The following is a 55,827-nucleotide window of genomic DNA, read 5'->3' as shown; positions in this document are numbered from 1 at the left end:
TTACTGAAATCCCGGTTCTCGGCATCGACCACATCAATGTCGGCGCCTACATCCGCAACACGCTGGCCGCGGACAAGAACGAGAACCGTCAGGACGCTCTGTTCGACATCTATCGCGTCATGCGTCCGGGTGAGCCGCCGACCATGGACTCGGCGGAAGCCATGTTCCAGTCGCTGTTCTTCGACGCCGAGCGCTACGACCTGTCGGCCGTTGGTCGCGTCAAGATGAACATGCGTCTCGATCTCGACTGCCCGGATACCGTCCGCGTTCTGCGCAAGGACGACATCCTGGCCGTGGTCAAGATGCTGGTCGAGCTGCGTGACGGCAAGGGAGAGATCGACGATATCGACAACCTTGGCAACCGTCGTGTTCGCTCCGTCGGCGAGCTCATGGAAAACCAGTACCGTCTCGGTCTGCTCCGCATGGAGCGCGCGATCAAGGAACGCATGTCGTCGATCGAAATCGACACCGTCATGCCGCAGGACCTGATCAACGCCAAGCCGGCTGCTGCCGCGGTTCGCGAATTCTTCGGCTCCTCGCAGCTGTCGCAGTTCATGGACCAGGTGAACCCGCTGTCGGAAATCACCCACAAGCGCCGTCTGTCGGCTCTTGGACCGGGTGGTCTGACGCGCGAACGCGCAGGCTTCGAAGTCCGCGACGTTCACCCGACCCACTACGGCCGTATCTGCCCGATTGAGACGCCGGAAGGCCCGAACATCGGTCTGATCAACTCGCTTGCCACCTTTGCCCGCGTCAACAAGTACGGCTTCATCGAAAGCCCGTACCGCAAGATCGTGGACGGCAAGGTGACGAAGGACGTCGTCTATCTCTCCGCCATGGAAGAAGCGAAGTACTACGTCGCCCAGGCTAACTCTGAACTGACGGCCGATGGCCAGTTCGTCGAAGAGTTCGTCGTCTGCCGTCATGCTGGCGAAGTTATGCTGTCGCCGCGCGACACCATCAACCTGATGGACGTCTCGCCGAAGCAGCTGGTGTCGGTCGCAGCCGCTCTCATTCCGTTCCTCGAAAACGACGACGCCAACCGCGCTCTCATGGGCTCGAACATGCAGCGTCAGGCCGTGCCGCTTCTGCGTGCCGAAGCCCCGTTCGTCGGAACCGGCATGGAGCCGGTGGTTGCCCGTGACTCCGGCGCTGCCATCGGTGCCCGTCGCGGCGGCGTGGTCGACCAGGTCGATGCAACGCGTATCGTTATCCGCGCCACGGAAGACCTCGATCCGTCGAAGTCTGGCGTCGATATCTATCGCCTGCAGAAGTTCCAGCGTTCGAACCAGAACACCTGCGTCAACCAGCGTCCGCTGGTCACCGTGGGTGACGTGGTCAACAAGGGCGACATCATCGCGGACGGTCCGTCGACCGACCTCGGCGATCTGGCTCTCGGCCGCAACGCGCTCGTCGCGTTCATGCCGTGGAACGGCTACAACTACGAAGACTCGATCCTGATGTCGGAGCGCATTGTTGCCGAAGACGTCTTCACCTCGATCCATATCGAGGAGTTCGAAGTCATGGCCCGCGACACCAAGCTTGGTCCGGAAGAAATCACGCGCGACATTCCGAACGTCTCGGAAGAAGCGCTGAAGAACCTCGACGAAGCCGGTATCGTCTATATCGGTGCGGAAGTTGCGCCTGGCGACATCCTCGTCGGCAAGATCACGCCGAAGGGCGAAAGCCCGATGACGCCGGAAGAAAAGCTTCTGCGCGCCATCTTCGGTGAAAAGGCTTCCGACGTCCGCGATACGTCCATGCGCATGCCTCCGGGCACCTTCGGCACCATCGTCGAAGTTCGCGTCTTCAACCGCCACGGCGTTGAAAAGGACGAACGTGCGATGGCGATCGAGCGCGAGGAAATCGAACGCCTCGCCAAGGACCGTGACGACGAACAGGCGATCCTCGACCGTAACGTCTACGGCCGTCTGCTCGACATGCTCCGCGGCCAGGTGTCGATCGCCGGTCCGAAGGGCTTCAAGAAGGGCGTCGAACTGTCCAACGCCGTCGTGTCTGAATATCCCCGCTCGCAGTGGTGGATGTTCGCAGTGGAAGACGAGAAGGCCCAGGCCGAACTCGAAGCCCTGCGTGCTCAGTACGACGAATCCAAGTCGCGCCTTGAACAGCGCTTCATGGACAAGGTTGAGAAGGTCCAGCGCGGCGATGAAATGCCTCCGGGCGTCATGAAGATGGTCAAGGTCTTCGTCGCTGTGAAGCGCAAGATCCAGCCAGGCGACAAGATGGCCGGCCGTCACGGCAACAAGGGTGTTGTGTCGCGCATCGTACCGGTCGAGGACATGCCGTTCCTCGAAGACGGCACGCATGTCGACATCGTCCTGAACCCGCTCGGCGTTCCCTCGCGCATGAACGTCGGCCAGATCCTCGAAACCCACCTTGCCTGGGCTTGCGCCGGCATGGGTAGGAAGATCGGCCAGATGCTCGAGGACTACCGCAAGCATCTCGACATCACCGACCTGAAGAAGGAATTGACCGAAATCTACGCCTCTGAGGCGCATGACGAGGTCAAGACGTTCGACGACGAGTCGCTGGTGCGTCTTGCGGAAGAAGCCAAGCGCGGCGTTTCCATCGCGACCCCGGTCTTTGACGGTGCGCATGAAAGCGACGTTTCCTCGATGCTCAAGCGCGCGGGTCTCAACCCGTCTGGTCAGTCGACCTTGTATGATGGTCGTACCGGCGAAGCCTTCGACCGTCAGGTCACGGTTGGCTACATGTACATGATCAAGCTGAACCACCTGGTCGACGACAAGATCCACGCGCGTTCGATCGGTCCTTACTCGCTCGTCACCCAGCAGCCGCTCGGTGGTAAGGCGCAGTTCGGCGGTCAGCGCTTCGGGGAAATGGAAGTCTGGGCGCTCGAGGCTTACGGTGCTGCATACACCCTGCAGGAAATGCTGACCGTGAAGTCGGACGACGTGGCTGGCCGTACCAAGGTTTACGAAGCGATCGTCCGTGGCGACGATACTTTCGAGGCCGGTATTCCGGAAAGCTTCAACGTTCTCGTCAAGGAAATGCGCTCTCTGGGCCTTTCCGTGGAACTCGAGAACTCGAAGCTTCTGCCGGAAGAAGAGGGTCAGCTGCCGGACGCAGCCGAGTAAACTGTCTGACAAGGCATGCGTGGCATCTGCTGCGCATGCCATTCCCTGACCGGCCGACGGCCAAGACCGGACGGTGAGGGGAGTTTCGCCGCAATCTGCGGTTATTGTCATTTGAAGGGTCAGATGCGGCATCCCGGGAATCCGCCGCCATCACCGACCCAATCGAGGGCTTAAAGCCCACAAGGAGACAGGCATGAACCAAGAGGTCATGAACCTTTTCAACCCGCAAGTGCCGGCGCAGCACTTCGACTCCATCCGGATCTCGATCGCGAGCCCGGAAAAGATCCTTTCGTGGTCCTACGGCGAGATCAAGAAGCCGGAGACCATCAACTACCGTACGTTCAAGCCTGAGCGTGACGGTCTGTTCTGCGCGCGTATCTTCGGACCGATCAAGGACTACGAGTGCCTGTGCGGCAAGTACAAGCGCATGAAGTACAAGGGCATCATCTGCGAAAAGTGCGGCGTCGAAGTCACGCTGTCGCGCGTTCGCCGTGAGCGCATGGGCCACATCGAGCTCGCAGCACCGGTTGCCCATATCTGGTTCCTGAAGTCGCTGCCTTCGCGTATCTCGACCCTGCTCGACATGACGCTGAAGGATGTCGAGCGCGTTCTCTATTTCGAGAACTACATCGTGACCGAGCCGGGCCTGACCTCGCTCAAGGAAAACCAGCTGCTCTCGGAAGAAGAGTACATGATGGCCGTCGACGAGTTCGGCGAAGACCAGTTCACCGCCATGATCGGCGCTGAAGCCATCTATGACATGCTTGCCTCGATGAACCTCGAGAAGATCGCTGGCGATCTGCGCTCCGATCTGGCTGAGACCACCTCGGATCTCAAGCAGAAGAAGCTTATGAAGCGCCTGAAGATCGTCGAGAACTTCATGGAATCCGGCAACCGTCCGGAATGGATGATCATGAAGGTCGTTCCGGTCATCCCGCCGGATCTGCGCCCGCTGGTGCCTCTGGACGGTGGTCGTTTCGCGACCTCTGACCTGAACGATCTCTATCGTCGCGTCATCAACCGTAACAACCGTCTGAAGCGCCTGATCGAATTGCGCGCACCGGGCATCATCATCCGCAACGAAAAGCGCATGCTGCAGGAATCTGTGGACGCGCTCTTCGACAACGGCCGTCGTGGCCGCGTCATCACCGGCGCCAACAAGCGTCCGCTGAAGTCGCTGTCCGACATGCTCAAGGGCAAGCAGGGCCGCTTCCGCCAGAACCTTCTCGGCAAGCGCGTCGACTATTCCGGCCGTTCGGTCATCGTGACCGGTCCGGAACTGAAGCTGCACCAGTGCGGCCTGCCGAAGAAGATGGCGCTCGAGCTGTTCAAGCCGTTCATCTATGCCCGCCTCGACGCCAAGGGTTACTCCTCGACCGTCAAGCAGGCCAAGAAGCTGGTTGAAAAGGAAAAGCCCGAAGTCTGGGATATCCTCGACGAGGTCATCCGCGAGCATCCGGTTCTTCTGAACCGCGCACCGACGCTGCACCGCCTGGGCATCCAGGCCTTCGAACCGATCCTGGTCGAAGGCAAGGCGATCCAGCTGCATCCGCTCGTCTGCACGGCCTTCAACGCCGACTTCGACGGCGACCAGATGGCCGTTCACGTGCCGCTGTCGCTTGAAGCCCAGCTTGAAGCCCGCGTGCTGATGATGTCGACGAACAACATCCTGCACCCGGCCAACGGTGCACCGATCATCGTTCCGTCGCAGGACATGGTTCTCGGCCTCTACTATCTGTCGATCCAGAACCAGAACGAGCCGGGCGAAGGCATGGCCTTCTCCGACATGGGCGAACTGCACCATGCGCTGGAGAACAAGGTCGTCACGCTGCATGCCAAGATCCGTGGTCGCTTCAAGACCGTCGACGCCGAGGGCAACCCGGTTTCGAAGATCTATGAAACCACCCCTGGCCGCATGATCATCGGCGAACTTCTGCCGAAGAACGTCAATGTGCCCTTCGACATCTGCAACCAGGAAATGACCAAGAAGAACATCTCCAAGATGATCGACACGGTCTACCGTCACTGCGGCCAGAAGGACACGGTCATCTTCTGTGACCGCATCATGCAGCTTGGCTTCACCCATGCCTGCCGCGCCGGCATTTCGTTCGGCAAGGACGACATGATCATTCCGGAAACCAAGGCGAAGATCGTTGGCGACACCGAAACCCTGGTCAAGGAATACGAGCAGCAGTACAACGACGGCCTGATCACTCAGGGCGAGAAGTACAACAAGGTCGTTGATGCCTGGGGCAAGGCCACCGAAAAGGTTGCCGAAGACATGATGGCCCGCATTAAGGCCGTCGAGTTCGACCCGGAAACCAACCGCCAGAAGCCGATGAACGCCATCTACATGATGTCGCACTCGGGTGCTCGTGGTTCACCGAACCAGATGCGTCAGCTGGGCGGCATGCGTGGCCTCATGGCCAAGCCGTCGGGCGAAATCATCGAGACGCCGATCATCTCGAACTTCAAGGAAGGTCTGACCGTTAACGAGTACTTCAACTCGACCCACGGTGCCCGTAAGGGTCTCGCAGACACCGCTCTGAAGACCGCGAACTCCGGTTACCTGACCCGTCGTCTCGTCGACGTCGCGCAGGATTGCATCGTCAACCTCGTGGATTGCGGCACCGACAAGGGCCTCACCATGACGGCGATCGTCGATGCCGGTCAGGTGGTTGCCTCCATCGGCGCCCGCGTTCTCGGTCGTACAGCACTTGACGACATCGATCATCCGGTCACCGGTGAGCGCATCGTCGATGCCGGCCAGATGATCCTTGAGCCGCATGTCGTCGAAATCGAGAAGGCTGGTATCCAGTCGATCCGCATCCGCTCGGCCCTGACCTGCGAAGTTCAGACCGGCGTCTGCTCGATCTGCTACGGTCGTGACCTTGCTCGCGGTACGCCTGTCAACATGGGCGAGGCCGTCGGCGTCATCGCCGCACAGTCGATCGGTGAACCGGGTACCCAGCTCACCATGCGTACCTTCCACTTGGGTGGTACGGCGACCGTGGTTGACCAGTCGTTCTTGGAAGCCTCGTATGAAGGTACGGTGCAGATCAAGAACCGCAACATGCTGCGCAATTCCGATGGCACGCTGATCGCCATGGGCCGCAGCATGGCCATCACGATCCTCGACGAACGCGGTGTTGAGCGTTCTTCGCAGCGTGTGGCCTACGGTTCGAAGGTCTTCGTCGACGATGGCGACAAGGTGAAGCGCGGCCAGCGTCTGGCCGAGTGGGATCCGTACACCCGTCCGATCATGACCGAAGTCGAGGGTATCGTACACTTCGAGGACGTTGTGGACGGTCTGTCCGTCTCCGAAGCGACCGACGAGTCGACTGGTATCACCAAGCGTCAGGTTATCGACTGGCGTTCGACCCCGCGCGGTTCGGACCTCAAGCCGGCGATCGTGATCAAGGACACGAATGGCAATGTATTGAAGGTTGCTCGTGGCGGCGAAGCCCGCTTCCAGCTTTCCGTCGATGCAATCCTCTCGGTCGAGCCTGGTCAGCGCGTGTCTCAGGGTGACGTTCTCGCACGTTCGCCGCTGGAAAGCGCCAAGACCAAGGACATCACCGGTGGTCTGCCGCGCGTTGCCGAACTGTTCGAAGCTCGTCGTCCGAAGGACCACGCCATCATCGCTGAGATCGATGGTACGGTTCGCCTCGGCCGCGACTACAAGAACAAGCGTCGTGTCATCATCGAGCCGGCGGAAGACGGTGTCGAGCCGGTCGAATACCTGATCCCGAAGGGCAAGCCCTTCCACCTTCAGGAAGGCGACTATATCGAAAAGGGTGACTACATCCTCGACGGTAACCCGGCTCCGCACGACATCCTGGCGATCAAGGGCGTCGAGGCACTTGCCTCGTACCTGGTCAACGAAATCCAGGAAGTCTACCGACTGCAGGGCGTTGTGATCAACGACAAGCACATCGAGGTGATCGTTCGCCAGATGCTGCAGAAGGTCGAGATCACCGATTCGGGCGACAGCCAGTACATCGTGGGCGACAATGTCGACCGCATCGAACTGGACGACATGAACGAGCGTCTGATGGAAGAAGGCAAGAAGCCTGCATACGGCGATCCGGTCCTTCTCGGCATCACCAAGGCCTCGCTGCAGACGCCGTCCTTCATCTCGGCTGCATCCTTCCAGGAAACCACCAAGGTTCTCACGGAAGCTGCGATTGCCGGCAAGATGGACACGCTGCAGGGCCTGAAGGAAAACGTCATCGTCGGTCGCCTGATCCCGGCCGGTACCGGTGGTACCATGACGCAGATCCGCCGCATCGCCACCTCGCGCGACGACCTCATCCTCGAGGAGCGCAAGAAGGGCACCGGTGCGGATATCGCGACACCGATGCTGCAGAACCTTGCAGGCGAAGCAGCACCGGCGGGCGAATAAGCGCACGCTGTGTTGAGAAAATCAGACCGCCCGGAGCAATCCGGGCGGTTTTCCTGTCTTTGGCGGTTGAACTCCTCGTCGTTTCAAAATTTCCTCGCCAGACATGACGTCTGTCATGTGCCCATCCTCAGGGGTTGATCTGGCGCAACAGGGCTGCTTGGAACGCTTCTAAATTGTCTTCGTATTCCACGGAGGTAAGCATGAAGATCCTAGTGAAGACCCTGGTCGCAGCTCTTCTGGCCACGACAGCTTTTGCAGCTGTTCCCGCAGCAGCAGAGTTACGGGGAACCGCGCTTGAAGTGTTCAAGCCGCTGCCATCAACGACACCCGCAGTTGCGGACAATCCGATCACGCCGGACAAGATCGCACTCGGCAAGGCGCTGTTTTTCGATCCGCGCATGTCGGCGTCAGGCGTATTTTCCTGCAATTCCTGCCACAATCTGGCGACGGGCGGTGACGATAACCTCGAGACTTCGATCGGCCATGGCTGGCAGAAAGGCCCGCGCAACGCGCCGACGGTCTTGAACGCCGTTTTCAACGTCGCGCAGTTCTGGGATGGTCGCGCCGAGGATTTGAAGGCGCAGGCCAAGGGGCCGGTCCAGGCGGGTGTCGAGATGGCGAACACGCCGGACCAGGTCGTGACGACATTGAAATCCATGCCGGACTACATTGCCTGGTTCACGGCGGCATTCCCCGGCGAGGAGGATCCCGTTACCTTCGACAACTTCGCAAAGGCGATCGAAGCCTATGAGGCAACCCTGATCACGCCGGCACCCTTCGACGCTTGGCTGAACGGTGATGATGCCGCCATGACGGAAGATCAGCAGCAGGGCTTGGCGCTGTTCATCGACAAGGGTTGCGCCTCGTGTCACGCCGGGGTGAATGTCGGCGGTGAAGATTATTATCCTTTCGGCCTGATCGAGAAGCCCGGTGCAGAAGTCCTGCCGGAAGGGGACAAGGGGCGTTTCGCCGTGACCAATACGGCGGATGATTCTTATGTCTTCCGCGCAGCGCCGCTGAGAAACATCGCGCTGACCGCGCCCTATTTCCATTCCGGCAAGGTCTGGAGCCTGGAAGAGGCCGTGTCCGTCATGGGAACATCGCAGCTCGGCGAGGCGCTGGAACCGGGGGATGTCGGCAAGATTGTCGGCTTCCTCAAAGCGCTCACCGGTCGGATGCCGGAAGTCACCTATCCGGTTCTGCCGGCGGAGACGAAGGAAACACCGCGACCGAGTGGTGCGATCGTTCAGTAGTTTTTGCGACCCGCAAGCGGGGCAGGGCAGGCCGGAGATATTTTCGGCCTGCCGTTTCGCGTTATGCCCAGCCGATCAGTTGAAGCGGATGATCGCCACTTCGCCTTCGAGCGCGCCCTGATAGGCAGAGGCATGCGGTTCCTCGTCCGGAGCGCCGGTGATCATGCCGATCTGATCGAGATCGGCCTCGAGGAAGCCTTCTTCCGACAGGGCGTTCAGCGTCGCGCGCACGGCCGTGTCGTCGTCGGGGGCTGAGACGAGCACGTGCAGATCAACCGGCTCGCCGCCTTCCGTCTCGTAGGCTTTGGCAATCACGATGAACACCATCGGCTCGTCGCGGGCATTGTCGTTGTCTGGGTCGCTGATCATGGCTCTGGTCTTCTCGTTGGAAGCGATTCCGCTGAATGGTCGATTCGACCAGACGGGCAGGGGTGCTTGATTGTCTTTCTGCTCCTATTTAGAAGGTTTGGGGCGCAAACCAAGACAAATTCCTTGGCCATCGCGACTTTCCGGCCTCAGGGCGGTCCAAAGGCCGCTGCGACAGGGCGGCTCGCCCATTAATTGTCGATCGAGACTTGACGGAAAGAGGGGAAAACAGTAGTACCCCGCGCATCGGGACCCATGTGAGGCCGGGTTTTTCAGGGCGACGCGCCCCGAAGTTCGCCTCAAACAGGGGACCAAACGCACGTTGACGACATGTATGCTGCACTAAGACGCGCGCAATCGCGTCCTTTGTTTCTTGTGGTCCATCCGCCCAAAAGCGGGTAGGGCCACATTTTGTGCATGAAGAGATCTGTGCGACCGCCGCCGGAAACGGCAAACCAGGGCTCAAAAGGCCTTAGAGACTAGTTTTACAAGGGATGGGTATATGCCTACCGTAAACCAGCTGATCCGTAAGCCGCGTCAGGCACAGGTAAAGCGCAATAAGGTTCCTGCCCTGCAGGAAAATCCGCAGAAGCGTGGCGTTTGCACCCGCGTTTACACCACGACCCCGAAGAAGCCGAACTCGGCTCTGCGTAAGGTTGCCAAGATCCGTCTGACCAATGGCTTTGAAGTCATCGGCTACATCCCGGGTGAAGGCCACAACCTGCAGGAACACTCTGTCGTCATGATCCGTGGCGGCCGCGTAAAGGACTTGCCGGGCGTTCGTTACCACATCATCCGCGGCGTTCTCGATACCCAGGGTGTCAAGAACCGTAAGCAGCGCCGTTCGAAGTACGGTGCGAAGCGTCCGAAGTAAGATTCGGTCCTTCCTAATTCTGATTCCGGCGCTGCGCGAGGTTCTCCGCGTGATAAAGCGTCCTAACCGTTGAGAGACAAGTAGTATGTCCCGTCGCCATAGTGCAGAAAAGCGTGAGATCAATCCGGACCCGAAGTTCGGCGATCTCGTCGTCACCAAGTTCATGAACGCCATCATGCTCCACGGCAAGAAGTCCGTGGCCGAAAGCATCGTCTACGGTGCCTTCGATGTCGTTCAGGCCAAGGCCAAGGCCGAGCCGATCGCGATCTTCCATCAGGCGCTCGACAATGTCGCGCCGCATGTTGAAGTTCGTTCGCGTCGCGTTGGTGGTGCAACCTACCAGGTTCCCGTCGATGTTCGTCCTGAGCGCCGCCAGGCTCTGGCCATTCGCTGGCTGATCACCGCTGCTCGCAAGCGCAACGAGACAACCATGGTCGACCGTCTGTCGGGCGAACTGATGGACGCTGCAAACAACCGCGGTAGCGCCGTCAAGAAGCGCGAAGACACCCATAAGATGGCCGATGCAAACCGCGCCTTCTCGCATTACCGCTGGTAATCCACCGATCGAATATTGAAAGGCAGTCCGTTATGGCTCGCGAATATAAAATCGAAGACTACCGCAACTTCGGTATCATGGCGCACATCGACGCCGGCAAGACCACCACGACCGAACGCATCCTTTACTACACCGGTAAGTCGCATAAGATCGGCGAAGTCCATGACGGCGCTGCTACCATGGACTGGATGGAGCAGGAGCAGGAACGCGGCATCACCATCACGTCTGCTGCGACCACGACCTTCTGGAAGGGTCGCGACGGCAAGATGCGCCGCTTCAACATCATCGACACCCCCGGCCACGTTGACTTCACCATTGAAGTCGAGCGTTCGCTGCGCGTGCTCGACGGTGCGGTTGCCCTTCTCGATGCCAACGCAGGCGTTGAGCCGCAGACGGAAACCGTCTGGCGTCAGGCTGAGAAGTACAACGTTCCGCGCATGATCTTCTGCAACAAGATGGACAAGACCGGTGCGGACTTCTACCGCTCGGTCGAGATGATCAAGACCCGTCTTGGCGCCACTGCCGTCGTCATGCAGCTGCCGATCGGCGCTGAAAGCGACTTCAAGGGCGTTGTCGACCTGATCGAGATGAACGCTCTGGTCTGGCGCGATGAGTCCCTCGGCGCTGCCTGGGACGTTGTCGAGATCCCGGAAGACCTGAAGGAAAAGGCTGAAGAATATCGCGAAAAGCTGATCGAGACGGTTGTCGAGATCGACGAAGAAGCGATGGAAGCCTACCTGAACGGCGAGATGCCGGACAACGACAAGATCCGTGCGCTCGTGCGTCGCGGCACCATCGACGTCAAGTTCCACCCGATGTTCTGCGGCACCGCCTTCAAGAACAAGGGCGTTCAGCCGCTGCTCGACGCGGTTGTCGACTACCTGCCGTCGCCGGTTGACATCCCGGCCATCAAGGGCATCGACTTCAAGACCGAAGCCGAAATCGAACGTCATGCAGATGACGCCGAGCCGCTCTCGATGCTGGCGTTCAAGATCATGAACGACCCCTTCGTCGGTTCGCTGACCTTCGCCCGCATCTACTCGGGCAAGCTCGAAAAGGGTTCCTCTGTCATCAACACGGTCAAGGACAAGCGCGAGCGCGTCGGCCGTATGCTGCAGATGCACTCGAACTCCCGTGAAGACATCGAAGAAGCCTTCGCAGGCGACATCGTTGCTCTCGCCGGCCTCAAGGAAACCACCACTGGCGATACGCTCTGCGATCCGCTGAAGCCGGTTATCCTCGAGCGCATGGAATTCCCCGAGCCGGTCATCCAGATCGCGATCGAGCCGAAGTCCAAGGGCGACCAGGAAAAGATGGGCCTCGCGCTCAATCGCCTCGCTGCCGAAGACCCGTCTTTCCGCGTCAAGACCGACCAGGAATCCGGCCAGACCATCATCGCCGGCATGGGCGAGCTTCACCTCGACATTCTCGTCGACCGCATGCGTCGCGAGTTCAAGGTTGAAGCCAACGTCGGTGCTCCGCAGGTTGCTTACCGTGAAACGATCACGCGTCAGCACGAAGAAGACTACACGCACAAGAAGCAGTCCGGCGGTACCGGTCAGTTCGCGCGCGTCAAGATCGTCTTCGAACCGAACCCGGAAGGCGAAGACTTCAAGTTCGAGTCCAAGATCGTCGGCGGTGCTGTTCCCAAGGAATACATCCCGGGCGTTCAGAAGGGCATCGAAAGCGTTCTGTCTTCGGGTCCGCTTGCTGGCTTCCCGATGCTGGGCGTCAAGGCGACCCTCATCGACGGCGCGTTCCACGATGTTGACTCGTCGGTTCTCGCCTTCGAAATCGCATCGCGTGCCTGCTTCCGTGAAGCTGCCAAGAAGGCCGGCGCACAGTTGCTCGAGCCAATGATGAAGGTTGAAGTCGTCACGCCGGAAGACTACGTCGGTGACGTTATCGGTGACCTGAACTCGCGTCGTGGCCAGATCCAGGGCCAGGAACAGCGCGGTATTGCGATCGTGATCAATGCTCACGTCCCGCTTGCCAACATGTTCAAGTACGTCGACAACCTGCGCTCGATGTCTCAGGGCCGTGCACAGTACTCGATGACCTTCGATCACTACGCACCGGTTCCGTCGAACGTAGCCGCTGAAATCCAGGCAAAGTACTCCGGTCAGAAGTGACCGGGGTAACCCGCCAATTGAATTGAATGAAGTTTTCCCCCTTGATGGGGGCCAGAAAATGGAGAGCCGGAAATGGCAAAGAGTAAGTTTGAGCGTACCAAGCCGCATGTGAACATCGGCACGATTGGCCACGTCGACCACGGCAAGACGTCTCTGACGGCAGCGATCACCAAGTATTTCGGTGAATTCAAGGCCTATGACCAGATCGACGCAGCCCCGGAAGAAAAGGCACGCGGCATCACCATCTCGACGGCACACGTCGAGTATGAGACGGCCAACCGTCACTATGCCCACGTTGACTGCCCCGGCCACGCCGACTACGTCAAGAACATGATCACCGGTGCAGCGCAGATGGACGGCGCGATCCTGGTTTGCTCGGCAGCCGACGGCCCGATGCCGCAGACCCGCGAGCACATCCTGCTTGCTCGTCAGGTTGGCGTTCCGGCGATCGTCGTCTTCCTCAACAAGGTCGACCAGGTTGACGACGCCGAACTGCTCGAGCTCGTTGAACTGGAAGTTCGCGAACTTCTGTCGTCCTACGACTTCCCGGGCGACGACATCCCGGTCGTCAAGGGTTCGGCTCTTGCTGCCCTGAACGACAGCAACAAGACGATCGGCGAAGACGCTGTTCGCGAGCTGATGGCCCAGGTTGACGCCTACATTCCGACGCCTGAGCGTCCGATCGACCAGCCGTTCCTGATGCCGATCGAAGACGTGTTCTCGATCTCCGGCCGTGGTACGGTTGTGACGGGTCGCGTTGAGCGCGGTATCGTCAAGGTTGGCGAAGAAGTCGAATTCGTTGGTATCCGCGATACCAAGAAGACGACGGTTACCGGCGTTGAAATGTTCCGCAAGCTGCTCGACCAGGGCCAGGCTGGCGACAACATCGGTGCACTGGTTCGTGGTATCCAGCGTGACGACGTCGAGCGTGGTCAGGTTCTGTGCAAGCCGGGTTCGGTCAAGCCGCACAAGAAGTTCATGGCAGAAGCCTACATCCTGACGAAGGAAGAAGGCGGCCGTCATACGCCGTTCTTCACGAACTACCGTCCGCAGTTCTACTTCCGCACGACGGACGTGACCGGTATCGTGTCGCTTCCGGAAGGCACGGAAATGGTTATGCCTGGCGACAACGTCACCGTTGCCGTTGAGCTGATCGTTCCGATCGCGATGGAAGAAAAGCTGCGCTTCGCGATCCGCGAAGGCGGCCGTACCGTCGGCGCCGGCATCGTCGCTTCGATCGTCGAGTAATCTGAAATCTGTAGACGGCCGCCGGTTTCGACCGGCGGCCGTTTGCGTTTTCTGCATGGGACCTTTGCAGGTTCAATGCAGGGCGGCAGAATCCTCCGTGCTTTGACCGGGAATCGGTTGACGACAGCATGATGACGGTGTATGTCGCCCGCCATGATGAAGGCAGACGGTGATTTGCATCGGCTGCCTTTTGCACTGCGTTGAGTCGGCTCATTGAGAGCCGAGACCTGGCAGGCTCTCGACATGACAAGTGACAGCAGCGTTTCATCGCGATTGCTGTGATTTTTGATAATCCGGGGCCGACCAGCAATTGGTAATTCACTGTCTCTGCGTATGCGGGACGCAAGAAAACTAATAAGGACACGTCGAATGAACGGCCAGAATATCCGCATCCGCCTCAAGGCGTTTGACCACCGGGTTCTCGATGCCTCCACGCGCGAGATTGTTTCGACCGCTAAGCGCACCGGTGCAAGCGTACGCGGCCCGGTACCGCTCCCGACCCGTATTGAAAAGTTTACGGTCAACCGTTCGCCTCACGTCGACAAGAAGAGCCGCGAACAGTTCGAGATGCGCACGCATAAGCGCCTTCTCGACATCGTCGACCCGACCCCGCAGACCGTTGACGCGCTGATGAAGCTCGACCTGGCTGCCGGCGTCGACGTCGAGATCAAGCTCTAAAGAGAATTCCGGCGAGAGCCGAAATAACAAGGAAGGTACGTGGCAAGACCTGCCAACGACTTCTCGAAACGGGAAACCCGAAGGCTCGGAAGCGCCGGAGTGGAATCCTTAAACAAAGAGGAAAGGCCTGGATCACTTTTTCCCGGCCGCGACTCTCAAGAGGAATGAACCAATGCGTTCAGGTGTGATTGCACAGAAAGTGGGAATGACCCGCGTCTATAACGACGCCGGCGAACATATCCCGGTAACAGTTCTGCGTCTGGATAACGTACAGGTCGTCGCCCAGCGCACGGCTGACAAGAACGGCTATGTCGCGCTTCAGCTCGGTGCCGGTACGTCCAAGGTAAAGAACACGTCGAAGGGCCTTCGTGGTCACTTCGCAGCAGCAAGCGTTGAGCCGAAGGCCAAGCTCGTTGAATTCCGCGTTTCCGAAGAAAACCTCATCGATGTCGGCGCACAGCTGACCGCGAGCCATTTTGAAGCCGGCCAGCTGGTCGACGTCACGGGCACGACGATCGGTAAGGGTTTCGCCGGTGCCATGAAGCGCCACAACTTCGGTGGTCTTCGTGCGACGCACGGTGTGTCCGTTTCGCACCGCTCGCATGGTTCGACCGGTTCGAACCAGGATCCGGGCAAGGTCTGGAAGGGCAAGCGCATGGCTGGTCACATGGGCCAGACCCGCGTCACCACCCAGAACCTCGAAGTCGTTTCGACCGATGAAGATCGTGGTCTTATCCTTGTGAAGGGCGCTGTCCCCGGTTCCAAGGGTTCCTGGATCATCGTCCGCGACGCCGTCAAGTCGGCGAAGTAAGGGAGCCAAGAACATGGAATTGAACGTCAAGACCCTCGAGGGCAAGGACGCCGGCAAGGTTTCTCTGTCTGACGAAATCTTCGGTCTCGATCCCCGCGAAGACCTGATCGCCCGCATGATCCGCTACCAGCTCGCCAAGAAGCGTGCCGGCACGCACAAGATCAAGGGCCGCTCGGAAGTCTCGCGCACCGGCTCGAAGATGTACAAGCAGAAGGGCACCGGTCGTGCTCGTCACCATTCGGCCCGCGCTCCGCAGTTCCGCGGCGGTGGTAAGGCTCATGGCCCGGTTGTTCGCAGCCACGCCCATGACCTGCCGAAGAAGGTTCGTGCACTCGCTCTGCGTCACGCTCTTTCGGCCAAGGCCAAGGCAGACGAACTGATCATCGTCGACAACCTGGTTGCTGCTGAAGCAAAGACCAAGCTGATCGTCGGCAACTTCGCCTCGCTCGGCCTCACCAATGCTCTCGTGATCGGCGGCGCCGAACTCGACAGCAACTTCAAGCTCGCCGCCTCGAACATCCCGAACATCGATGTTCTCCCGGTTCAGGGCATCAACGTTTACGACATCCTGCGTCGTGGCAAGCTCGTGCTTTCCAAGGCTGCGGTTGAAGCTCTGGAGGAGCGGTTCAAATGACTGATCTTCGCCACTACGACGTGATCGTCTCTCCGTCGATCACCGAAAAGTCGACCCTGGTTTCCGAATTCAACCAGGTCGTCTTCAATGTCGCCAAGGGCGCCAGCAAGCCGGAAATCAAGGCTGCTGTCGAAGCTCTCTTCGGCGTCAAGGTTACGGCCGTCAACACGCTCGTCCGCAAGGGCAAGACCAAGCGTTTCCGCGGCTTCGCCGGCAAGCAGAAGGACGTCAAGAAGGCTGTCGTGACGCTCGCTGAAGGTCAGTCCATCGACGTGTCGACGGGCGTCTGAGGTAGGGAATAAGAACAATGGCATTGAAAAGCTACAATCCGACGACCCCGAGCCAGCGTCAGCTGGTCATCGTCGACCGCTCTGGCCTCTGGAAGGGCAAGCCGGTCAAGGCGCTGACGGAAGGTCTTTCGAAGAGCGGTGGTCGTAACAACTACGGTCGCATCACTGCACGCTTCATCGGTGGTGGTCACAAGCGTACCTACCGTCTCGTCGACTTCAAGCGTCGCAAGTTCGACGTTGAAGGCACGGTCGAGCGTCTGGAATACGACCCGAACCGCACCTCGTTCATCGCGCTCGTCACCTATGCCGACGGCGAACAGGCCTACATCCTCGCTCCGCAGCGTCTTGCTGCCGGCGACAAGGTCATCGCTTCGGAAAAGGCCGTTGACGTAAAGCCCGGCAACGCTATGCCGCTGCAGTACATCCCGGTTGGTTCGATCGTGCACAACGTCGAAATGAAGCCGGGCAAGGGCGGTCAGATCGCTCGCTCTGCCGGCACCTACGTCCAGCTCGTCGGCCGCGATGCCGGCATGGCCATCCTGCGCCTCAACTCGGGTGAGCAGCGTCTGGTTCCGGGCTCGTGCCTGGCCACCATCGGCGCCGTTTCCAACCCGGACCACGGCAACATCAACGACGGTAAGGCCGGTCGTACCCGCTGGCGCGGCAAGACCCCGCACAACCGCGGCGTCGTCATGAACCCGGTCGACCACCCGCACGGTGGTGGTGAAGGCCGCACATCCGGTGGTCGTCACCCGGTTTCCCCGTGGGGCAAGCCGACCAAGGGCAAGCGCACTCGCTCGAACAAGTCGACCGACAAGTTCATCATGCGCTCCCGCCACCTGAAGAAGAAGTAAGAGAGGTAGTCAGAAATGGCTCGTTCAGTATGGAAAGGCCCGTTCGTTGACGGCTATCTTCTCAAGAAGGCTGAGAAGGTTCGTGAAGGCGGCCGTAGCGAAGTGATCAAGATGTGGAGCCGTCGCTCCACCATCCTGCCGCAGTTCGTCGGTCTCACTTTCGGCGTCTACAACGGTTCAAAGCATGTGCCCGTCGCAGTCAACGAAGACATGGTCGGCCACAAGTTCGGTGAATTCGCTCCCACCCGGACCTACTACGGTCACGGTGCGGACAAGAAGGCGAAGAGGAAGTAAGTATGGGCAAGGCAAAAGCCGAACGTCGGCTGAAGGACAACGAGGCGCAGGCAGTCGCTCGCACCATCCGCGTCAGCCCGCAGAAGCTTAACCTGGTTGCCGCGATGATCCGCGGCAAGAAGGTCGAGCGCGCTCTCGCTGATCTGGAATTCTCCCGCAAGCGCATCGCCGGTACGGTCAAGAAGACCCTGGAATCGGCAATCGCAAACGCCGAGAACAACCACGACCTCGACGTCGACCAGCTGGTCGTCGCCGAAGCCTATGTCGGCAAGTCGATCACCATGAAGCGTTTCCACGCTCGTGGCCGCGGTCGCGCCTCTCGCATCGAGAAGGCGTTCTCGCACCTCACCATCGTGGTGCGCGAAGTCGAAGCTAAAGGGGAGGCCGCATAATGGGTCAGAAAATCAATCCAATCGGTTTCCGCCTCGGCATCAACCGTACCTGGGATAGCCGTTGGTTCGCCGACAATGCCGAATACGGCAAGCTGCTCCATGAGGACCTGAAGATCCGCAAGTATCTCATGTCCGAGCTGAAGCAGGCCGGTATCGCAAAGGTCGTCATCGAGCGTCCGCACAAGAAGTGCCGCGTTACGATCCACTCGGCTCGTCCGGGTCTGATCATCGGCAAGAAGGGTGCAGACATCGAGAAGCTTCGCAAGAAGATCTCGTCGATGACCAACTCGGAAACGCACCTGAACATCGTTGAAGTGCGCAAGCCGGAAATCGACGCCACGCTGGTTGCTCAGTCGATCACCCAGCAGCTCGAGCGCCGTATCGCGTTCCGTCGCGCCATGAAGCGCGCCGTTCAGTCGGCCATGCGTCTCGGTGCCGAAGGCATCAAGATCACCTGCGCCGGCCGTCTCGGTGGTGCCGAAATCGCCCGTACCGAATGGTATCGTGAAGGCCGCGTGCCGCTTCACACCCTGCGTGCAGACATCGACTACGGTACGGCCGAAGCCGAAACCGCATACGGTATCTGCGGCGTAAAGGTCTGGATCTTCAAGGGCGAAATCCTTGAGCACGATCCGATGGCCTCCGAGCGTCGTGCGCTCGAGGGCGATGCGCAGGGTCCGGCAAGCCGTGAACGCGGTGATCGTGGCGATCGTCGCCGCGAGAACGCTTGATTGAACGCTGGCGAAAGATAAGCTCGGAGAAGTAAGAAAATGTTGCAGCCAAAGCGTACAAAGTACCGCAAGCAGTTCAAGGGCCGCATCAAGGGCGTCGCCAAAGGCGGCTTTGATCTGGCATTCGGTGAATACGGCCTCAAGGCTCTGGAACCGAACCGTGTAAATGCTCGCGAAATCGAGGCAGCTCGTCGTGCCATCACGCGCTATATGAAGCGTGCTGGCCGCGTGTGGATCCGCGTATTCCCTGACGTTCCGGTCACGGCAAAGCCGACCGAAGTTCGTATGGGTAAGGGTAAGGGTTCGGTCGAATACTGGGCGTGCAAGGTCAAGCCTGGTCGAATCATGTTCGAGATCGACGGCGTATCGGAAGAGATCGCGCGCGAGGCTCTTCGCCTCGGTTCCGCCAAGCTCTCTGTCACGACGCGCTTCGTACAGCGCATTGCAGAGTGAGGATCAAGTCGATGAAAGCCGCAGACGTACGCGCCATGAGCGCCGACCAGCTGAACGACGAGCTTGCAAAGCTGAAGAAGGAGCAGTTCAACCTGCGCTTCCAGAAGGCCACCGGCCAGCTCGAGAAGTCTTCCCGTATTCAGGAAGTTCGTCGTGACATCGCACGCGTGAAAACCATTGCCCGCCAGAAGGCGGCAGAAGCCAAGGCCTAAGGACCAGAAGAATATGCCGAAACGCATTCTGCAGGGCGTAGTTGTCAGCGACAAGAACGACAAGACTGTCGTTGTTCGCGTTGAGCGTCGATTCGCCCACCCGCTGCTTCAGAAGACCGTTCGCCGGTCGAAGAAGTACAAGGCACACGACGAAAACAACCAGTTCAAGACCGGTGACGTAGTTTCCATCCAGGAATGCGCCCCGATCTCCAAGGACAAGTGCTGGACGGTTATCTCCGCCCAGGCTTAATTCGCAGAGTTTCTGCGCGAGGGCTTGCACCTCGCGCAGAAATCTGTATGAAGCAGACCACTGGCTGAGAACGCCCCGAACCGGGCGTTCTTTTGCTTTGAGCGCACGGAAGGTCCCATATGGGAAACCACCCTGTATTTTATCTTCCCGCGCACATCAGTAATTTTTCATAAGCCCGAATAGGGGGCCTAGGCCCAACCGTTCGGGTTGCAACAAGAAGGCGACCTGACATGATTCAGATGCAGACTAACCTCGACGTGGCGGATAATTCCGGCGCACGTCGTGTCATGTGCATCAAGGTGCTGGGCGGCTCCAAGCGCAAGTACGCTTCGATCGGCGACATCATTGTCGTTTCGATCAAGGAAGCGATCCCGCGCGGCCGCGTCAAGAAGGGTGACGTGATGAAGGCGGTTGTTGTTCGCACCGCCAAGGACATCCGTCGCGCCGACGGCAGCGTCATTCGATTCGATAACAACGCAGCCGTCCTCATCGACAACAAGAAAGAGCCCATCGGCACTCGTATCTTCGGACCGGTTCCGCGCGAATTGCGTGGTAAGAACCACATGAAGATCATCTCGCTGGCTCCGGAAGTACTGTAAGGAGCGACGAGCGATGAACAAGATCCGTAAGGGCGACACGGTCGTCATTCTCGCTGGCAAGGACAAGGGCCGTTCAGGCGAAGTCCTCCAGGTTATGCCTAAGGAAGACCGTGCGGTCGTCCGTGGCATCAATGTTGTCAAGCGCCACCAGCGCCAGACGCAGAACCAGGAAGCCGGTATCATCAGCAAGGAAGCTTCGATCCATCTGTCGAATCTCGCGATCGCAGACAAGGACGGCAAGCCGACCCGCGTTGGCTTCTCTGTCGTTGACGGCAAGAAGGTCCGTGTGGCCAAGCGTTCGGGAGAAGTGATCGATGGCTGAGTCCAAGTACGAGCCGCGGCTCAAGGCTGAATACGTAAACCGCATTCGCAAGGCTATGCAGGAGCAGTTCTCCTACACCAACGAGATGATGATCCCCAAGCTGGACAAGATCGTCATCAACATGGGTGTGGGCGAGGCGACTGCCGACTCCAAGAAGCCTTCCGTTGCTGCAGCTGACCTTGCTGCGATTGCCGGTCAGAAGCCGGTCATCACCAAGGCCCGCAACTCCATCGCTGGCTTCAAGGTCCGCGAAAACATGCCGATCGGCGCAAAGGTTACCCTGCGCGGCGCCCGGATGTACGAGTTCCTGGATCGCCTGGTCAACATCGCGCTGCCGCGCGTTCGCGACTTCCGCGGCCTGAACCCGAAGTCCTTTGACGGCCGTGGCAACTTCGCCATGGGCATCAAGGAGCACATTGTGTTCCCTGAGATCAACTACGACAAGGTTGATCAGATGTGGGGCATGGACATCATCGTTTGCACGACGGCGACCAACGACGACGAAGCTCGGGCTCTTCTGAAAGAGTTCAACTTCCCGTTCCGTCAGTAACCGTAACGACGAGCGTAGAAGAGGAACTTCCATATGGCGAAGACAAGCGCAGTTGAAAAGAACAAGCGCCGCCGCAAGATCGTCGCGAACCATGCTGCAAAGCGTGCTGCCCTCAAGGCGATCATCATGAACCAGTCCCTTTCGATTGAAGAGCGGTTCAAGGCAACCCTGAAGCTGGCAGAACTGCCGCGTGACGGCTCCAAGACCCGTATTCGCAACCGTTGCGAAGTCACTGGTCGCCCGCGCGCTTTCTACCGCAAGCTCGGTATGTCGCGTATCGCACTTCGTGAGCTTGGCAACACCGGCAAGGTGCCGGGCGTTGTGAAGTCCAGCTGGTAAGGAGACGGCAACATGACGATGACTGATCCGTTGGGCGATATGCTCACCCGTATCCGGAATGGTGCCGCTCGCCGCAAGAGCTCCGTTACCACTCCGGCCTCCAAGCTCCGTGCCCGCGTTCTCGACGTTCTGCAGGCCGAAGGCTACATCCGTGGCTACAGCCAGGTCGATTACGACAACGGCAAGTCCGAGATCACGATTGAACTGAAGTACTACGAAGGTGCTTCGGTCATCCGCGAAATCGGCCGTGTCTCCAAGCCGGGCCGCCGAGTTTATGTCTCGGTCAAGTCCATTCCGCAGGTCGCGAACGGCCTCGGCATCACCATCCTTTCGACTCCGAAGGGCGTGATGGCCGATCACCAGGCTCGCGAACAGAACGTTGGTGGCGAGGTTCTCTGCTCGGTCTTCTAAGATCGAACAGGGGAACTCCATAGCGAACAGACAGGATAAAAACTATGTCTCGTATCGGTAAGAAGCCCGTTCCGGTTCCGGCTGGCGTGACCGCCTCTGTCGAAGGCCAGAAGGTCTCGGCAAAGGGTCCGAAGGGTGAACTTTTCTTCGTCGCAAATGACGAAATCTCGGTAAAGCTGGAAGACAACGCTGTTGTTGTTCAGCCGACCAGCAACTCCAAGGATGCTCGTTCCAAGTGGGGCATGTCCCGCACCATGGTCGAGAACATCTTCAAGGGTGTGAAGGACGGCTACGAGCGCAAGCTCGAAATCAACGGCGTTGGTTACCGTGCGGCGCTGCAGGGCAAGAACCTGCAGCTCGCGCTCGGCTTCAGCCATGACGTTGTCTATGAGCCGCCGGTTGGCATTACCATTGCTGTTCCGAAGCCGACCGAAATCATCGTGTCCGGCATCAACAAGCAGCAGGTTGGCCAGGTGGCTGCTGAGATCCGCGAATATCGCGGCCCCGAGCCCTACAAGGGCAAGGGCGTCAAGTATGCCGAAGAGCGGATTGTCCGCAAAGAAGGCAAGAAGAAGTAAGGATCGCGCGAAATGGCAAGCAGAAAAGAAGCACTTGTTCGCCGTGCGAACCGCGTACGGCGTCAGATCAAGGCGGTGGCAAATGGCCGTCCGCGTCTGTCGGTACATCGCTCTTCGAAGAACATCTACGCCCAGGTCATCGACGACGTGGCTGGCAAGACCCTTGCCGCTGCTTCGACCCTCGATGGCGGCCTGAAGGCCGAACTCAAGACCGGCGCCGACATTGCAGCAGCTGCTGCTGTCGGCAAGCTGGTCGCCGAGCGCGCTGCCAAGGCTGGCGTCAAGGAAGTCGTCTTCGATCGTGGCGCTTACATCTATCACGGCCGCATCAAGGCACTCGCCGAAGCGGCTCGCGAAGGTGGTCTGACCTTCTAAGATAGAATTTCCACCCGGGCTTGCGTCCGGGTGGATTTCCGGCTTAAAGCCGGTCCCACCGGATTCCACCATGTTCGAGAGGGCAGGGTGGGACTTTCGTAATCTGCCGATTGCACCCGGAAAAGAAAAAGGAAAAGGACAATGGCACAAGAAAAGCGTGGTTCGCGGGATGACCGTCAGAACCGTGAAGAGCGCGATAGCGAGTTTGTCGACAAGCTGGTCGCCATCAACCGCGTCGCTAAGGTCGTCAAGGGCGGCCGTCGTTTCGGTTTTGCAGCCCTCGTCGTCGTTGGCGACCAGAAGGGCCGTGTTGGCTTCGGCCACGGCAAGGCACGTGAAGTGCCGGAAGCCATCCGCAAGGCAACCGAAGCTGCAAAGCGCGATTTGATTTTCGTTCCGCTGCGCGATGGTCGTACGCTGCACCACGACGTCAACGGTCGTCATGGCGCCGGCAAGGTTCTCCTTCGCTCGGCCAAGGCCGGTACCGGTATCATCGCCGGTGGCCCGATGCGCGCCGTGTTCGAGACCCTCGGCATGTCGGACGTCGTTGCTAAGTCGACCGGTTCGTCGAACCCATACAACATGGTTCGCGCTACCTTCGACGCCCTGAAGCACCAGGTTCATCCGAAGGACATCGCTGCTCAGCGTGGCCTGAAGTATGCTACCCTCCAGGCTCGCCGCGCTGCCTCTGGCAACGCTGCTGAAGAATAAGAGGAGTCTGATCCATGGCCAAGGCTACGAAGAAGACTGAAGCAAAGACGATCACGGTCGAGCAGATCGGTTCGCCTATTCGCCGTCCGGCTGTACAGCGCGCAACGCTTATCGGTCTGGGCCTCAACAAGATGCACCGGGTCCGCACCCTGGAAGATACGCCTTCCGTTCGTGGCATGATCCGTGCTGTCCAGCATCTCGTTCGCGTCGTCGACGAGAAGTGAGACGGGGGAAGTCATCATGAAACTGAATGAAATCAAAGACAACGAAGGCGCTTCCAAGGACCGTATCCGCGTAGGTCGCGGTATCGGTTCCGGCAAGGGCAAGACCGGTGGTCGCGGTGTGAAGGGTCAGAAGGCTCGTTCGGGCGTCGCCATCAACGGCTTCGAAGGCGGCCAGATGCCGATCTATCGTCGCCTGCCGAAGCGCGGCTTCAACAACATCTTCGCGTCTGAATACGTCACCGTTTCGCTCGGCCGTATCCAGACCGCGATCGATGCTGGCAAGCTCGACGTCACGAAGACGATCGATGCCGTAGCCCTCAAGGCTGCTGGCGTGATCCGTCGTCCGAAGGACGGCGTTCGCATCCTGTCGGGTGGCGAACTGAAGGCGAAGATCTCGGTTGAAGTCGCCGGCGCTTCCAAGGCTGCCGTCGAAAAGATCGAGAAGGCTGGCGGTTCCGCCAAGCTGCTCGAAGCAGCCGCAGAAGCCTCTGAATAAATGAAGATCAATCGCCCGGGGTGCTTCACACCGGGCGATTTTGCTCCCATATGTGAGCCTCACGATCCCAGGACGGAATTGACGTTGTTTCGTCTTCCGGGTCATCTGGAAAATAAGGGTGTGAGGCATGCGGTTGCCCCGCAATTCTCCCGCGCCCCGTTTTCTGAACCTACAGTTTGAACGAACAGCCTCCGGTTCGCCCTAGTGTGCGCCGGTATGGTTTGCGGAGATTTCTATGGCTTCTGCAGCGGAACAACTGGCCTCGAACCTCAACTTCTCGACTTTCGCCAAGGCGGAAGATCTGAAGAAGCGCCTGTGGTTCACTTTGGCCGCATTGCTGGTCTATCGCCTCGGCACGCATATTCCGCTGCCCGGCCTGAACCCCGAGGCCTATGCCGCGGCCTTCCAGGGCCAGTCGGGTGGTATTCTCGGTCTTTTCAACATGTTTGCCGGTGGCGCCGTCGAGCGCATGGCAATCTTTGCGCTCGGCATCATGCCGTATATCTCTGCTTCGATCATCGTGCAGCTGATGACCTCGGTCGTTCCAGCGCTCGAGCAGTTGAAGAAGGAAGGCGAGCAGGGCCGCAAGATCATCAACCAGTACACGCGCTACGGCACCGTGCTGCTCGGCACGCTTCAGGCCTATGGCATCGCCGTTGGCCTCGAAGGCGGTCAGGGCATCGTTGCGGATCCAGGTTGGTTCTTCCGTATTTCGACCGTGCTGACGCTGCTTGGCGGCACGATGTTCCTGATGTGGCTCGGCGAGCAGATCACCTCGCGCGGCATCGGTAACGGCATTTCGCTGATCATCTTCGCCGGTATCGCCGCCGGTCTGCCGACCGCTGTTGCCCAGACGCTGGACCTTGGTCGCAACCAGGCTGTGTCGACGGCGCTCATCCTGACCGTCATCGTCGTGGCCATCGGCGTTATTGCACTGATCGTGTTTGTGGAGCGTGCCCAGCGGCGTCTTCTGATCCAGTATCCGAAGCGTCAGGTTGGCAACCGGATGTTCCAGGGGGATACCTCGCACCTGCCGCTGAAGCTCAACACCGCGGGTGTTATCCCGGCGATCTTTGCTTCGTCGCTTCTCCTCCTGCCGGCAACGGCTGCGGGCTTCGCTGGCACGGCAGATCTGCCGCCATGGGCAACGACCATCATTGCGGCACTCAGCCACGGTCACCCGGTCTACATGCTGATGTATGGCCTGCTGATTGCCTTCTTCGCCTTCTTCTACACGGCGATCGTCTTCAATCCGAAGGACACGGCCGACAACCTGAAGAAGCACGGTGGCTTTATCCCCGGCATTCGTCCGGGCGAGCGGACGGCGGAATATATCGACTATGTTCTGACCCGCATCACCACCATCGGCGCCATCTATCTGGTTTTCGTCTGCATCCTGCCCGAAACACTCATTGCGCGGACCGGCATCCCATTAGCACTTGGTGGTACGTCGCTTTTGATTGTTGTCAGCGTCACCCTCGATACTGTAGCACAGATTCAGGGTCATTTGATCGCTCAGCAATATGAGGGTCTGATCAAGAAGTCGAAGCTGCGTGGAGGAAAGAGGGGACGATGAGAATCATATTTTTGGGGCCGCCGGGAGCGGGGAAGGGCACCCAGGCCAAGCGTCTGACGGACAAGTACGGCATTCCGCAGCTGTCGACAGGCGACATGTTGCGGGCCGCCGTCGCTGCCCAGACCGATATCGGCAAGCGCGCCAAGGCTGTGATGGATGCGGGTGGTCTCGTATCTGACGACATCGTCAACCAGATCGTGGCTGAACGCGTTCAGGAAGCCGATTGCGCCAAGGGTTTCATTCTCGATGGCTATCCGCGCACTGTTCCGCAGGCCAAGGCTCTGGCCGAGAACATGAAGGCCGGTGGCCTTGAGCTTGATGCGGTCATCGAACTCAAGGTTGATGAGGAAGCGCTGATTCGCCGAATCGAGCAGCGCGTCGCCGATACGATTGCTGCCGGTGGCACCGTTCGCTCCGACGACAACCCGGAAGCCTTCCGCAAGCGTCTGACCGAGTACCGCGAAAAGACGGCGCCCCTGTCGGAATACTATCAGGGCGAAGGTCAGCTCGTCGTTCTCGACGGCATGGCGGAGATGGACGCGGTGACCGCGGAGATCGCCAAGGTGCTGGAAAAGGCCTGATACAAGCGCGTCTGAAAAGGGCGCGTTTCCAAGAATCTTCGTGGGGCCGGTTGCTTTTGCTGACCGATTCCGCTAAAGACCGCGCCAACTCGCGACATGACTGCGATCGGCGCGTTCTTCCTAAGCGATGGAAGACCGGGTTCGATCGTTTTGGCTTGTTGAGAACCCGAATTGTAATTGCGGTCCCGTTGGGCCGTGTAACGAGACACCACTTGCCGGATGGCAACTGGAAGCAAGGAGAATAGGCGTGGCACGTATCGCTGGCGTCAACATCCCGACTGCGAAGCGCGTAATCATCGCGCTGACCTACATTCACGGGATCGGACCTAAGTTCGCACAGGAAATCATGGAAAAGGTCGGCCTGCCGGCTGACAAGCGCGTTCACCAGCTGACCGACGCTGAAATCCTGTCCATCCGCGAAACCATCGACCGCGATTACCAGGTTGAAGGCGACCTGCGTCGCGACACCGCGATGAACATCAAGCGTCTGATGGACCTCGGCTGCTACCGTGGCCTGCGCCACCGTCGTGGTCTGCCGGTTCGCGGTCAGCGCACGCACACCAACGCCCGCACCCGCAAGGGTCCGGCGAAGGCGATCGCTGGTAAGAAGAAGTAATTCAGCGAATAGCGATTGGCGAATAGCGAATAGGGGTGAGGCCTCTATTCGCTATTCGCTTTAGACTATTCGCTGCTGGTGTAGCCGCTGGAATTACGGCGGTGTTTAGATCAACTGAAAGGAAGACCATGGCCAAGGAAGCCGCACGCGTCCGCCGTCGCGAACGCAAGAATATCTCCACGGGCGTTGCCCACGTTAACTCGACCTTCAACAACACGATGATCACCATCACCGACGCACAGGGCAACGCGATTGCCTGGTCGTCTGCTGGTGCCAAGGGCTTCAAGGGTTCGCGCAAGTCGACCCCGTTCGCAGCCCAGATCGCTGCTGAAGACTGCGCCAAGAAGGCTCAGGAACACGGCATGAAGACGCTGGAAGTCGAAGTTTGCGGTCCGGGTTCGGGTCGTGAATCGGCTCTGCGCGCCCTGCAGGCTGCCGGTTTCATGATCACGTCGATCCGCGATGTGACCCCGATCCCGCACAATGGCTGCCGTCCGCGCAAGAAGCGTCGCGTCTAATCATTCTTCGTTTTGCCGGTTGGAGGTGGATGCCTCTTCCCGGTGCTTCTCACATTCGGCCGTCACGATTGAATGGTGACGGCGGGCGGAAGGTAAAATCATGATTCAGAAGAATTGGCAGGAACTGATCAAGCCGAACAAGGTGGAGTTTTCCTCCTCCGGCCGCACGAAGGCGACGCTCGTCGCCGAGCCGCTCGAGCGTGGCTTCGGCCTGACGCTCGGCAACGCTCTGCGTCGCGTCCTTCTGTCGTCGCTTCGTGGTGCAGCCGTTACGGCTGTCCAGATCGACGGCGTTCTGCACGAGTTCTCGTCGATCCCTGGCGTTCGCGAAGATGTCACCGACATCGTCCTGAACATCAAGGAAATCGCCATCAAGATGGACGGCGACGATGCCAAGCGCATGGTCGTCCGCAAGCAGGGTCCGGGCGTTGTTACCGCCGGTGACATCCAGACGGTTGGCGACATCGAGATCCTGAACCCCAACCACGTGATCTGCACGCTCGACGAGGGCGCCGAGATCCGCATGGAGTTCACGGTCAACAATGGCAAGGGTTACGTGCCTGCCGAGCGCAACCGCGCAGAAGATGCTCCGATCGGTCTCATCCCGGTCGACAGCCTCTACTCGCCGGTCAAGAAGGTGTCTTACAAGGTTGAGAACACCCGCGAAGGTCAGGTTCTTGACTACGACAAGCTGCTGATGACCATCGAAACCGATGGCTCCGTCACCGGTGAAGATGCAGTCGCATTCGCCGCTCGCATCCTGCAGGACCAGCTCGGCGTCTTCGTCAATTTCGACGAGCCGCAGAAGGAAGTCGAAGAAGAGTCGGTTACCGAACTCGCCTTCAACCCGGCCCTCCTGAAGAAGGTCGACGAACTCGAATTGTCTGTCCGCTCGGCAAACTGCCTGAAGAACGACAACATCGTGTACATCGGCGATCTGATCCAGAAGACCGAAGCAGAAATGCTGCGCACGCCGAACTTCGGTCGCAAGTCGCTGAACGAAATCAAGGAAGTTCTCGCTTCCATGGGCCTGCACCTCGGTATGGAAGTACCGGCATGGCCGCCTGAGAACATCGAAGATCTCGCGAAGCGTTACGAAGACCAGTATTAATAACAGTGAAGGCAGCGTCTTAAGCCTGCCTTTCCCCGTCAAACTGCGGGTGAATGCCCGTATGTGTCAGGAAACGGCAGCCTCTGGGACAGAGCCTGCACTTAAAGGAGAATAGCAATGCGCCACCAGAAAGCCGGCCGCAAGCTGAACCGTACCGCCAGCCACCGTAAGGCGATGTTCGCCAACATGGCGGCTTCCCTCATCCTGCATGAGCAGATCGTCACCACCCTGCCGAAGGCGAAGGAAATTCGCCCGATCGTTGAAAAGCTGGTCACGCTCGGCAAGCGCGGCGACCTGCATGCTCGCCGCCAGGCGATCTCGCAGATCCGTGACGTTGCCGTCGTCGCCAAGCTGTTCGACGCCATCGCAACGCGCTACGCCACCCGCAACGGCGGCTACCTGCGCATCATGAAGGCCGGTTACCGCCAGGGCGACAACGCTGCCATGGCTGTCATCGAATTCGTCGAGCGCGACGTCGATGCCAAGGGCGCAGCCGACAAGGCCCGCGTCGCCGCTGAAGTGGAAGCTGAAGCAGCGTAAGTTACCTCCCGTAAGGGAAGGATCAAAAAAGCCGGGTGAGCGATCACCCGGCTTTTTTGCGTTTTCGGCAGCCACTGATTGAGCTCAGGGAAGCGTCGGTCAATGGCGGCGGTCAGACCTCCAATGACAGGCTATCTCAGGGGAGTGATACGACCAATGATGTCGGCCCGCTGGCAGGTTCCAGTCGCCGGAACAATCGTGATCTGATCGCCGACCTTGAAACCGTCCAGTGGTGTGCCGATCTCAAACTGATGGCTGCAGGTTATGAGCTCCCCGCTTGGCGCAGTCCTTGAAAATGATAGCTGGTCCATGGTGATAATTGTCGTTCCGCGCCGGTTCACCTCTGTGTCCCAGACGGCGTCTATAGTCGCAACTGACCGCTCAAAATGCTGGAGCCGCCAATGATACAAACCAAGAATGGCCATGAGCAGGGCCAATCCGGCCAAGGGAAGCACGATCTGCATCGCTGCGAGTTCTCGCGACACTTGCACATCATATTTTTTTCGTAGCATCGCAACCCGCCCTTACGTGGCGCAACTATGGCGCGATGTGGTCAGCTGCGCAATGATTGAACAGAGAGGCCGCGCCGCTCACACGCCTTGAGACTGATGGCGCAGGCTAGCAACGTCGCCTTTCCAGTCGCGGCCCACGGAGCGGTAAGGAGCTGAGCATCTGTACCGAAGCGGTGGCTTCTTTCCAATCGGCCTTGTCAACGTTGGTGGCCAGGTTCGATAACACCAAGGTCAGCGTCGCACTCCGCAACACGCCCCATCAGAAACGCCCGTTCCATCGCATTCCCGCTGAACGCAGCCGCCCTCTCGAACGCCGCCCGCGCCTCTTCCATCCGTCCCAGCCGCATCAGGGAATCGCCCTTGGCCGCATGCAGCGGCCCATATCCTGCCAGCGATGGCTCCGCCTCGATCTCCGCCAGCAGCGTCAGTCCGACCTCAGGCCCAAACGCCATGGCATGGGCGACCGCCCGGTTCAGTGCCACCACGGGCGAGGGGATGCGTTCCAGCAGCCGGTCATACAGATCGGCACTTCGACCCCAGTCCGTATCCTCAAACGTCGCCGCGCGTGCATGCACGGCTGCAAGCGCCGCCTGGAGTGCGTAGATCCCGTTTTCGCCGCCAAGTCGCGTCACAGTCGCCAGACCTTCTAGCCCACGCTGGATCAGCAGCCGGTCCCAAAACCGGCGGTCCTGTGTCTCCAGTGTCAATGCGCGGCCATCGGCTGCCAGCCTTGCCTTGAAGCGCGAGGCCTGCAGCTCCATCAGCGCAAGCAGCGCATGCGCTTCCGGCTCTTCCGGCGCAAGGCCCACCAGAATGCGGCCGAGCCGCATGGCCTCCTCGCAAAGCGTGGTCCGGATCAGGTCTTCGCCACGGCTTGCCGCATAACCTTCGTTGAAGGTCAGGTAGATCACCTCCAGCACCGAGGCGAGGCGGGCGGCCCGCTCGTGTGCACGCGGCACCTCGAAGCTGACTTCGCCTTCGCGCAGGATCTTCTTCGCCCTGACGATGCGCTGCGCCACCGTCGATTCCTGGGTCAGAAATGCGCGGGCTATTTCCTCCGTCGTCAACCCGCCGATCACCTTCAGCGTCAGCGCCGTGCGCTGGTCGCGGGAGAGAAGGGGATGGCAGGCGGCGAAGATCAGCGACAGCCGCTCGTCGCCGATCTCGTCATCGAGGGCAGCCTCGACGCCTGCATGATCGTCGGCACGACCGGTCTCGATATCATGCGCCAGCGCGGCCTCGTGCCGTGCCATCATCTGACGCCGCCGCCAGAGATCGACGGCACGGCGTTTTGCCGTCGTCATCAGCCAGGCGCCGGGAGCGGGCGGAATGCCGCGGTGAGGCCAGACTGCGAGGGCTGAGACCAGCGCTTCCTGGGCAAGGTCTTCAGCGAGGCTGAGATCGCCTACATGACGGGCGAGCCCGGCAATCAGCCGGACCCGCTCGATGCGATAAATCGCTTCAATCTCTTGGGCCGCAGATGCCGCGCCAAGGTCTAGCCCTGACGCGGAAGGAGGGGCATCATGTTCCCGTGACATGAAGCGGAGTATGGACACACGGTCCGGACGGTCAACCGTTTCCACGCAGGCTCAGCCCTTCTCCAAAGCGCCGCCCAAGCGACTGACCTCGCATCAGGCCGCGCCGTTTTCCCGCCGTGCGAGCGCTTCTGCTGCGCGCTGATGGCTTGCGTGACCTTCCGGGGATTCAACCTCGGCGAAATCCTCCATCTCGTAATAGGGCCGGATCTCGATCTCACTGGGGCCCGGCATCGGGTTGGGGCAGCGCTTCACCCAGGCGAGCGCCTCGTCCATGTCCTTGACTTCCCAGATCCAGAAGCCTGCCACCAGTTCCCGGGTCTCCGCGAACGGCCCGTCGATCACCCGCCTGTCAGGGCCATCAAAGGCGACCCGCTTGCCGGCCTTGGACGGCTTCAAGCCCGTGCCCGACAGCATGATGCCGGCGGCAACCAGTTCCTCGTTGAATTTCCCCATGGCCTCCATCAACTCGGCAGAAGGCATGATGCCCTCTTCGCTGTCTTTCGTTGCCTTTACCAATACCGCTACACGCATTGCGTCTCTCCTCAGGGTTGCCGGATGAATTGTCCATCCTATGGCAACAACGAACAAGGGCATTCGGATTCGACACGCGGTTGGAAATTTTCTTCACCTGCCTGCAAGTTTTCGGTCGAGCAGGGCGGCAATGCCGATGCCGGCGAGATAGGCCACGATATTCCAGAGCGAAAAAATCCGACCAAACAACAGAGCACCGGCAAGGGTCAGCCGGAATTCATCCAGCCAGGGTGTGTGATAGAGACGGAAGAGTTCGGCCAGGATCGCGATGGTGGCGGCAACGGTAAGATGCAGGGGCAAGCGGCCTGGCAGGGCGGCTGCGATCAGCAGATAGACCATCGCCCCCCAGAGAGCCGAGCCGCCATATTTGACGAGCGCATAGGGAAGGCCCGCCTCATAGCCGGTCAGTCTGAGTGTCACGCCGGCCACGATCGCTACCAGCGCCCAGCCGAGTTTCCACAGCCGTTCTGAGCGGTTCTCCCATTTCATCGATTGCATACCGTCACTTGCCTTGATTGTACCCTTTGTCTCTCTGTATCTGCGAGGGACGATTTCGCAAAGTGATGGGGACCTTAGGGATGACTGCACTGCTCTCAGGGCCAATGCCGAGGAGCCTCGAAGAGATCGACAGGCTGCTCATCGATCCGCCTCCGGCACCGGCACTTGCCGGCTTTCGTCGCTTTGTCGTCGAGTTCCTGCTCTTCGGCATCAAGGAGGCCCGTGCCTGCCTGTTTGCCGGCCTGTTTTTCGTCTCGATCTTCGTCACTCCGCGCGACGGCCTGTTCGGTATCCCGCGTTACGATCTGTTGCTCGTCATTGCGCTGGGCATCCAGATCTTCATGGTCTGGTCGAAGCTTGAAACCATGGATGAGCTGAAGGCAATCTGCCTGTTCCATGTCGTCGGCTTTGCGCTGGAAGTCTTCAAGACCTCAGGCACCATCCAGTCCTGGTCCTATCCGGATTTCGCCTATACCAAGGTGCTTGGCGTTCCACTCTTTTCCGGCTTCATGTATGCCGCCGTCGGCAGCTACATCATTCAGGCCTGGCGGCTCCTGCATGTGCGGATCCGGCACCATCCGCCCTATTGGATGGCAATTCTGGTGGCGCTCGCGATCTATGGCAACTTCTTCACGCATCACTATATCGGTGATTATCGCTGGTATATCGCAGCGCTTGCGATTGGCCTCTATGCCCGTGCCACGGTGATCTTCCGCCCCTTCGATCGCGACCGCCGCATGCCGCTAATCCTGGCCTTCATTCTGATCGGCTTTTTCATCTGGCTGGCGGAAAACATCTCCACCTTCTTTGCCATTTGGCACTATCCAAACCAGATCGGTGCCTGGTCGACGGTGCATCTGGGCAAGTGGAGTTCCTGGACGCTGCTGGTGATCATGACCTTCACCATCGTTGCGTCACTGAAGCACATCAGGGAAAAGATCTACATCCCGCATTGAGGCGGGACTTGCGCCAGCCGGCATCCGGTGGGATGCGCGGCGCGTCATGGCGTTACAATCCGCCCATCAGCGAGATTTCGGAGAAGACCCGGTTCCGGCCATTGGCCTTGGCCATGTAAAGCAGCTGGTCTGCAGCGTGCAGCTGGTTGTCGACAGGCTCATTGGTCTGGATGTCGGCAAGTCCGATCGAGGTTGTCACGGAGATCACCGTGCCGTTGCGCAATTCGATCTTGACCTTCTCGATCGCCTTGCGGATCTGCTCGCAGAAGTCATGCGCGCTGTGTTCGTGCAGCCCGCGCAGATAGACTGCGAATTCCTCGCCACCAAGCCGCGCGGCCATATGTGGTGTGCGCGCCACCGTCTTTTGCAGACAAGCAGCAATGGCTCTCAGTGTGTCGTCACCGGCTTCGTGGCCGTAGGTATCGTTGACCTTCTTGAAGAAGTCGATATCGAGCAGCGCCACGGCACTCTGCATGCCCTGCGCCTGATCTTCCCGCATCAGGCGGGCGACCACTTCGAAGAAATATCGCCTGTTCGGCAAATTGGTCAGCTGATCACGCTCGGCATGATAGCGCAAACGCTTGATCTGCTTGATGGTGTCGACATTGCTGTCGATCCGGCACTGAAATTCCTCCGGCATCAGCGGCCGATACATGAAATCGTTGGCGCCAGCCTTCAGAAAAAGCGAGCTCAGGCGGCGATCGGCCGAGGCGGTCACGCCAATGATCCTGAGCTGCGTATAGGCAGAACTTGCACGGATCCGCTGGACGAGTTCATAGCCGTCCATATCCGGCATGTTGTAGTCGGTGATCAGCAGCTCGACATCTTTCTGAACCCCGAGCATCGTCAGGGCTTCGGCACCCGAGCGAGCTTCCAGGACATCGAAATTGTGCCGCGACAGCACGTCGACCAGGCTTTCGCGGGCGCTGCGCTGGTCATCGACGACAAGCACCTTGATGTCGGCATTGCCGAGCACACGCACAGCCGTCTGGATCAGTCTGTTCAAGGAGCCGGTTTCGTCCTTGACGCAATAGTCGAGAAGCTGCAGCTCGCCGTAGCGATGTTGCGCTTCGTCGTCATGCTTGGCGGTGTAAACGAGTGCGGCGATCTCCGCCTCATCAAGGGCTGCAAGGATTTCCTCGCCCTTACCGTCAGGGAGGTCGAGACCCGTAATCGCGAATGCGAAGTGCTCGGTGTTGAAAACGCGACGTGCATCCGCCAGGCTTGAGCAATGGATGACCTTGGCGGTGCAAACTTCCTGGAGCTTCGTGACAATAAGATTGGCCACCGCCATCGAGTCTTCGATCAGCAGGATATTGGTTGTCTTGATCTTAGGCGCATCCGGATCGACAACGGTTTTACGGGCAGCGCCACGCTTGGCGCTCCGTATAATCCGTTTCGGAATTTCGGCTGTGGCAATGTGGTTCATGGTTTCGGGCCGGTCTCCTCACGGTCACATGCAAACCTAGGGGAGGAGGTATTAATTCTCGTTGAATACCATCTTCATTGTTTGGTGGCAGCGCTGAGAGAATGGTCCATTTCCGCCCAAACCGATTGAAACTCGCGCCTATTTTCTGCGCAGGACCAAAAAATGCGAGCGAGCCTTGATGGGCGGCGCTGTTCCTTTCGAACGTGTGGCGAAATCTGTCAGGTGGAACGCGCTGGTCGCAATTGCGCACGCCGCCGCTTCTGCAGCGCCGGCCGGACCAGGCGATAGCCGAGGAGAAGGGTGCTGACCGCGATATAAAAGGCTGGCTCTGCCGTCACAACCTTGAGTGACAGGGCGTAGTGCAGCACGGCGACAATCAGGATCGGGTAGACCAGCATGTGCAGGCGTGACCAGCGCTGCCCCAGCCGGCGGATCGACCAGCTATTGGATGTCAGCGCAAGCGGGATGAGCATCACAAGGCCCGCCATGCCGAACATGATATAGGGGCGCTTCGCGATGTCTCCGAGGATGGAGGACAGGATCATGCCCCGGTCGAGCGTGAGATAGACGGTAAAATGCGCGAGAACATAGTAGAAGGCGAGCAGCCCAAGCGCCTGGCGATAGCGGATGAGGTTGATGCCTGAAAGGTCGCGCAGCGGTGTGATGGCAAGGCCAAGACAGAGGAAGCGCAGCGCCCAGAGCCCCAGAAGATGCTCGAAGGCACGCACCGGATCGGCGCCCAGCCCGCCGAATATGCCCAGATAGAATGCATAGATGCCTGGAAGCAGGCCGACGGCATAGAGCGCCCAGATCGACGCCGGACGCAAGCGGGCGGGGAGAGTAAGGGAGGCCATCAGTAGAATTTCGTCAGATCCATGCCGGCATAGAGGCCTGCGACCTCGTCGGCATAGCCGTTGAACGGCAGCGTATCCAGCCTTGCGCCGCCAAAAAGCCCCTCCGCTTCGCCGATCCGCCGTTCGGTCGCCTGGCTCCAGCGCGGATGGTCAACCGCAGGATTGACGTTGGCATAGAAGCCATATTCCGACGGCTGCAGCCTGTTCCAGGTCGATGGCGGCTCCTGCTCGGTGAGCGTGATCTTCACGATCGACTTGATGCCCTTGAAACCGTATTTCCACGGCACGACCAGCCTGATCGGCGCGCCATTCTGGTTTGGCAGCATCTCGCCATAGAGACCCGTCGCCAGGATCGCCAGCGGATTGCGGGCTTCGTCGAGCCGCAATCCCTCGACATACGGCCATTCCAGCGCCTGGAAAATGCCGGCCTGGCCCTGCATTTCCTCCGGGCGAACAAGGGTCTCAAACGCGACGTATTTGGCAGAACCGAGCGGCTCCACCTTGTCAAGCAGGGCTGAGAGGGGAAAGCCGATCCACGGAATGACCATCGACCAGGCCTCCACGCACCGCATCCGGTAGGTGCGTTCTCCCATGGTAAACTCGGACATGATCGTTTCGATATCGATGACCTGCGGCTTGGCCACGAGGCCGCCGACTTCGATCGTCCAGGGCCGTGTCTTGAGCGAGCCGGCATTGCGGGAAGGATCTTCTTTGCCCGTCCCGAACTCGTAGAAGTTGTTGTAGGTTGTCACCGCTTCCTTCAAGGTCGGCTTGTCATCGACGGTGTATTGGCTCGGCACGGCCTTCAAGGGGGCAGCCAAAGCCGGACGCCCAAGCGCCGTCAAGGCGATTGCACCCCCGGCCCCTGCGATCAGTTCGCGACGGCGCAGGTAAAGCGATTTGGGCGTGATCTCGCTCGAAGCAATCTTGGGGGGGCGATAGTAAGACATGGCGACCTCTTGAAGCTCCTGTTGCACTGTCAAATAGGAGACGGCGCAGAGGAAAACAGAGTTTCATCCTACAGAAAAGAAGCAGGTCGGGAACAATATCGTGTAGTCCCCGCGCTCAAGGATCTGTAAGAAACTGGCTTATCCTTCGACAGGCCGTGATCCGCACCAGTCGAGTTTGCGGCCTTCCCATTTGTGCGCAAGCCCGCGTCGCACCAAAATCTGACCGATTGACTGGTCCCCGCGCATGGCAACGCGCAGCTTGCGGTCGTAGCGATCGACGTCCCGCTTTTCGGCCTTGATAAGCCGCACGCCGCCTGCATTGAACTCCTTCAAAAGCGCGCTCTGCGCAGACTTGCCGAGCCGGCGTTCCTCTTCGCAAGCCGGTTGGCTGACTTCGGGCGTGTTGATGTCGGAGATCCGGTATTTCTCGCCCCGATACCAGAAGGTGTCGCCATCCACGATGCAGTTGATCCGCTTCTTGGCTCCGCAAATTGTGAACGTGCCGCTTATGGCAAGACCTTTTGCGTTTTGGCTGGCCGCATGGCTTGTCGTGCCGGTTGTCATCAGGGCAAGCAAAGCGAAGGCAAACATCCGCTGAACCGAGCTTAGCATTGTGCGGCGGCGGGCAGACTGCAGCACTGACGCCGTTTTGCCGGAGGCTAGGTGCATGCTTTCACGCGGTTTTCCGGGTTGCCCGAGGGCGTGTGCACTATCTATCATTATCATTCCTGTCTTGCGCCGTGACCAAACCACACCGGGTTTGAGCGGCAGTTAACCGCCCCCAGATTTCTACTGATTCTGAGTCAGGGTCAGGGCAAGGACGAGGCGAGGGCAGGGCAAGTTGCAGGAGGACGGGGCGTACCGTTTGGCGGGGTGCCGATAGTGACAGCGCCGGCCCCATGCCTTAAATCTGATGGAAAATGATCGAAGTTTTCGCCGCTTCCTGGCGGAAAGGCCGATAGCAAAACGACCCGAGGTGACACCCATGCCAGCCTATCGTTCCAGAACCACCACCCATGGCCGCAACATGGCCGGCGCTCGCGGCCTGTGGCGCGCCACCGGCATGAAGGATGGCGATTTCGGCAAGCCGATCATCGCGGTGGTCAACTCCTTCACCCAGTTCGTGCCCGGCCATGTCCACCTGAAGGATCTCGGCCAGCTCGTCGCCCGCGAAATCGAAGCAGCAGGCGGCGTGGCGAAGGAGTTCAACACGATCGCCGTCGATGACGGCATCGCCATGGGCCATGACGGCATGCTCTATTCGCTGCCGTCGCGCGAGATCATCTCCGACTCGGTCGAATACATGGTCAACGCCCACTGCGCCGACGCCATGGTCTGCATCTCGAACTGCGACAAGATCACGCCCGGCATGCTCTCGGCTGCCATGCGCCTCAACATCCCCGCCGTCTTCGTCTCCGGCGGCCCGATGGAAGCCGGCAAGGCGTTGCTGCAGGGCCGCAAGGTGGCGCTTGACCTCGTCGACGCCATGGTCGCTGCCGCCGACGACAAGATCTCCGATGCCGATGTCGACGAAATCGAAAAGAATGCCTGTCCGACCTGTGGCTCGTGCTCGGGCATGTTCACCGCCAACTCGATGAACTGCCTGACGGAAGCGCTTGGCCTTTCGCTGCCCGGCAACGGCTCGACGCTCGCAACCCATGCGGATCGCAAGCGCCTCTTCGTCGAGGCCGGCCACCTGATCGTCGACATCACCCGCCGTTACTACGAGCAGGACGACGAGAGCGTCCTGCCGCGCAATGTTGCCTCGAAGGCTGCCTTCGAGAATGCCATGGCGCTCGATATCGCCATGGGCGGCTCGACCAACACGGTTCTGCACATCCTCGCCGCCGCCCACGAAGGCGGGATCGATTTCACCATGGACGATATCGACCGCCTGTCGCGCAAGGTGCCGTGCCTCTCCAAGGTCGCGCCCGCCAAGCAGGACGTGCATATGGAAGATGTCCACCGCGCCGGCGGCATCATGCGCATCCTCGGCGAGCTCGACCGTGGCGGCCTGATCAACCGTGATTGCCCGACGGTGCATGCCGAAACCATCGGCCACGCCATCGACCGCTGGGACATCACCCGCACCAATTCCGAAACGGTCCGCGATTTCTTCAAGGCAGCCCCCGGTGGCGTTCGCACCACCCAGGCCTTCTCGCAGGCCTCGCGCTGGGACGAACTCGACACCGACGGCGAAACCGGCGTCATCCGCTCCGTCGAACATCCCTTCTCCAAGGATGGCGGTCTTGCCGTCTTGAAGGGCAATATCGCGCTCGACGGCTGCATCGTTAAGACGGCCGGCGTCGACGAGTCGATTCTGAAGTTCAAGGGTCCGGCCCGCGTCTTCGAAAGCCAGGACGCCGCCGTCAAGGCGATCCTGTCGAACCATATCGTCGCCGGTGACGTCGTCGTTATCCGCTATGAAGGCCCGAAGGGTGGTCCGGGCATGCAGGAAATGCTCTATCCGACGAGCTACCTGAAGTCGAAGGGCCTCGGCAAGGCCTGCGCGCTGGTCACCGACGGCCGCTTCTCCGGCGGCACCTCCGGCCTCTCCATCGGCCACGCCTCGCCGGAAGCCGCCCAGGGCGGCGCGATCGGCCTGGTGCGCGAAGGCGACCTGATCGACATCGACATTCCGAACCGCACGATCAATCTCGTCGTCGATCCCGCCGAACTGGAACGCCGCCGCGCTGAGCAGGATAAGCTGGGCTGGCAGCCTGCCGAAAAGCGCAAGCGTAACGTTACCACGGCGCTGAAGGCCTATGCCGCCTTCGCATCGTCAGCCGATAAGGGCGCCGTGCGTCAGCTGCCGGAATAAGCACACAATGACAGGAGGCGGCTTGCCGCCTCCTGCTTCTCCGCAAGGTTCTCGACTGCAGAGTTTTGAGGATTGCCAATCAATCCCCTGATCCGCCCGCCGTGCTGGAACTTCCCACCTTCAGGAGCTGCGATGACCGTCCCCTTCAGCCTTGTCGGTATCGATCACGTGGTTTTCCTCGTCGATGATATGCCGAAAGCCCTGCGCTTCTATCACGAGGTCCTGGGCTGCCGTCCGGGTTACAGCTATCCGGCCCTCGGCATGGAGCAGGTCTGGTGTGGCGCGGCGCTTCTGGTCTTGTGGGACGTCACCCATCCCGGTGGGAACAAGGCAAGGCCTCCGGTCTCCGGCGGCCGCAATGTCGATCACATCTGCATCGCGACCGGCCCCTTCGAACACGACGCCCTCCGGGCCCATCTTGCCCGCCACGGCGTCGCCATCGAAAGGGAAGCCCTGCACGGCGGTGCTCGCGGCATGGGCCATTCCTTCTATGTCCGCGATCCCTTTGGCAACACGATCGAGATCAAGGGACCGGCCGAATATCCTGACGGTCGCGGTTAGGCAGCGCTTACCGCTTGCGCCGAAACCATTCCTGTTTCTGGCTGTGCCGCAGCCGTGTCAGATCGAAGTCCGCGATCAAAAGGCATGGCTCCTCGGAAGCGGTCGCAACCACGCGGCCCAGTTCATCCACCGCGCAGGAATGTCCGTCGTCTTTAGGTGACGGGTAATTGGCAACGGCAAGGCAGGTCACGGTCTGATAGGCCGTTGCGCGGGTGCCAGCCAGCCTCACGTCTTCGACCTCGGGATCGCAAACAAGCCTGCAGCTGTTTGGCACGAGGATCACCTCGGCGCCAGCACGCATAAGGTCGGTTGCAACCTGGGGAAACTCTCTGTCCATGCAGATCATCAACCCGATAGCAACCGATCCTGCGGCGGTCTCCAGAATGGCCACCTCGGATCTGTCTCCCGCCGCACAGGCATCCTCCGGATTGTCGAAGAAGCAGATATGCCGCTTGCGTTGATGGAGAACGATATCGCCCTTGCGATCAATGAGAATGGCGGCGTTGAAGGGCTTTTCTGTACCCGTTTCCAATAGGGTCGCAACGATCGCAATGCCGTGTTTGATCGCGGCTTCGCGGAAACGCTCGACAAAGGCCCCGTCAAGCGGTTCTGCTGCAGCGATCCAGGCGGCCTTACCGTGGTCCCCGTCTTCGTAGCGGGAATAGCCGTTTGAAAACATTTCTGGAAAGACCAGCACGTCCGCGCCGCCTGCCGCTGACTGCGCCGCGAGTGCTGCTATGTCGGCATCCGGCATAACCTGCGCGAGTGCGACCCTTATACTGTCTCCCATCATGCAACGCCCTCCCAAGGCTCTCGTAACGTGAGTTTGGTAACGCCGCGAAATCCGTGAGGCAAGCATCGTCACCTTTGCTTGAGGTGAGGCCTGACACCCAAAATGTCGTTGCTGGTCGCGGCGATGGCCGCCGCAAGCCCTGCTGAAAGGGCATCTTCTCTTTCGTGGAAAGCATGGGCGCGGTTGATTCCCGCCTGGATCCGGGCAGCGGCAATCGGGGGGAGGAGCATGGCCCAGAAGACCGCCCAACCGGCGCTGACCCGACGCCTGTCGCCGCGCTCCTTCGCGCGGTCGCTGAGCAGGTCGGCAAGCATCATCATCAGGATCGGCAGGCCAAGCGGAACGCAGGTGCCGATGATGGCAGCCGCCAGCGGATGGATCAGCCGACGGGCCGGCTGCATGCCGGCAAGCTCGCCGTGGACGCGGTAGAGCCAGTGGGCCAGCGCAAAAAGCCCGAGCAGGAAGGAGAGGATGGCGGCGGCGGCAAGGGCCTCAACCGGATTGTCACGAAACGGCAGCACGATGAGCCGGCCAAGCGATGCGACAAGGACTGTCGCGGGCAGGAGGAGCGAAAAGAACACCAAAAGCACAGAGCGGCGGCGCGGCATCATCTGCCTTGGTCGGCGATACGGGACGGTGCCGAAAATGAGGCGTCCGCCGGTCAGAAGCAGGAGGAAGGCAAGCGACAGGCAGGCGACAAGGACCCAGGCCGGAAAATCCGGTGTCGGGACCCATTGGATGCCGAGGCTGACCACAGTCGGCGCAAGGCGCGCCGCGATGATGCTGGCGACGATGAGCGAGAAGGCGGCCGCGAAATCCCTGATCGGACTTTTCCCGTCATGAACAAGCACGGCGAACTGGATGAGAAGCCCCGTCTGCGCGGCAGATTGCGCAATGGCAAGCGGGACGAGCGTGACGATGGCAGGAACGGTCGGCGGCAGCGCGACACGGCAAATGGCCGCAACAAGGCTCAGGCCCACGAGCACCAGAGCGCCGCGACCGGCAAGCCGTCCGGCTGTCACCATCGCAAATGCGGCGCCTGGCAATATCCCGAGATAGCTTGCCGCATAATGGACGCCGACAAGCGAGACATCGCCTTGCTGCATCATCACAAGCGTCGGCAGGGTGACCGCAAAGGATTGGAAACCCGCATGCACCAGAACCGTACTGATCAGCAAAGACCAGAAGCGATAGCTCATGAGTATATCGGCAAGTAACCACCGTGTCGGCGGTTGCTGGCTCTTGGCGAGACTGGTCATCGGGCCCCCGTAGTCAGACTGTGATAGGTCCGAATTCCGCCTCACTATGTCTTTTCTTCGGTGTCAGGGCTCGAGGTCGCCAGCTTCATGTCGGGTCTGTGACATAAGCCAAGTTTATCCGTGACGGAAATACCGTATCAGTCTCATCTCTAATAAGGGCGAAGACATTTAGGTAAAATAAGAAATGCCGAAATGCCTAAGTCGAAGGGCTGATTCTGCTCGATGATCAGGGCAATTCCTGCTCCCGTTGCACGTCGCCCACGGCCTTTTTCAATTCCTGTATACGGCCTGCATAGGCGGTCGAAATACAGTCCGTATTCCCCTCGCAGGCCTTGCGCTCGGCAAGCCAGCTGATCTGCCTTTCTTCCATTGCCGTGCGACTGCCCATGGGCAGAAGTTCGCGCAAAAGCTCAAATGTGGTTACCATGCGCACATCCATATCATTGAGCGCCGGTGTTTCGCAGATCGCCTTCTCATCGGCGGCCAGATCCGCTTTCGAGCAGTCGAAGCTTGCAGCACCGGCAGGCGTCGGCAGCAGGGTAAGCCCGATAAGCGCGGAAAGGGTGAGCGCATTGGCGGGCGCAGAAAGGGCGTGTCGCAGTCGTTCGAACATGGGTCACCTCGTGATTTGCCTGATGCAACGGTCGATCCCCCGCGATCGTTCCGCCGGTCTTGATCATCGCGCGATGTCACGTTCGGGTGAAAAGCTTCAAGAGCGGCTTTTCATCCCCGCTCAGATCCCTATCTCCTGCGCCATGAAACGACGCAGCTTCCTCAGAGCCGCCGGCGCCATGGCCGGATTGCCCTTCGCCCCATCGCTGGTCTTTGCGCAGGAGGCCGGTGCCGCCGCGCCGGTAGCGGCAAACGCCGATATCCCGGTCCTCTCCGATGCCGCCCGCCTGCAGGTGGCGCGACTGCTTGAAGAGGCGAGAGCGCTCGACACGCTGGAAACCGTTATCGTGTCTCAAGCCGGCAAGACCGTTGCCGAACGTGCCTATGGCGATCACTCGCTGACCGGCTCGACCAACATCAAATCAGCCTCGAAATCGATCCTCTCGGCCCTCACGGGGATCGCCATCGACAAGGGGTTGCTGACAGGCGTCGACCAGCGCATCGAGACCGTGTTGCGCTCCGAGTTTCCGAGCAATCCCGATCCGCGCCTGTCCAAGGTTACCATCGGTCATCTTCTGTCGATGCAGGCGGGCCTTGATCGTATGTCCGGGGGCAATTACGGGCGATGGGTGTCGAGCCGAAACTGGGTGCGCTTTGCCCTTGCCGCCGATTTCGTTGATGAACCTGGCGGTGGGATGCTCTACTCGACCGCATCGACGCATCTCCTGTCGGTCATCCTCACCAAGGTCGGAGGCAAGCCGACCTTGAACCTGGCACGGGAATGGCTCGGCCCGCTTGACGGCTTCCGCATCGGTTCATGGGACCGCGACCCGCAGGGCTATTATCTCGGCGGCAACCAGATGGCCATGACGCCGGGTTCGCTGCATGCCTTTGGCGAACTTTACCGTCGCGGCGGCGTGACCGCGGACGGCACGCGGCTGATTTCGGAAAACTGGATTCGCGAAAGCTGGGTTCGCCGCACCAATTCCGTCTTCAACGGGGATGGATACGGCTATGGCTGGTTCCTGAAAGACCTCGGTGGCGCGGCCGTCAAATATGCCTGGGGCTATGGCGGCCAGATGCTTTATATCGCGCCCTCGCTCGGTCTCACCGTCACCATGACGTCGAATGCCAGTGCGCCCTCGGCCCGCACGGGCTACCGCGACGATCTGCATCGCCTGATGGCCGAAATTGTCTTGGTCGCTGGTACTTGAGGAGCGGCTCGTTTATTCCCATGTCCTGTCGGTTCTCCTTGGTTCTGCCTATTTGCCGACGCAGGGACCGGGTCCAAACCATTGCCGATAGTCCGAGAGGGAATTGCATGCCATTTCGCCGCCTAATCCTGCCGCTTTTCGCTGCCGCCACCCTGCTGGTGCCACTTGAGTCCATGTCCGCCCTGGCGCAGGACAAGACCGTCCCGCAAAGCCAGGTCGAGATGCAGCTGTCCTTTGCGCCGCTGGTCCGCCAAGCGCGGGGCGCGGTCGTCAATGTCTATGCCGAGCGCGTTGTCCAGCGCCGCGTCAATCCCTTTGCCGGTGATCCCTTCTTCGAGCGTTTCTTCGGCCAGCGCATGCCGAACCGCACCGAAAAGCAGTCCTCGCTCGGCTCCGGCGTGATCGTCGAGGCAGACGGCGTGGTCGTCACCAACAACCACGTCATCGATGGCGCCGACGACATCAAGGTGGCGCTGGCCGATGGTCGTGAATTCCCGGTCAAGGTTCTGCTGAAAGACGACCGGCTCGATCTCGCAGTGTTGAAATTCGAGACGAACGAAAAGATGCCGACGCTGCCGCTTGCCAATTCGGATGCGACGGAAGTCGGCGATCTCGTCCTTGCCATCGGCAATCCCTTCGGCGTCGGCCAGACGGTGACCTCGGGCATTGTCTCGGCGCTCGCCCGCAATCAGGTGACGGAAGGTGATTTCGGCTTCTTCATCCAGACCGATGCCGCCATCAACCCCGGCAATTCCGGCGGCGCGCTCGTCGACATGAAGGGCCAGCTGATCGGCATCAACACGGCGATCTTCTCCAAGGGCGGCGGCTCGAACGGCGTCGGCTTTGCCATCCCCGCCAATCTCGTGCGCGTCTTCCTCGATGCTGCCGATCGGGGGGAAGCGACTTTCGAGCGGCCCTATATCGGTGCAAGCTTCGAGCCTGTGACCTCCGACGTTGCCGAGGCGCTTGGTCTCAAAACCGTGCGCGGGGCGCTCGTTGTGCGCATTGCCGAAGACGGCCCGGCGGCGAAAGCCGGGTTGAAGGCAGGGCAGGTGGTGACCGCCGTCAATGGCATTCCGGTCGAGCACCCCGATGCGCTCGGTTACCGTCTGACCACCACCGGTCTTGGCAACACGGCCCAGCTGACCGTTGCGGAAAACGGCACGGAGCAGACGCTGGAACTGGCGCTTGCGGTCGCCCCGGAAACGACGCCGCGGGATGTTCAGCTGATCGAGGGGCGCAGCCCCTTTGCCGGCATGCGCGTCGCCAACCTCTCGCCGCGCCTGGCCTATGAACTGCGCATGCCGACCGAAGCGACCGGCGTCGTCGTCTCCGAGGTGGTGCGCGGCTCGCCGTCTGCCCGCCTCGGCTTTGCGCCGAAGGATATCGTCGTTTCCGTCAACGGCGTCGATATCAAGGCCGTCGACGATCTGGTGACGCTTGCCGAAAGCGATCCGGGCTTCTGGCGCGTCGAGGTCGAGCGCGACGGACAGCGCATCCGGCAGATCTTCCGATGAGCGATCTGTTCGCGCCGCAGGTTCCGAAGGAGGTTGCCGAGCGCCGCCCGCTCGCCGACCGCCTGCGGCCGAAAAATCTTGCCGAGGTCACCGGTCAGGAGCACTTGACCGGCGAGGATGGCGTGCTGGCCCGGATGATTGCCGCAGGCTCCCTCGGCTCGATGATCTTCTGGGGCCCGCCCGGCACAGGCAAGACCACCGTCGCCCGGCTTCTGTCGGGCGAGGCGGGACTGGCCTTCGAGCAGATCTCGGCGATCTTCTCTGGCGTCGCCGATCTGAAAAAGGTCTTCGAGGCCGCTCGGCTCCGCCGCATGGACGGCCGCCAGACGCTGCTTTTTGTCGACGAGATCCACCGCTTCAACCGCGCCCAGCAGGACAGTTTTCTGCCGGTCATGGAGGATGGCACCGTCATTCTTGTTGGTGCCACGACGGAAAATCCGAGCTTCGAACTCAATGCCGCGCTTCTCTCCCGCGCCCGGGTGCTGACCTTCAAGAGCCATGATGCCGAAAGTATCGAAACGCTGCTCAAACGCGCCGAGGACGCGGAAGGGAAGCCGCTGCCGCTCGACGCAGATGCGCGGGCAACCCTGATCCGCATGGCCGATGGCGACGGCCGCGCCTCGCTGACGCTGGCCGAAGAGATCTGGCGGGCAGCAAGGGCAGGGGAGGTGTTCGACACCGAGGGCCTGGGCCGCATCGTTCAGCGCCGCGCGCCTGTCTACGACAAGGGGCAGGACGGCCACTACAATCTGATCTCCGCGCTGCACAAGGCCGTGCGCGGCTCCGATCCGGATGCTGCCCTCTATTATCTCTGCCGCATGTTCGATGCCGGCGAGGATCCGCTCTATCTCGGCCGGCGGCTGGTGCGCATGGCGGTCGAGGATATCGGGCTTGCCGATCCGCAGGCGCTGGTGATCTGCAATGCCGCCAAGGACGCCTATGATTATCTCGGCTCGCCTGAGGGGGAACTGGCGCTGGCCGAGGCTTGCGTCTATCTCGCCACCGCACCGAAATCCAACGGCGTCTATGTCGCCTACAAGGCGGCGATGCGGGCCGCCAAGGAGCATGGCTCGCTTTTGCCGCCGAAGCATATCCTCAACGCCCCGACCAAGCTGATGAAGGCGGAAGGTTATAACGAGGGCTATCGTTACGATCACGATGAGCCGGATGCCTTTTCAGGCCAGAACTATTTTCCCGAAAAGGTGGGGCGTCAGCAGTTTTACGATCCGCCGGAACGCGGGTTCGAGCGGGAGATCAAGAAACGGCTCGACTGGTGGACGAAGCTCCGGCGCGAGCGCGGCGAGGGCTGACATTTCGTCGCGCGGGTTCGACTGCGGCTCAGGAGGCCTTCTGGCGCGGCTGCGTGGCCGGAGCCGCGATCATCTTCACCTTGGATTCGGCCAATCCGTGATGGCCCTCCATGTCGACGATCAGATGCCAGTGGCCGCTCTCGGGAATGACGATCTTGAGCGGCGATTTCTTCGCCACGCCGCCTAAAAACTTGTAATCCAGCGTCTCCTTGAAGCGCTGGAAATTCGTCGGCGTCATCAGCCGGACATTGTTGACCGCAGAGAGGCTCACCTCGATGATGGTGCCCGCCCGCTGCTCTTTCAGGTCGTAATGGGTGAAGCGGAAGGTCGGTTTGGACATTCTGCCTGGGTCTCCAGTGTGATTTTTCACTGAGTATTTTAGGGTAGGCCGGTTAAGGAAGCGTGTGGCGGAAACGCGCCCGACGCCCGGCCAACCGGGTATTTTTGGCACGCAGCGTTCACCGGACGGCAAGGCTTGGGCGCGGGGCGCGGCGGTTGTTCCTCTCCCCCTTGTGGGAGAGGTTACGAAACCGAGGGCTTGAGGGCGATCAGAGCTAAGCCTCCGATTTTGTTGGTGAGGGGATCGGTGATGCTGGTGCCAACTGAACGGACCCCCTCACTGGCGATTTCTGATGTTTAGGCGGCTTACGCTCGCCTAATTCATCGAAATCGCTTTCTCCCCCACCAAGGGGGAGAAGGGCTCCGCACTTGCGGCCCGCCCTCTCATCCCTGGAACTGAACTGTCAAAAAACCCAGGCTTCGCCGCCGGTCGGGATCTCTCCCTCCGGGTGTGCCTGAAACTTGTCTCGGACGGGGCGCCAGAAGCAGCCTGTCTAAGTAGTTTTATGTGGCTCCTTCCGGCGCCCCGTTCGGCGTTTTGTCCCGCTTGCATGCGTCTCTCTGGCAAGGCGGCGACGGTCTTTGGGTTGTCCCAAAGATTGACCGGGCGCGGGTCCGGCTTGGCATCATCTTGCGATGACGCTGTCAGCCTGGCCGGTGGCCCGGGAGGTTCCCGCCGGATGGTGCACCATTCCGACCGGGACCCTCGCCCGGGGGATGGGGGCTTTCACCATTGCTGGCTTCAGCCACCATCCCCGCCGTTTGTTTCGCCCCGCCGTCTGGAGTGTTCGCGACAGCGCGGGCGCCTTGTCTGTGTGCCTCTGAGGCACGCCCTTCCGATCAGGGTATCCAGGTTTTGGAGACATCCGACCCCATCACCCTCGTCCAGCCCTTCGTCAGGAGGGAGACCGTTGCAAGCAGGCCGGGGTTTTCTGCCTGCGACAGCACATCGCCCCGGCACCGATCCCGCCTCGCCTGACATCGCATCGTCAGGTGTATCCGAGGGCGGGACAGCGACGAGTATGGGGCAGTTGCGGAATACGGGGATGATTGAAAAGGTGGGGTGTTGATTTCGTTGGGGGAATTGAGCGGGGCGTCCCCGGTTTTTGGGTGCGGCACGTTGGCGTTGCCGGTTGACCTCGGAGGCCTTGCGTTTGGATCCTCGGGTCAAGCCCGAGGATGACGGAGTGTAGGGGCCCGTCTGTATCCTCCTCTACCATTTCGATGGCATGCGGCCTGAGGAGAATACCGACGGCGCCCCAATCGCCGTCATCCTCGGGCTTGACCCGAGGATCCAAAGCCAAGCACACTGCACGCATGGCGGGATTTGTCTACATCGTCACCAACCACAAGCGCGGCACGCTGTACATCGGCGTGACGTCCGATCTGTCGCAGCGCATTTACGAACATCGCGAGGGGCAGACGCCGGGTTTCGCCTCGAAGTATGGCTGCCGGCAACTGGTCTGGTACGAGGATCATGATCGGATCGGCACGGCGATCCAGCGGGAGAAGTCGCTGAAGCGCTGGTACCGGCAGTGGAAGATTGAGTTGATCGAGGGGTTCAATCCCGATTGGCGGGATTTGTATTGCGAGTTGATGTGAGGGGCCGGTCGCTGCCGTCGAAGGCCTTGCGTTTGGATCCTCGGGTCATCCTCGGGTTTAACCCGAGGACGAGGATGACGACTTTTGGGGGCAGGAGGGGGTTCTCCGCAGGCCTTGTGCGATGAAGACGTTAGGGAAGGATACCCAGCAGCCCCCCAATGCTCCGTGATGGCTGTTCGGATTTGGCATTACGAGTTGATGGTAGGGTTCCGGTGGCACTTGTGCCAGTCGCTGCCGCTGAAGTGCTTGTGCTTGGATCCTCGGGTCAAGCCCGAGGATGACGACCTTCTGGGCTGGGTAAGGGTATTCTCCTCAGGCCTCGTGCGATGAAGACGGTAGAGGAGGATACCCGCAGCCTTCCCACCCTCCGTCATCCTCGGGCTTGACCCGAGGATCCAGTCTCAAGCCCCAGACCTTCGCCGCTCAGCGCAAAACATCAGAAATCGCAAGTGAGGGGGTCCGTTATGTCGTGGCAACGGAACCGATCCCCTCACCAGCAAAATCTGAAGATTAGGCGGCTTGCGCGCGCCTAAGCCTTCGATTTTGCAACCTCTCCCACAAGGGGGGAGGTGGGGCACAAGCGGCAAGCGCGACGCTCACGCTCCCCGTCTTCTATGAACGTCGAAGTTACAGCGTGCCGCTACGGCTCATGTCTATTCCGCTGTGGTGCTGTTAGGCAAACAGGCTCAGTTGATTTCCCGTCGCTGGCTGTGAGGAGCGTTTGGCGATCAGCTCGCTCAGTACGGCCTTAGCGGCGCTCCGATCGTAGTCGGGACCGCCTAAGCGAATGTTATTTAGCCTTTTTAGGATAAATTCAGCTTGCTTTGGCGACATCTTATATCGAATGCAAAGGTCACTTGGTCTAGTGCGAGATGAAACCTGATTTGGGCTAATCAAAAGGACAATCGCGAATGTATCAGCTTGCCATTCTGCACTATGGTAGACTTCCATCCCTTTGATTTGTTTCTTGTATCCATTCAATGAGAAATGTTTCGTTTCATTTCCTCGTTTGTGGTGGAGGAGAACATGGCCGAATTCATGAGCGAGTATTTTTCGCGCGTAGTACAGTCCTCCGCAGGCGTCGTTGTAAACGGTTTCTGCGACAACAATTCCGTTTGAGTCTTCAGTGACGAAAGCTTTACTGCCATTCATTGCAGCGTCTGCTTCAATGAAAAGGTAGAAATCAGGGATGATTTTATTAATTTCCACCTCTAGAAAGCGAATTATATCAAAATCTTCTCGGTCGCCGATGTCGCATAATGAGCGAGTAGCACTGGCGAGCGCCGTTAGAGTGGATGCGGACAGACCGCGCCCAATATAAATATCACGAGGCATGTTATAGCCTCGCGATGGGGTGGCTTGTTGCCTCAGTGTCTTTTGTGATCTTGTCTGCTTCAATCGCAGCTTTGACCTCTGCGGTTGATAAGCCGAGTAGCCCAGTGATTGCACAGATATATCCTTCGGATGGGGAAAACTTTCCGCTCTCCACGTCCGAAACATATGTCGGTGACACTCCGAGTTTTCTAGCCATCTCGGGCCGTGTCATACCGAAAGGAGACCTACCGCGTTTGCACAACTGGCCAAACTCTGAGACTTCGTACACTCTTTGCATCTGCATTTCGTATGTCTCCTTTCGGTTGTTTAACTATCTACATTCAGCTGCACCCGCTGGTCGCCCCACACGTGTCGCACTTCTCACAAGTCCCATTCCGCACCATCGTGAAGTTCTGGCATTCCGAGCACATGTTGCCCGTATAGCCTTGCGCGATGGAGCGCATGCGGCGGGTGGCTTCGAGCTGTTTGGCGTCGGCCTTGGCCTTGGCGGCCTCGTCGGCGGCAGCGTCGGTGAAGACGCTTTCCTCGGCGATCTCCTCGGCGAATTCGACGGCCCGTTCCTCGTAGTCGCGTTTGAAGGACACGACTTCGTGGGTGGAGACGGCGGTGGCGACTTCGAGCTTGCGGGCGGTGGCGCCGGAGGCTGCAAACGCGGTGACGGTGGCGGATGCCTTGGCGGGGGCGGCGGTTGCGGCACCCTTCGGCTCAGCTGTCAGGGCTGCCGGGCCATGGCCGGAGACGAGCACCGGCTTGTAGCCGCGGGTAAGCCCCTTGGAGACCACGTCCGCCTTGCCTTCCTTGACGCCGCGACCAAGGGCGGTCGTGGAGAAGTCGGAGGTGTCGACATGGGCGAGATCGTTGCGACCGAGATAGGAGATCGCAAGCTCGCGGAAGACGTAGTCGAGGATCGACGTCGCATTCTTGATCGCGTCATTGCCGGTGACCATGCCGGCCGGCTCGAACTTGGTGAAGGTGAAGGCGTCGACATATTCCTCGAGCGGCACGCCATACTGCAGGCCGAGCGAGACGGAGATGGCGAAGTTGTTGATGAAGGCGCGAAGGGCAGAGCCTTCCTTGTTCATGTCAAGGAAGATTTCGCCAAGACGGCCGTCGTCATATTCGCCGGTGCGCAGGAAGATGGTGTGACCGCCGATCTTGGCCTTCTGGGTGTAACCCTTGCGGCGGGTCGGCAGCTTTTCCTGCTCGCGCACCACGCGCTCGACGATCCGCTCGACGATGCGCTCGGTGATGGTAACCGCCTGGGCTGCTGCCGGCTGCTGCAGAAGCTCCTCGACGCCGTCCTCGTCACCCTCGTCCTCGATCAGCGAGGCGTTGAGCGGCTGGGAAAGCTTCGAGCCGTCGCGGTAGAGCGCATTGGCCTTGAGCGCCAGCTTCCAGGAGAGCATGTAGGCCGCACCGCAATCTTCGACGGTCGCTTCGTTCGGCATGTTGATCGTCTTGGAGATCGCGCCCGAGATGAACGGCTGGGCTGCCGCCATCATGCGGATATGGCTCTCAACCGAGAGATACCGCTTGCCGATCTTGCCGCACGGATTGGCGCAATCGAAGACCGGCAGATGCTCGGCCTTGAGGAAGGGCGCGCCTTCCAGCGTCATCGCACCGCAGACATGGATGTTCGCAGCCTCGATGTCCTTCTTCGAAAAGCCCATGTGGTCGAGCAGGTTGAAGCTCATATCGGCGAGCTGTTCGTCGGAAACCTTGAGCGTCTCCTTGAGGAAGTCGGCGCCGAGCGTCCACTGGTTGAAGACGAACTTGATGTCGAAGGCCGACTTCAAGGCGCCGTTGACGGCTTCGATCTTCTCGTCGGTAAAGCCCTTGGCCTTGAGCGAGGACGGGTTGATGCCCGGTGCCTGGTTCAGGTTGCCATGGCCAACGGCATAGGCGTCGATCTCGGCGATCTGGCTTTCCGAATAGCCGAGGGTGCGCAGCGCCTCCGGAACGGCAGCGTTGATGATCTTGAAGTAGCCGCCACCGGCGAGCTTCTTGAACTTGACGAGCGCAAAATCGGGCTCGATGCCGGTCGTGTCGCAGTCCATGACGAGACCGATCGTGCCGGTCGGCGCGATGACCGAGACCTGGGCATTGCGGTAGCCGTGCTGTTCGCCAAGCTCCAGCGCCTTGTCCCAGGCAGCCGTCGCATGGTCGATCAGGGCAGGGTCAGTGCAGTCCGCATGGATCAGCGGAACCGGGTTGACCGACAGACCTTCGTAACCGAAGGCGAGACCCTGGGCGGCGCGGCGATGGTTGCGGATGACGCGCAGCATGTTGTCACGGTTCGGCGCAAAGCCCGGGAAGGGGCCGAGTTCCGAGGCCATTTCAGCCGATGTCGCGTAGGAAACACCGGTCATGATGGCGGTCAGCGCACCGGCAATGGCGCGGCCTTCATCTGAATCGTAGGGAATGCCGGACGACATCAAGAGGCCGCCAATGTTTGCATAGCCGAGGCCGAGCGTGCGGTATTCATAGGAGCGCTCAGCGATCTGGCGCGACGGGAACTGCGCCATCATCACGGAGACTTCGAGAACGACGGTCCAGAGGCGGACGGCATGTTCGTAATCGGCGATGTTGATCTTCTTGGTCGATGCGTCCTTGAAACGCAGAAGGTTCAGCGAAGCCAGGTTGCAGGCCGTGTCGTCGAGGAACATGTATTCCGAGCACGGGTTCGACGCGCGGATAGGACCGGCGGCCGGCGAGGTGTGCCAGTCGTTCATCGTCGTGTTGAAGTGCAGACCCGGATCGGCGGACGCCCAGGCGGCATAGGAGATCTTGTCCCAGAGGTCGCGGGCCTTCAGCGTCTTCATCACCTTGCCGTCCTTGCGGGCGGTGAGGTTCCAGTCGCCATCATTCTCGACAGCGCGCAGGAAGTCGTCCTTCAGCGAGACGGAGTTGTTGGAGTTCTGGCCCGAAACCGTCAGATACGCTTCCGAATCCCAGTCGGTGTCATAGGTCTTGAAGTCGAGATCCTTGTAGCCCTGCTGGGCGAACTGGATGACGCGCTTGATGTAGTTTTCCGGAACCTGGTCCTTCTTCGCGGCCTTAATTTCGCGCTTGAGGGCAGGGTTCTCGTTCGGGTCGAAGCAGGCGCCGTTGTCAGCCTCGCAATTGACACAGGCCTTCATGATCGCCTTCAGGTGCTTGGCGACGATCTTCGAGCCGGTAACGAGAGCGGCAACCTTCTGCTCTTCCTTCACCTTCCAGTCGATATAGGCTTCGATATCCGGATGGTCGATGTCAACAACGACCATCTTCGCAGCGCGACGGGTGGTGCCGCCCGACTTGATGGCGCCCGCAGCGCGGTCGCCGATCTTCAGGAACGACATGAGGCCCGACGAGCGACCGCCGCCCGACAGCTTTTCGCCTTCGCCGCGCAGATAGGAGAAGTTGGAGCCGGTGCCGGAGCCATACTTGAACAGGCGTGCCTCGCGGACCCACAGGTCCATGATGCCGCCTTCGTTGACCAGGTCGTCTTCGACGGACTGGATGAAGCAGGCATGCGGCTGCGGATGCTCGTAAGACGACTTGGACTTGACCAGCTTGCCGGTGAAGGGGTCGACATAGAAATGACCCTGGCCGGGGCCATCAATGCCATAGGCCCAGTGCAGGCCGGTGTTGAACCACTGTGGGCTATTCGGAGCGACGCGCTGGGTGGCGAGCATGTAGGCAAGCTCGTCCTTGAAGGCGGCGGCGTCTTCTTCAGAGGTGAAATACTTGCCCTTCCAGCCCCAGTAGGTCCAGGTGCCGGCCAGGCGATCGAAGACCTGGCGGGCATCGGTTTCCGAGCCGTAGCGTTCGTTTTCAGGAAGCGAGGCCATCGCCTTCTCATCGGCAACCGAGCGCCAGAGGAAGGAAGGAACGTCGTTTTCCTCAACCTTCTTCAGGACCTTGGGCACGCCGGCCTTGCGGAAATACTTCTGGGCGAGAATGTCGGCCGCCACCTGGCTGAACTGGGCAGGGACGTCGATGTCGGCAAGACGAAATACGATTGAGCCGTCGGGGTTCTTGATCTCGCTGATGGCCTTGCGGAACTCGATTTCCGCATAGGCGGACTGTCCCGGTTTGGTAAAGCGACGTTCAATGCGCATTTGCCTATTTCCCTCGATCTGGCGCGCCGCATTTGGGCACGCAAAGTTCCGCTCGGCGGCACGGGTCTACGTGCAGCCGTTAACTGGTCGTCCGTCAGGTGATTCATCCGGAGATGTTAACCCTGTATATTGGGGCGATTGTGGCTGCAAGCACTAAATATAGTATCAACAACAGAGTGAGACCAGCCCGCCAACCTCGTCACACGGCCAAAAATCGCAACAAAATCCTGTTGTGGGTGACGTCGTCAGAACGCCATTCCACATCTTGAAACCGTGCCACAATGTTTGATGAAGCCGGGCCTCGTTCATGCCCGGTCCAGTCGCCGCCGCAACAGGGTCCATTAACAACTTGCACCCTGATTCCGTCAAGGGGTGGTTTCGGTTGGAAGGATTAACGCTAGATCTTGTGTCTTGGTGTGTGGAAACAGGGGATAACTCGCGAAGTCCCGGGAATCACTGAATTTTCTCGAACTTGTTCCGTCAAGCCATGTCCTCTTCGAATATTGGAATGTCTTGATGCAGCCGGCATGAACGTGCGGAAATGGCACGAAAAATGGCGGAAAGACGGCGTTTTTCGGGCGCTAGCGATGATGGGTAAATCAGATCGATAAAATTGGGTATGAATTCGACCGGTTCGCGTTTTTTGACGCCACTGGCAGGCTTGCGTGATGCGAGACCGAAAAGGCGTCACCGTTCATGGGCGTGCCTGCGCCCTTCATGACTGCTGATCAACCAATTTGAAACCTGTGATCCTTAGATAGGAAAGGGAAGCGTATGGAATGAGGTCCATGCCTTGGCCAGAAGGCCGCCTGCCAGGATGGCGGGTTGTATGGAGACCTTCTATAATGTCTATCGCCAATCTATCCATTTTGAAGAAAGTCAGCCTGGTTGTCGTGCTGATGGGTGTTGCCGCGGCCGCCATCGCCGCCGTCGGTGCAAGCGGTCTTTCGTCGCTCGGTGCAGCCTTGAAGGATACCGGTGCGCGTGAGGAAGTGGCCCGCGAAGCCATGGATCTGCGCGTCGATATCATCGCGATCTCGCGCATGACCTATCAGTTGGCGCTGGCGCCTGAAAAGGCTGCCGATTTTGCCGCAGAAACCGACAAGCGCGCATCCGAAATGCTGGCTCGCCTGCCCAAGATCGCAACGACTGCGGATGCGACCGAGGCGGAGATCCTGGCGCGGACCAAGACGGCGCTCGACAGCTATTTCACGCAGATCCGCTCCATGGTCGCCGTTGCCGCCACGCCTGCAGGTCAGGACCTCGCGGTGATGAAGGCAGAGCTTGCCAAGGCGCTTGACGCCCAGAAGACGGTCACGGCCGTGGTCAAGGAATATTCGACCCAGTCGGCAACGTCGCTGACGGCATCGCGTGACAATGCGCTTGCAGCCTCCGGCTTCACCATGCTTGTGCAGATCCTTACGGCTGCCATCTGCATTGCCGTCGGTGTTGCCGTCAGCTTCGTCATTGCCCGCAAGGGGATCGTCAATCCGATCCGCAGCCTGACCCAGACCATGACCGGCATGGCTCAAGGGCGCCGTGCATCGTCCATTCCCGGCACCGCACGCGGTGACGAAATAGGCGAGATGGCACGTGCACTCGAAGTCTTCCGCGCCAATGAAGAACAGATGCGCGCCATGGAAGCCCAGGAGGCTGCTCTGACGGCCCAGAGCCGCGACCTGCAGTCCTCGATCAGTGGCATTGTCGCGGCGGCCGCGGCCGGCGACTTCTCGCAGCGCATCACCAAGGCCTATGACGACGCCGATCTTCAGCGCTTTGCAGGATCGGTCAACGAACTCTTGGAGAATGTCGATCGCGGCATCAACGAGGTTCGTCGTGTCATCGCAGCGCTGGCCGATGCCGATCTGACGCATGACATGGAAGGCCACTTCCAGGGGGCGTTTGCCGAGCTGCAGGGCAATGTCAACCAGACCATGGCCGTTCTGCGCCAGACCATGCAGGGCATCCTGATGGCCGCCGGCACCATTTCCGGC

Annotated in this window: 58 protein-coding genes (2 of these 58 running past the window's edge); 42 read left to right on the top strand and 16 right to left on the bottom strand. The window is 59.9% G+C overall.

Features of this window, described 5'->3' with window-relative positions:
- From rpoB to FAA97_RS04660, 3 genes are all read left to right on the top strand, one after another.
- Positions 1-3,119, top strand: partial view of a DNA-directed RNA polymerase subunit beta gene (gene rpoB, locus FAA97_RS04670; protein ID WP_136597330.1) — the 3' portion only. The gene continues 1,018 nt to the left of window position 1, outside the view; only the last 3,119 of its 4,137 coding nucleotides appear in the window; its start codon lies off the left edge, out of view; it ends in the stop codon at positions 3,117-3,119.
- A gap of 193 nt (positions 3,120-3,312) precedes the next feature.
- A complete protein-coding gene (gene rpoC, locus FAA97_RS04665; RefSeq protein WP_136597329.1) occupies positions 3,313-7,524 on the top strand; it encodes a DNA-directed RNA polymerase subunit beta' in 4,212 nt (1,403 codons plus the stop codon).
- Positions 7,525-7,724: 200 nt separating this feature from the next.
- Positions 7,725-8,777: a cytochrome-c peroxidase gene (locus FAA97_RS04660; protein WP_136597328.1), complete on the top strand. Its 1,053-nt coding sequence runs from the start codon at positions 7,725-7,727 to the stop codon at positions 8,775-8,777.
- Positions 8,778-8,852: 75 nt separating this feature from the next.
- Here the strand turns inward: FAA97_RS04660 and FAA97_RS04655 are convergent, their stop codons facing one another.
- A complete protein-coding gene (locus FAA97_RS04655) occupies positions 8,853-9,146 on the bottom strand; it encodes a transcriptional regulator (RefSeq protein WP_136597327.1) in 294 nt (97 codons plus the stop codon).
- A 499-nt stretch (positions 9,147-9,645) separates the two neighbouring features.
- Between FAA97_RS04655 and rpsL the strand changes: the two genes are divergently transcribed.
- From rpsL to rplQ, 31 genes are all read left to right on the top strand, one after another.
- Positions 9,646-10,017, top strand: coding sequence for a 30S ribosomal protein S12 (gene rpsL / locus FAA97_RS04650; protein WP_003507760.1), 372 nt, complete (start codon positions 9,646-9,648; stop codon positions 10,015-10,017).
- A gap of 85 nt (positions 10,018-10,102) precedes the next feature.
- Positions 10,103-10,573, top strand: coding sequence for a 30S ribosomal protein S7 (gene rpsG / locus FAA97_RS04645; protein WP_136597326.1), 471 nt, complete (start codon positions 10,103-10,105; stop codon positions 10,571-10,573).
- Positions 10,574-10,605: 32 nt separating this feature from the next.
- Positions 10,606-12,705: an elongation factor G gene (gene fusA / locus FAA97_RS04640; protein ID WP_136597325.1), complete on the top strand. Its 2,100-nt coding sequence runs from the start codon at positions 10,606-10,608 to the stop codon at positions 12,703-12,705.
- A 72-nt stretch (positions 12,706-12,777) separates the two neighbouring features.
- A complete protein-coding gene (gene tuf, locus FAA97_RS04635) occupies positions 12,778-13,953 on the top strand; it encodes an elongation factor Tu (protein WP_136597324.1) in 1,176 nt (391 codons plus the stop codon).
- A 369-nt stretch (positions 13,954-14,322) separates the two neighbouring features.
- Complete coding sequence (rpsJ, locus tag FAA97_RS04630) at positions 14,323-14,631, top strand: 30S ribosomal protein S10 (RefSeq protein ID WP_006728688.1); 309 nt, start codon at positions 14,323-14,325, stop codon at positions 14,629-14,631.
- 172 nt (positions 14,632-14,803) lie between these two features.
- Positions 14,804-15,442, top strand: a complete 639-nt coding sequence (rplC, locus tag FAA97_RS04625) for a 50S ribosomal protein L3 (protein WP_102019764.1) — start codon at positions 14,804-14,806, stop codon at positions 15,440-15,442.
- A 13-nt stretch (positions 15,443-15,455) separates the two neighbouring features.
- Positions 15,456-16,076 carry a 50S ribosomal protein L4 gene (gene rplD / locus FAA97_RS04620; protein WP_136597323.1) on the top strand — a complete coding sequence of 207 codons (621 nt, stop codon included), beginning with the start codon at positions 15,456-15,458 and terminating at the stop codon, positions 16,074-16,076.
- Complete coding sequence (locus tag FAA97_RS04615; protein ID WP_136597322.1) at positions 16,073-16,366, top strand: 50S ribosomal protein L23; 294 nt, start codon at positions 16,073-16,075, stop codon at positions 16,364-16,366. The genes rplD and FAA97_RS04615 overlap by 4 nt, the downstream gene beginning before the upstream one ends.
- 17 nt (positions 16,367-16,383) lie before the next feature.
- The gene (gene rplB / locus FAA97_RS04610) at positions 16,384-17,220 is read left to right on the top strand and encodes a 50S ribosomal protein L2 (protein ID WP_136597321.1); all 837 of its coding nucleotides are present in this window, start codon (positions 16,384-16,386) and stop codon (positions 17,218-17,220) included.
- Between the two features lie 15 nt (positions 17,221-17,235).
- Positions 17,236-17,514 (top strand): 30S ribosomal protein S19, encoded by a 279-nt coding sequence (rpsS, locus tag FAA97_RS04605; protein WP_136597320.1) that lies wholly within the window; start codon positions 17,236-17,238, stop codon positions 17,512-17,514.
- A gap of 2 nt (positions 17,515-17,516) precedes the next feature.
- Positions 17,517-17,906, top strand: coding sequence for a 50S ribosomal protein L22 (gene rplV, locus FAA97_RS04600; RefSeq protein ID WP_136597319.1), 390 nt, complete (start codon positions 17,517-17,519; stop codon positions 17,904-17,906).
- Positions 17,906-18,637 carry a 30S ribosomal protein S3 gene (rpsC, locus tag FAA97_RS04595; RefSeq protein WP_136597318.1) on the top strand — a complete coding sequence of 244 codons (732 nt, stop codon included), beginning with the start codon at positions 17,906-17,908 and terminating at the stop codon, positions 18,635-18,637. Before rplV ends, rpsC begins: the two co-directional genes overlap by 1 nt.
- A gap of 39 nt (positions 18,638-18,676) precedes the next feature.
- Positions 18,677-19,090 (top strand): 50S ribosomal protein L16, encoded by a 414-nt coding sequence (rplP, locus tag FAA97_RS04590; RefSeq protein WP_054158105.1) that lies wholly within the window; start codon positions 18,677-18,679, stop codon positions 19,088-19,090.
- 11 nt (positions 19,091-19,101) lie between these two features.
- Entirely contained in the window at positions 19,102-19,302 is a 201-nt protein-coding gene (rpmC, locus tag FAA97_RS04585) for a 50S ribosomal protein L29 (protein WP_028735898.1), read from the top strand.
- 13 nt (positions 19,303-19,315) lie between these two features.
- The gene (rpsQ, locus tag FAA97_RS04580) at positions 19,316-19,552 is read left to right on the top strand and encodes a 30S ribosomal protein S17 (RefSeq protein WP_136597317.1); all 237 of its coding nucleotides are present in this window, start codon (positions 19,316-19,318) and stop codon (positions 19,550-19,552) included.
- Positions 19,553-19,782: 230 nt separating this feature from the next.
- On the top strand, positions 19,783-20,151 hold the full coding sequence (gene rplN, locus FAA97_RS04575; RefSeq protein WP_136597316.1) for a 50S ribosomal protein L14: 369 nt from the start codon (positions 19,783-19,785) through the stop codon (positions 20,149-20,151).
- 13 nt (positions 20,152-20,164) lie between these two features.
- Positions 20,165-20,473, top strand: coding sequence for a 50S ribosomal protein L24 (rplX, locus tag FAA97_RS04570; protein WP_136597315.1), 309 nt, complete (start codon positions 20,165-20,167; stop codon positions 20,471-20,473).
- Positions 20,466-21,023, top strand: a complete 558-nt coding sequence (gene rplE, locus FAA97_RS04565) for a 50S ribosomal protein L5 (RefSeq protein ID WP_136597314.1) — start codon at positions 20,466-20,468, stop codon at positions 21,021-21,023. Before rplX ends, rplE begins: the two co-directional genes overlap by 8 nt.
- Positions 21,024-21,056: 33 nt before the next feature.
- Positions 21,057-21,362: a 30S ribosomal protein S14 gene (gene rpsN / locus FAA97_RS04560; protein ID WP_136597313.1), complete on the top strand. Its 306-nt coding sequence runs from the start codon at positions 21,057-21,059 to the stop codon at positions 21,360-21,362.
- Between the two features lie 12 nt (positions 21,363-21,374).
- The gene (rpsH, locus tag FAA97_RS04555) at positions 21,375-21,773 is read left to right on the top strand and encodes a 30S ribosomal protein S8 (protein ID WP_136597312.1); all 399 of its coding nucleotides are present in this window, start codon (positions 21,375-21,377) and stop codon (positions 21,771-21,773) included.
- Positions 21,774-21,817: 44 nt separating this feature from the next.
- Positions 21,818-22,351, top strand: a complete 534-nt coding sequence (gene rplF, locus FAA97_RS04550; protein ID WP_136597311.1) for a 50S ribosomal protein L6 — start codon at positions 21,818-21,820, stop codon at positions 22,349-22,351.
- A gap of 12 nt (positions 22,352-22,363) precedes the next feature.
- Complete coding sequence (gene rplR, locus FAA97_RS04545) at positions 22,364-22,726, top strand: 50S ribosomal protein L18 (RefSeq protein ID WP_136597310.1); 363 nt, start codon at positions 22,364-22,366, stop codon at positions 22,724-22,726.
- 141 nt (positions 22,727-22,867) lie between these two features.
- Positions 22,868-23,437: a 30S ribosomal protein S5 gene (gene rpsE, locus FAA97_RS04540; RefSeq protein WP_136597309.1), complete on the top strand. Its 570-nt coding sequence runs from the start codon at positions 22,868-22,870 to the stop codon at positions 23,435-23,437.
- 14 nt (positions 23,438-23,451) lie between these two features.
- Positions 23,452-23,661 (top strand): 50S ribosomal protein L30, encoded by a 210-nt coding sequence (gene rpmD, locus FAA97_RS04535; protein WP_136597308.1) that lies wholly within the window; start codon positions 23,452-23,454, stop codon positions 23,659-23,661.
- 16 nt (positions 23,662-23,677) lie between these two features.
- Complete coding sequence (rplO, locus tag FAA97_RS04530; RefSeq protein ID WP_136597307.1) at positions 23,678-24,157, top strand: 50S ribosomal protein L15; 480 nt, start codon at positions 23,678-23,680, stop codon at positions 24,155-24,157.
- A 235-nt stretch (positions 24,158-24,392) separates the two neighbouring features.
- Positions 24,393-25,733 (top strand): preprotein translocase subunit SecY, encoded by a 1,341-nt coding sequence (gene secY, locus FAA97_RS04525; RefSeq protein ID WP_136597306.1) that lies wholly within the window; start codon positions 24,393-24,395, stop codon positions 25,731-25,733.
- The gene (locus FAA97_RS04520) at positions 25,730-26,314 is read left to right on the top strand and encodes an adenylate kinase (RefSeq protein ID WP_136597305.1); all 585 of its coding nucleotides are present in this window, start codon (positions 25,730-25,732) and stop codon (positions 26,312-26,314) included. The genes secY and FAA97_RS04520 overlap by 4 nt, the downstream gene beginning before the upstream one ends.
- Before the next feature lie 247 nt (positions 26,315-26,561).
- Complete coding sequence (gene rpsM / locus FAA97_RS04515) at positions 26,562-26,930, top strand: 30S ribosomal protein S13 (protein WP_136597304.1); 369 nt, start codon at positions 26,562-26,564, stop codon at positions 26,928-26,930.
- A 128-nt stretch (positions 26,931-27,058) separates the two neighbouring features.
- Complete coding sequence (gene rpsK / locus FAA97_RS04510; protein ID WP_136597303.1) at positions 27,059-27,448, top strand: 30S ribosomal protein S11; 390 nt, start codon at positions 27,059-27,061, stop codon at positions 27,446-27,448.
- 100 nt (positions 27,449-27,548) lie between these two features.
- Positions 27,549-28,559 carry a DNA-directed RNA polymerase subunit alpha gene (locus tag FAA97_RS04505; protein ID WP_062282933.1) on the top strand — a complete coding sequence of 337 codons (1,011 nt, stop codon included), beginning with the start codon at positions 27,549-27,551 and terminating at the stop codon, positions 28,557-28,559.
- Positions 28,560-28,676: 117 nt separating this feature from the next.
- The gene (rplQ, locus tag FAA97_RS04500; protein WP_136597302.1) at positions 28,677-29,099 is read left to right on the top strand and encodes a 50S ribosomal protein L17; all 423 of its coding nucleotides are present in this window, start codon (positions 28,677-28,679) and stop codon (positions 29,097-29,099) included.
- Between the two features lie 131 nt (positions 29,100-29,230).
- Here the strand turns inward: rplQ and FAA97_RS04495 are convergent, their stop codons facing one another.
- The 4 genes from FAA97_RS04495 to FAA97_RS04480 all read right to left on the bottom strand — a co-directional run bounded on the left by FAA97_RS04495 (position 29,231) and on the right by FAA97_RS04480 (position 32,178).
- Positions 29,231-29,611 (bottom strand): hypothetical protein, encoded by a 381-nt coding sequence (locus FAA97_RS04495; RefSeq protein WP_246041335.1) that lies wholly within the window; start codon positions 29,609-29,611, stop codon positions 29,231-29,233.
- 197 nt (positions 29,612-29,808) lie between these two features.
- Entirely contained in the window at positions 29,809-31,149 is a 1,341-nt protein-coding gene (locus FAA97_RS04490; RefSeq protein ID WP_136597712.1) for an RNA polymerase sigma factor, read from the bottom strand.
- A 93-nt stretch (positions 31,150-31,242) separates the two neighbouring features.
- Entirely contained in the window at positions 31,243-31,680 is a 438-nt protein-coding gene (locus FAA97_RS04485; RefSeq protein WP_136597301.1) for a YciI family protein, read from the bottom strand.
- Positions 31,681-31,773: 93 nt separating this feature from the next.
- Positions 31,774-32,178 (bottom strand): ribosomal maturation YjgA family protein, encoded by a 405-nt coding sequence (locus FAA97_RS04480; protein WP_136597300.1) that lies wholly within the window; start codon positions 32,176-32,178, stop codon positions 31,774-31,776.
- Positions 32,179-32,258: 80 nt separating this feature from the next.
- On the opposite strand from FAA97_RS04480, the gene FAA97_RS04475 reads away from it, so the two are divergent.
- Positions 32,259-33,134 (top strand): DUF817 domain-containing protein, encoded by an 876-nt coding sequence (locus tag FAA97_RS04475; RefSeq protein ID WP_246041333.1) that lies wholly within the window; start codon positions 32,259-32,261, stop codon positions 33,132-33,134.
- A gap of 52 nt (positions 33,135-33,186) precedes the next feature.
- Here the strand turns inward: FAA97_RS04475 and FAA97_RS04470 are convergent, their stop codons facing one another.
- From FAA97_RS04470 to FAA97_RS04455, 4 genes are all read right to left on the bottom strand, one after another.
- The gene (locus FAA97_RS04470) at positions 33,187-34,563 is read right to left on the bottom strand and encodes a GGDEF domain-containing response regulator (RefSeq protein WP_136597299.1); all 1,377 of its coding nucleotides are present in this window, start codon (positions 34,561-34,563) and stop codon (positions 33,187-33,189) included.
- A 218-nt stretch (positions 34,564-34,781) separates the two neighbouring features.
- Positions 34,782-35,417 carry a protein-methionine-sulfoxide reductase heme-binding subunit MsrQ gene (msrQ, locus tag FAA97_RS04465; protein WP_136597298.1) on the bottom strand — a complete coding sequence of 212 codons (636 nt, stop codon included), beginning with the start codon at positions 35,415-35,417 and terminating at the stop codon, positions 34,782-34,784.
- Complete coding sequence (gene msrP / locus FAA97_RS04460) at positions 35,417-36,367, bottom strand: protein-methionine-sulfoxide reductase catalytic subunit MsrP (RefSeq protein ID WP_136597297.1); 951 nt, start codon at positions 36,365-36,367, stop codon at positions 35,417-35,419. Before msrP ends, msrQ begins: the two co-directional genes overlap by 1 nt.
- Before the next feature lie 138 nt (positions 36,368-36,505).
- Positions 36,506-37,087 carry a thermonuclease family protein gene (locus FAA97_RS04455; protein ID WP_206109950.1) on the bottom strand — a complete coding sequence of 194 codons (582 nt, stop codon included), beginning with the start codon at positions 37,085-37,087 and terminating at the stop codon, positions 36,506-36,508.
- 265 nt (positions 37,088-37,352) lie between these two features.
- On the opposite strand from FAA97_RS04455, the gene ilvD reads away from it, so the two are divergent.
- The gene (ilvD, locus tag FAA97_RS04450; RefSeq protein WP_136597295.1) at positions 37,353-39,188 is read left to right on the top strand and encodes a dihydroxy-acid dehydratase; all 1,836 of its coding nucleotides are present in this window, start codon (positions 37,353-37,355) and stop codon (positions 39,186-39,188) included.
- A gap of 132 nt (positions 39,189-39,320) precedes the next feature.
- Positions 39,321-39,749: a VOC family protein gene (locus FAA97_RS04445; RefSeq protein WP_136597294.1), complete on the top strand. Its 429-nt coding sequence runs from the start codon at positions 39,321-39,323 to the stop codon at positions 39,747-39,749.
- A gap of 7 nt (positions 39,750-39,756) precedes the next feature.
- On the opposite strand, the gene FAA97_RS04440 is transcribed toward FAA97_RS04445, so the two are convergent.
- The 3 genes from FAA97_RS04440 to FAA97_RS04430 form a co-directional block, all read right to left on the bottom strand.
- Entirely contained in the window at positions 39,757-40,542 is a 786-nt protein-coding gene (locus FAA97_RS04440; RefSeq protein ID WP_136597293.1) for a carbon-nitrogen hydrolase family protein, read from the bottom strand.
- Positions 40,543-40,610: 68 nt separating this feature from the next.
- Complete coding sequence (locus FAA97_RS04435; protein ID WP_136597292.1) at positions 40,611-41,801, bottom strand: hypothetical protein; 1,191 nt, start codon at positions 41,799-41,801, stop codon at positions 40,611-40,613.
- A gap of 226 nt (positions 41,802-42,027) precedes the next feature.
- Positions 42,028-42,414, bottom strand: coding sequence for a lysozyme inhibitor LprI family protein (locus FAA97_RS04430; RefSeq protein WP_136597291.1), 387 nt, complete (start codon positions 42,412-42,414; stop codon positions 42,028-42,030).
- Between the two features lie 142 nt (positions 42,415-42,556).
- On the opposite strand from FAA97_RS04430, the gene FAA97_RS04425 reads away from it, so the two are divergent.
- From FAA97_RS04425 to FAA97_RS04415, 3 genes are all read left to right on the top strand, one after another.
- The gene (locus FAA97_RS04425; protein ID WP_136597710.1) at positions 42,557-43,627 is read left to right on the top strand and encodes a serine hydrolase domain-containing protein; all 1,071 of its coding nucleotides are present in this window, start codon (positions 42,557-42,559) and stop codon (positions 43,625-43,627) included.
- A 107-nt stretch (positions 43,628-43,734) separates the two neighbouring features.
- Positions 43,735-45,144 carry a DegQ family serine endoprotease gene (locus FAA97_RS04420; RefSeq protein ID WP_136597290.1) on the top strand — a complete coding sequence of 470 codons (1,410 nt, stop codon included), beginning with the start codon at positions 43,735-43,737 and terminating at the stop codon, positions 45,142-45,144.
- The gene (locus FAA97_RS04415; protein ID WP_136597289.1) at positions 45,141-46,454 is read left to right on the top strand and encodes a replication-associated recombination protein A; all 1,314 of its coding nucleotides are present in this window, start codon (positions 45,141-45,143) and stop codon (positions 46,452-46,454) included. Before FAA97_RS04420 ends, FAA97_RS04415 begins: the two co-directional genes overlap by 4 nt.
- Before the next feature lie 28 nt (positions 46,455-46,482).
- Here FAA97_RS04415 and FAA97_RS04410 read toward each other — a convergent pair whose 3' ends face one another.
- Positions 46,483-46,794, bottom strand: a complete 312-nt coding sequence (locus FAA97_RS04410; protein ID WP_136597288.1) for a DUF1883 domain-containing protein — start codon at positions 46,792-46,794, stop codon at positions 46,483-46,485.
- 1,316 nt (positions 46,795-48,110) lie between these two features.
- Here FAA97_RS04410 and FAA97_RS04405 point away from each other — a divergent pair.
- Complete coding sequence (locus tag FAA97_RS04405) at positions 48,111-48,395, top strand: GIY-YIG nuclease family protein (protein ID WP_136597287.1); 285 nt, start codon at positions 48,111-48,113, stop codon at positions 48,393-48,395.
- Between the two features lie 672 nt (positions 48,396-49,067).
- Here the strand turns inward: FAA97_RS04405 and FAA97_RS04400 are convergent.
- From FAA97_RS04400 to FAA97_RS04390, 3 genes are all read right to left on the bottom strand, one after another.
- Positions 49,068-49,730, bottom strand: coding sequence for an ImmA/IrrE family metallo-endopeptidase (locus tag FAA97_RS04400; protein WP_168800915.1), 663 nt, complete (start codon positions 49,728-49,730; stop codon positions 49,068-49,070).
- A 1-nt stretch (position 49,731) separates the two neighbouring features.
- Positions 49,732-49,941 (bottom strand): helix-turn-helix domain-containing protein, encoded by a 210-nt coding sequence (locus tag FAA97_RS21420; protein WP_484237558.1) that lies wholly within the window; start codon positions 49,939-49,941, stop codon positions 49,732-49,734.
- Positions 49,942-50,050: 109 nt separating this feature from the next.
- Positions 50,051-53,833, bottom strand: a complete 3,783-nt coding sequence (locus tag FAA97_RS04390; protein WP_136597284.1) for a vitamin B12-dependent ribonucleotide reductase — start codon at positions 53,831-53,833, stop codon at positions 50,051-50,053.
- A gap of 845 nt (positions 53,834-54,678) precedes the next feature.
- Between FAA97_RS04390 and FAA97_RS04385 the strand changes: the two genes are divergently transcribed.
- Positions 54,679-55,827: the 5' portion of a methyl-accepting chemotaxis protein gene (locus FAA97_RS04385; protein WP_136597283.1), read on the top strand. 759 nt of this gene lie beyond the right edge of the window; only the first 1,149 of its 1,908 coding nucleotides appear in the window; it begins with the start codon at positions 54,679-54,681; its stop codon lies beyond the right edge, outside the window.

The organism is Peteryoungia ipomoeae (genome assembly GCF_004912165.1).
Taxonomy (GTDB): domain Bacteria; phylum Pseudomonadota; class Alphaproteobacteria; order Rhizobiales; family Rhizobiaceae; genus Allorhizobium; species Allorhizobium ipomoeae.
The sequence above is the reverse complement of the archived record's forward strand: the minus strand, read 5'-3'. Positions and strand labels throughout refer to the sequence as shown.

Coding starts and splice junctions, on each gene's coding strand:
- FAA97_RS04490 (WP_136597712.1), bottom strand. CDS start 31,149: ATGTCACGGGAACATGATGCCCCTCCTTCCGCGTCAGGGCTAGACCTT.
- FAA97_RS04400 (WP_168800915.1), bottom strand. CDS start 49,730: ATGCCTCGTGATATTTATATTGGGCGCGGTCTGTCCGCATCCACTCTA.
- FAA97_RS04475 (WP_246041333.1), top strand. CDS start 32,259: ATGACTGCACTGCTCTCAGGGCCAATGCCGAGGAGCCTCGAAGAGATC.
- rpsK (WP_136597303.1), top strand. CDS start 27,059: ATGGCCAAGGAAGCCGCACGCGTCCGCCGTCGCGAACGCAAGAATATC.
- rpmC (WP_028735898.1), top strand. CDS start 19,102: ATGAAAGCCGCAGACGTACGCGCCATGAGCGCCGACCAGCTGAACGAC.
- rplX (WP_136597315.1), top strand. CDS start 20,165: ATGAACAAGATCCGTAAGGGCGACACGGTCGTCATTCTCGCTGGCAAG.
- FAA97_RS04655 (WP_136597327.1), bottom strand. CDS start 9,146: ATGATCAGCGACCCAGACAACGACAATGCCCGCGACGAGCCGATGGTG.
- rplP (WP_054158105.1), top strand. CDS start 18,677: ATGTTGCAGCCAAAGCGTACAAAGTACCGCAAGCAGTTCAAGGGCCGC.
- FAA97_RS04520 (WP_136597305.1), top strand. CDS start 25,730: ATGAGAATCATATTTTTGGGGCCGCCGGGAGCGGGGAAGGGCACCCAG.
- FAA97_RS21420 (WP_484237558.1), bottom strand. CDS start 49,941: ATGACACGGCCCGAGATGGCTAGAAAACTCGGAGTGTCACCGACATAT.
- rpsQ (WP_136597317.1), top strand. CDS start 19,316: ATGCCGAAACGCATTCTGCAGGGCGTAGTTGTCAGCGACAAGAACGAC.
- FAA97_RS04405 (WP_136597287.1), top strand. CDS start 48,111: ATGGCGGGATTTGTCTACATCGTCACCAACCACAAGCGCGGCACGCTG.
- rpmD (WP_136597308.1), top strand. CDS start 23,452: ATGGCCAAGGCTACGAAGAAGACTGAAGCAAAGACGATCACGGTCGAG.
- rpoC (WP_136597329.1), top strand. CDS start 3,313: ATGAACCAAGAGGTCATGAACCTTTTCAACCCGCAAGTGCCGGCGCAG.
- rplN (WP_136597316.1), top strand. CDS start 19,783: ATGATTCAGATGCAGACTAACCTCGACGTGGCGGATAATTCCGGCGCA.
- FAA97_RS04430 (WP_136597291.1), bottom strand. CDS start 42,414: ATGTTCGAACGACTGCGACACGCCCTTTCTGCGCCCGCCAATGCGCTC.
- FAA97_RS04615 (WP_136597322.1), top strand. CDS start 16,073: ATGACTGATCTTCGCCACTACGACGTGATCGTCTCTCCGTCGATCACC.
- msrP (WP_136597297.1), bottom strand. CDS start 36,367: ATGTCTTACTATCGCCCCCCCAAGATTGCTTCGAGCGAGATCACGCCC.
- FAA97_RS04445 (WP_136597294.1), top strand. CDS start 39,321: ATGACCGTCCCCTTCAGCCTTGTCGGTATCGATCACGTGGTTTTCCTC.
- fusA (WP_136597325.1), top strand. CDS start 10,606: ATGGCTCGCGAATATAAAATCGAAGACTACCGCAACTTCGGTATCATG.
- rplQ (WP_136597302.1), top strand. CDS start 28,677: ATGCGCCACCAGAAAGCCGGCCGCAAGCTGAACCGTACCGCCAGCCAC.
- rpsJ (WP_006728688.1), top strand. CDS start 14,323: ATGAACGGCCAGAATATCCGCATCCGCCTCAAGGCGTTTGACCACCGG.
- FAA97_RS04440 (WP_136597293.1), bottom strand. CDS start 40,542: ATGATGGGAGACAGTATAAGGGTCGCACTCGCGCAGGTTATGCCGGAT.
- rpsE (WP_136597309.1), top strand. CDS start 22,868: ATGGCACAAGAAAAGCGTGGTTCGCGGGATGACCGTCAGAACCGTGAA.
- rpsG (WP_136597326.1), top strand. CDS start 10,103: ATGTCCCGTCGCCATAGTGCAGAAAAGCGTGAGATCAATCCGGACCCG.
- rplE (WP_136597314.1), top strand. CDS start 20,466: ATGGCTGAGTCCAAGTACGAGCCGCGGCTCAAGGCTGAATACGTAAAC.
- rplR (WP_136597310.1), top strand. CDS start 22,364: ATGGCAAGCAGAAAAGAAGCACTTGTTCGCCGTGCGAACCGCGTACGG.
- rpsN (WP_136597313.1), top strand. CDS start 21,057: ATGGCGAAGACAAGCGCAGTTGAAAAGAACAAGCGCCGCCGCAAGATC.
- FAA97_RS04420 (WP_136597290.1), top strand. CDS start 43,735: ATGCCATTTCGCCGCCTAATCCTGCCGCTTTTCGCTGCCGCCACCCTG.
- FAA97_RS04470 (WP_136597299.1), bottom strand. CDS start 34,563: ATGAACCACATTGCCACAGCCGAAATTCCGAAACGGATTATACGGAGC.
- ilvD (WP_136597295.1), top strand. CDS start 37,353: ATGCCAGCCTATCGTTCCAGAACCACCACCCATGGCCGCAACATGGCC.
- FAA97_RS04435 (WP_136597292.1), bottom strand. CDS start 41,801: ATGACCAGTCTCGCCAAGAGCCAGCAACCGCCGACACGGTGGTTACTT.
- FAA97_RS04455 (WP_206109950.1), bottom strand. CDS start 37,087: ATGATAGATAGTGCACACGCCCTCGGGCAACCCGGAAAACCGCGTGAA.
- FAA97_RS04485 (WP_136597301.1), bottom strand. CDS start 31,680: ATGCGTGTAGCGGTATTGGTAAAGGCAACGAAAGACAGCGAAGAGGGC.
- rpsH (WP_136597312.1), top strand. CDS start 21,375: ATGACGATGACTGATCCGTTGGGCGATATGCTCACCCGTATCCGGAAT.
- rplF (WP_136597311.1), top strand. CDS start 21,818: ATGTCTCGTATCGGTAAGAAGCCCGTTCCGGTTCCGGCTGGCGTGACC.
- FAA97_RS04505 (WP_062282933.1), top strand. CDS start 27,549: ATGATTCAGAAGAATTGGCAGGAACTGATCAAGCCGAACAAGGTGGAG.
- rplB (WP_136597321.1), top strand. CDS start 16,384: ATGGCATTGAAAAGCTACAATCCGACGACCCCGAGCCAGCGTCAGCTG.
- FAA97_RS04425 (WP_136597710.1), top strand. CDS start 42,557: ATGAAACGACGCAGCTTCCTCAGAGCCGCCGGCGCCATGGCCGGATTG.
- rplV (WP_136597319.1), top strand. CDS start 17,517: ATGGGCAAGGCAAAAGCCGAACGTCGGCTGAAGGACAACGAGGCGCAG.
- msrQ (WP_136597298.1), bottom strand. CDS start 35,417: ATGGCCTCCCTTACTCTCCCCGCCCGCTTGCGTCCGGCGTCGATCTGG.
- FAA97_RS04660 (WP_136597328.1), top strand. CDS start 7,725: ATGAAGATCCTAGTGAAGACCCTGGTCGCAGCTCTTCTGGCCACGACA.
- rplO (WP_136597307.1), top strand. CDS start 23,678: ATGAAACTGAATGAAATCAAAGACAACGAAGGCGCTTCCAAGGACCGT.
- tuf (WP_136597324.1), top strand. CDS start 12,778: ATGGCAAAGAGTAAGTTTGAGCGTACCAAGCCGCATGTGAACATCGGC.
- FAA97_RS04415 (WP_136597289.1), top strand. CDS start 45,141: ATGAGCGATCTGTTCGCGCCGCAGGTTCCGAAGGAGGTTGCCGAGCGC.
- FAA97_RS04410 (WP_136597288.1), bottom strand. CDS start 46,794: ATGTCCAAACCGACCTTCCGCTTCACCCATTACGACCTGAAAGAGCAG.
- FAA97_RS04495 (WP_246041335.1), bottom strand. CDS start 29,611: ATGCTACGAAAAAAATATGATGTGCAAGTGTCGCGAGAACTCGCAGCG.
- FAA97_RS04390 (WP_136597284.1), bottom strand. CDS start 53,833: ATGCGCATTGAACGTCGCTTTACCAAACCGGGACAGTCCGCCTATGCG.
- secY (WP_136597306.1), top strand. CDS start 24,393: ATGGCTTCTGCAGCGGAACAACTGGCCTCGAACCTCAACTTCTCGACT.
- rplD (WP_136597323.1), top strand. CDS start 15,456: ATGGAATTGAACGTCAAGACCCTCGAGGGCAAGGACGCCGGCAAGGTT.
- rplC (WP_102019764.1), top strand. CDS start 14,804: ATGCGTTCAGGTGTGATTGCACAGAAAGTGGGAATGACCCGCGTCTAT.
- rpsC (WP_136597318.1), top strand. CDS start 17,906: ATGGGTCAGAAAATCAATCCAATCGGTTTCCGCCTCGGCATCAACCGT.
- rpsS (WP_136597320.1), top strand. CDS start 17,236: ATGGCTCGTTCAGTATGGAAAGGCCCGTTCGTTGACGGCTATCTTCTC.
- rpsL (WP_003507760.1), top strand. CDS start 9,646: ATGCCTACCGTAAACCAGCTGATCCGTAAGCCGCGTCAGGCACAGGTA.
- FAA97_RS04480 (WP_136597300.1), bottom strand. CDS start 32,178: ATGCAATCGATGAAATGGGAGAACCGCTCAGAACGGCTGTGGAAACTC.